The organism is Anaeromyxobacter soli (genome assembly GCF_022808855.1).
Taxonomy (GTDB): domain Bacteria; phylum Myxococcota; class Myxococcia; order Myxococcales; family Anaeromyxobacteraceae; genus Anaeromyxobacter; species Anaeromyxobacter soli.
The window spans coordinates 1-56262 of record NZ_JAKZLF010000016.1; the positions used below are offsets into that span (position 1 = coordinate 1).

A 56262-nucleotide genomic window follows, 5' to 3' on the forward strand; every position below is an offset into this window, starting at 1 on the left:
GGGGGGGGCCCCCGGGCCGCCGCCCGGCCCAGGGATGCAATCCCTCCCGGCGGGGAACGGTCGCGAACCCGCGAAGCGGGCGCGACCGTTCACGGGCCCCGCCGAGCGGGGGTGGGGCCCCGACGACGGCGGTCAGCCGTCGGCGGGGCGGGGGACGCAGTCCCCCGCTAGACTACCGGCGCCGCCGCGGCGACGCGCGTGCCCTCGGCGCGGACGCGGCCGAGCGTCGCGGCGAGGTCGTCACCGGCGAGCGTCTCGCGGCGCAGCAGCTCCTTCGCGGACTCCTCGAGGAGCGGGCGGTTGTCGAGCAGGATCGCGCGGGCGCGCTGGAAGGCGGCGTCCACCGTCTCGCGCACCGCGACGTCGATCTCGCGCGCGGTCTCCTCGGAGTAGAGCCGCCGCGTCCCGGTCACCTGGCCGAGGAAGCCCTCCGGCTCGGACTCGTAGGTCACCGGTCCGAGCGAGCCGTCCATGCCGTAGCGGGTGACCATGTTGCGCGCGATGTCGGTCACCTTGGCGAGGTCGTCGGCGGCGCCGGTGGAGTAGTGGCCGAACACGACCGCCTCCGCGGCGCGGCCGCCGAGGAGCACGGCCATCTTCGATTCGAGCTCCTCGCGCGTCATGAGGTAGCGGTCCTCGGTCGGCCGCTGGATGGTGTAGCCGAGCGCGCCGATGCCGCGCGGGATGATCGAGATCTTGTGGACGGGGTCGGTGCCGGGCAGCGCCTGCGCCACGAAGGCGTGGCCCAGCTCGTGGTGGGCGACGATCTCGCGCTCGCGCGGGTTGAGGAGCCGGTTCTTCTTCTCCAGGCCCGCGATGATGCGCTCGATCGCGACGTTGAAGTCCTCCATGGTGATCTCGTCGGCGTTGCGCCGGGTCGCGACGAGCGCCGCCTCGTTCACGAGGTTCGCGAGGTCGGCGCCGGTGAAGCCGGGCGTGAGCGCCGCCACCTCGTCGAGCTTCGTGCCGGGGGCGAGCTTCACCTTGCGCGTGTGGACCTCCAGGATCTGCGCGCGCCCGACGCGATCGGGCCGGTCGACGAGCACCTGCCGGTCGAAGCGCCCGGCCCGGAGCAGCGCCGGATCCAGGATCTCCGGCCGGTTCGTGGCGGCGATGAGCACGATGCCGACCGACGGGTCGAAGCCGTCGAGCTCGACGAGGAGCTGGTTCAGCGTCTGCTCCTTCTCGTCGTGGCCGCCCATCATGCCGGGCATGGAGGCGCGGGCGCGGCCGAGCGCGTCGAGCTCGTCGATGAAGATGATGGCGGGGGCCTTCAGCCGGGCCTGCTCGAAGAGATCGCGCACGCGCGCGGCGCCGACGCCGACGAACATCTCCACGAACTCCGAGCCGGAGATGGAGAAGAAGGGGACCCCGGCCTCGCCGGCGACGGCCTTCGCGAGGAGCGTCTTGCCCGTGCCGGGCGGGCCGACGAGGAGGACGCCCCTCGGCATCCGCGCGCCCAGGCGGCCGTAGCGCTTCGGGTCCTTCAGGAACTCGACGACCTCCTTCAGCTCCGCCTTCGCCTCGTCGACGCCGGCCACGTCCCCGAAGGTCACCTTGGTGTCGGTCTCGACGTACACCTTGGCCTTCGACTTGCCGATGGCCATGAGCCCGCCGCCGGGCCCGCCGAGCTGCTTCGCCATGCGGCGCCCGAGGAAGACCCAGATCCCGAAGAAGAGCGCGATCGGGAGGACCCAGGACAGGATGAGGGGGACGAGCTCGTTCTGGAAGCGGCCCGCGTAGACGACGCCGTGCTGGTCGAGCTCCTTCGCCATCTCCGGGTCGACCCGGGTGGTGACGAAGCGCGTCTTGCCGTTGAGCGGCTCCTTCAGCTCGCCCTGCACGTCGTCCTGCGAGACCACCACGCGGACGACCTTGTCCTCGCGGACGAGCTTCTGGAACTCGCTGTACGGCAGGGTCTGGACCGCCTGCGACTGGGACCACCAGTTCTGCAGGAGCATGACCCCGAGGGCGGCGAGCAGGACGTAGCCGAGGTTGAAGCTGGTGGTCTTCTTGTCGAGGGGCATCGAGGGCTCCCGCCGCCAAAAGCGGCGTCTCCCGATCCGTAACCACCCTGCGGGCGATGACAAACACGAAATGTCGCAGCCAGACCTTCGGAAAAACGAGGGCGAGCGAGCGAGCGTCCCTGGGGGAGCGTCGGTTACACTCTGGCCCCCGATGGCTCGCATCCTCATCGCCGACGATCACGACGCGGTCCGCGAGGGCATGGCGATCGCCCTCTCGCGCCTGGGCCACGACGTCCTCGCCGTGCGCGGCGGCGCCGAGGCGATCGCCGCCTACCGCAAGAAGCCCGCCGAGGTGGTGGTCACCGACCTGCGCATGGTCCCGGTGGACGGGATCCAGGTGGTGCGCCGGCTGCGGGAAGCGGATCCGGACGCGACGGTGCTCGTCGTCTCCGCGCACGGCACCATCGCCGTCGCGGTCGAGGCGATGCGCGAAGGGGCGATCGACTTCATCGAGAAGCCGTTCTCGCCGGAGGTGCTCCGCGCCCGCGTGGAGAAGGCCATCGAGATCGCGCGCGAGCGCAAGGGCGCGCGCAACGCCCGCGCCCGGGCCGAGGCGCTCGAGGAGGATCTCGGGCGCGATCGCTCCCACGGCCTCGTGGGCAGCTCCGAGCCGATGCGGCGCGTGCTCGATCAGGTGCGCAAGGTCGCCGCCACCGGCGCGACGGTGCTCGTGCTCGGCGAGTCCGGCACCGGCAAGGAGCTCGTCGCGCGGGCCATCCACGACGGGAGCCCGCGCCGCGAGCAGCCGTTCGTGTCGATCTCCTGCGCCGCCATCCCGGAGGGCCTGCTCGAGTCCGAGCTGTTCGGCCACGAGAAGGGCGCCTTCACCGGCGCCATCCGCCGCAAGCTCGGCAGGTTCGAGCTCGCGAACGGCGGCACGCTGTTCCTCGACGAGGTGGGCGAGATCCCGCCCGCCGTGCAGGTGAAGCTCTTGCGCGTCCTGCAGGAGCGCCAGTTCGAGCGGGTGGGCGGCGAGGAGACGGTGGAGGTGGACGTCCGCGTCGTCTCCGCCACGAACCGGGACCTCGCGCAGATGGTCGAGAGCGGCCGGTTCCGCGAGGACCTCTACTACCGGCTCAACGTGGTGCCCATCGTGCTGCCGCCCCTGCGCGACCGGCCCGGCGACGTCGAGGAGCTCGCGCGGTTCTTCGTGGGCCGGCTGGCGCCGCGCATGGGCCGCGCCGTGACGGGGCTCGCGCCCGAGGCGGTGGAGCTGCTCCGCCGCCACCGCTGGCCGGGCAACGTGCGCGAGCTCGAGAACGTCATCGAGCAGGCGCTCGTCTTCGCGGAGGGCGAGGTGGTCCGGCCGCGCGATCTCCCCGAGGGCGTGCGCCGTGCGCCCCCCGCGCCCTCGCTCCCGGTGCCGAGCGGCGATCGGAGCCTCACCGACATCCTCGAGGACCTCGAGCGGCAGCTCATCCTCGCCGCCTACGAGAAGGCGCGCGGCGTGAAGGCGGAGACCGCGCGGCTCCTCGGCATCAAGCCCTCGGCGCTCTACTACAAGCTCGAGAAGTACGGGATCGTGAAGGCCGGCGAGAAGGCCGAGGAGCTCTGAGTGACCGCGCTCGCCCTGGCGCTCGCGCTCGCCGCCGCGCCGCTCGAGTGCCCGCCCGGCGCCGAGCACCGCGGCCTCGCGCCGCCCGAGGGCTTCGAGGAGTGGTGCGAGGCGAAGGACGCGGCGGGGCAGCCGCGCCGCGAGGGGCCGGCGCGCCGCTACTACGACGACGGCGGGCTGTGGGTCGAGGAGCGCTTCCGCGCGGGCAAGCGCGACGGCGCCTTCGTGGAGCACCACCGCGGCGGGGGCGTGGCGGTCGCGGGGAGCTACGCGGACGGCGCGAAGACGGGGCTCTGGACGGTGTTCGCCCCCTCGGGCGCGCGCGAGGAGGAGGCGGAGTGGCGGGACGGCGTCCCGCACGGGCGCTTCGTCGCCTACTGGCCGTCGGGCGCGAAGCGCACCGAGGGCCGCCGCTGCGGCGGCGTCCAGTGCGGCACCTGGCGCAGCTGGGACGAGCGCGGGAGCCTCGTCGGCAGCGGCGAGTACGGGGTGCCGTCGCTCACGCCCTGACGAGGCGCGGACGAGGCGCCCCGGCATCCCCCGGGCGCGTGACGGGTGCGTGACGGATTTCCGAGGCTTCCGACGGCTTTGCGCAACTCCGGCCCCGCGCGCCGCGTGTAAGTGCTTGATCCGGGGCGAGACGCGCGCGGGCACGTGGGTTGCTCTCCAGACCCGCAGATGTTCGAAGGCCTCGCCCTCGCCCTGCTCCTCTGCGCGCCTCCCGAGCTCGAGGCGCATCGCGCGGAGCTCGACGCCCTCGCCGGCCGGATCCAGGAGCTGAAGCTCCGCCAGATCCACGGCGAGAACGTGCGCCGCGAGCTGGAGCGGCTGCTCGTGCGCGCGCAGGAGGTCGCCGGCGCCATCGAGGCGGAGCTCCAGCGCGAGGGCGCGCTGCCGACGGCGCTGCCGCCCTCTCCCGACGAGCTGCGCGAGCGGGCCGACGCCGCCCGCGACGAGGCCGACCGCCTCGCGGCGGCGATCCACGCGCTCGACATCCGCATCACCACCGCGAGCAACGAGCTGCGCATGGCCCAGTTCGGCGCCTCGCTCACGACCGGGCAGGATCCGGAGCGCCACCGCCGGCTCCGCGTGCTCGTCGAGCAGCGGCAGCTCCTCGCGCACCGCCTGCGCCTCGTGCTCGCAGACGCGGCGCGGCTCGAGAGCGAGGCCAAGGCGATCGAGGGCGAGCGCTGAACGAGGGTCGGCGGTTGGCGATCACCTCGCGAACGGCGCCATCTTCCGCCGCCCGGGCGTGATCCTCTCCCGGTCCGTGAACGCGGCACCTCTCCGCGACGGAGGCCCCCGCGACGGCTCGAGCCGCCCCGTTCCGCGCCCTCGCTACCGGAAGCTCAGCTATCCCGGCGCGTCACGCGCCGGGGCGCGGACTCGCTCTCGAGGTAGGCGTCGAGCGCGGCCGAGGGGACCGGCACGGCGAGCCAGGTCGCGACGAGCGCCCCGTCGGCGAGCGCGATCCGCTGCTCGACGCCCGGCGTGAGCTGCACGGTCCCACTCGCCTTCACGTCGTGTCCGGGCACCCACAGTGCGTACGCGAGCGAGATGTCGCCCGTCGCGTCGCGCACCGCCTCGACCCGGAACGCGACCCGCACCGCGCCCGCCTCGCCGGGCTCGTGGAGCACCACCTCGGCGGCCTTGCCGGCGGGGGCGATGATCCGCGGGCGCGCCACGACCTCGCCGCTCGGATCCCTGAGCTCCAGCGCGACGAGCTGGCCGGCCGAGCCGATCTCGCGCTCCGCGCGGGCGCGGGCGATCGCCCCGTGTGTCCGGACCGCCACCTCTGTCGAGGCGCCGCCGACCAGGAAGGCCGACACCAGCAGGAGACCGACGCGGGCGGCTGACGCGCGGGGGAGCATGGGACCGTCCGGCTGCAACGCACGTGCCCGTTCCGCCGTGCGGAATTTCGGGGGTTTGGGGAATTCTGGCGGGGGGTGCGCGTGGCATTCCCGAGGTGCCGCTCGGAAATCCGCGATCAGGCTCTCCGCCAGCCCTCCCCCGTCTGCGTGACCCTCCCCTCGGACGCGAGCTTCTGGAGCGCGGCGAGGCAGCTACGCTCGGCGAGGGGGAGCGCCGCGGGCGGGGTGTCCGCGTAGGCGAGCGCCGTGACCGCGGGGAGCGAGCGCGGGGCGTCGTCGAGCGCAGCGGCGATGAGCGCCTCGCGCGCGTGGCGATGCGCGAGGTAGGCGCCGAGCCGCTCCGGCGCAGCGGGCGCGGGCGGCCCGTGCGCCGGGTAGAGCGTGCGGGGCCCGAGCGCGCGGAGCCGCTCGAGCTGCCGCTCGTACTCGGCCATGTCGCCCTCCGGCGGGTCGATGACGATGGTCGACAGGGTCGAGACCATGTCGCCGCACACGAGCGCGCCGGTGTCCTCGTCGAGGAAGGCGAGGTGCTCGCGCGCGTGGCCGGGCGTCTCGAGGACCCGGAAGCGGCCGCCGAGCAGCTCCCCGTCGCGCACCGGGCGCACCTCGACGCCTCCCGGCACGCGCCCGGCGGCGAGCCGGTGGCCGAGGACGGGCACGCCGTAGCGCTCCGCCACGCGGGCGACCGCACCGGTGTGGTCGGGGTGGACGTGCGTGAGCCACACCGCGCGCGGCGGCCGCCCCTCCGCGGCGAGCGCGTCGAGCATTGCGAGGAGCGCCGCCTGCTCCGCCGGATCGGACGCGCCGGGATCGACGACTGCGAGCCCGTCGCCGGCCGGGACGAGCCAGGCGTTCGTGTGCGTCGCCGGCGGGATCGTGGGCGTGCGCAGCGCGGCGAGGAAGAAGCCCTCCTGGAACTCGATGCGCCGGGAGACGAACGCGTCGCAGTGCGGCGGCGCCGAGAGCGCTGCGACGGACGGCTCGCCCGGGCGCGCGAGCACCCGCAGCGCGTGGAGGTTCGGCGGGTGGAGGAGCAGCTCGCCTGCGGCCCAGCGGCGGAGCGCCCGCGCCACCGGGACGAGCGCGCCGGCCGCGAGCTCGCCCGCCCACACCTCCGGGGCGTCGTGCGACGCGAGCCGGACGAGGAAGAGGCGCGCGTCGTAGCGGAGCGGCAGGTGCGGTGGGGTGATCCAGCGGCCGGCGGGGGCGAGGCGAGCGGGGTCGAGGGCGAGGCGGTGCCGCTCGAGGAAGGCGCGGAACGGGAGCGTCCCGTCGAGCACCGCGCGCCGTCCCTCGGCGAGCTCCGCCCGTGACGGCGCCTCGCCCGCGCGGCGCGCGAGGAGCACCCCCGTCTCCTCGAAGAGCTCGCGGGCCGCGCAGGCGACGAGCGCGGCCGCCTCGCCCGCGTGCCCGGGGACCTCCAGCTCCGCGTCCTCCGGATCGAGCCGCCCGCCCGGGAAGGCGTGAAACCCCGCCGCGAACCGCCGCTCCACGCCGCGGCGCACGAGGAACACCTCGCGGCCGGCGGGCCCGTCGCGGAACAGGACGACCGCGGTGGCGACGGCGGCGGGCGAGGCGGTCATCGGATCCGCACGAGCTCCCGCTGGATCTTGGAGAACACCTTCGGCCCGTCGTCGGCGAGGAACACGTCGATCTCGCTGCGCACGCCGAGCCCCTCCTCCGGCAGGTAGATGCCGGGCTCGATCGAGAAGCCGAGCCCGGGCACGAGCGGGCGGGTGTCGTGGGTCTCGAGGTCGTCGAGGTTCGCGCCGTCGCCGTGGACCGACAGGCCGATGGAGTGGCCGGTGCGGTGGACGAACTTCTCGCCGAAGCCCTGAGCGGCGATGTGATCGCGGACGACGCGGTCGACCTCCCAGCCCTGTAGCGTCTTGCCCTCGCGGTGGGCGCGCTCGAGCGCCGCGAGCCCCGCGTCGCGCGCGTCGGCGGTGACGCGGAAGATCCGCTCCAGCCGCTCCAGGGGCCGCTCGCCGCAGTAGCCGACCCAGGTGATGTCCGCGTACACGTCGCGGGGGCCCGTGCCGCGGGCCCACAGGTCGATGAGCACGAGGTCGCCCGGGCGGATGGGCGTCGGCGTCCGCTTCGAGGGCTCGTAGTGCGGATCGCCCGCGTGGGCGTTCACCGCCACGATGGGCGGGTGGTCCGTCTCGAGCCCGGCGGCCGCGAAGCGCTCCATGAGGAACGCCTGCACGTCCGTCTCGAGCAGCGTCTCGCCGGCGCGGTGCGCCTCGCCGATGCGCGCGAAGGCGGCGTCCTTCGCGGCGTCGATCGCGGCGAGCGCGCGGCGGTGGCTCTCCACCTGCGCCGCGTCCCAGCGGCACAGGAAGCGCTGGACGAGCTCCGCCGAGGAGACGACCTCCACGCCGAACGTGCGCACGAGCTCCAGCGTCCCCGCGTCGACGCGCGAGAGGTACGGGATGGCCCCCTTCGGGAAGTACTCCATCGCCACGCGCGCGCCGGGCCGAAGGGCCCCGAGGAGCCGCCCGAGCGCGTCGAGCAGCGAGGCCCAGGAGGCGTACTTCTCGCGCCGCCCGGGGATCTCGGGCGGGAAGGAGCCGAGCTCGATGGCGTGCACGAGCGCCACGGCCTCGCCCGCCGCGGGCACGAGGTAGAACCAGCGCCGGGTGAGCATGTGGCCCTCGAGCCCCACCGCGCTCACCGCGGTCGGGTTCTGGCCGTGGAAGTCGTAGAGCAGCCAGGCGTCGAGCTTCGCCTCGGCGAGCGCGCGCTGCAGGGCGGGGAGGCCGGCGGCGGGGATGGGCGCGGCGGGGGTCGGAGAGGCCATGTCGTCGAGGATCTCCCTGGGTGCTAGATGGGCACGCGGTAGCGCTGGGCCGGGCCGCGGTCCGAGGGGTGCGTGATCTCGTGCAGGCGGATGGAGTTCGTGGCGCCGGTGATGCCGAGCGGTGAGCCGTGGACGAGGACGACGCGGTCGCCGGGGCTCACGACGCCCTCCTCGAGCAGCCGGTCGGAGACGAGCTCGGCCATGAGGTCCGCGCTCTTCACCGGCTCCATGATGCGCGGCACGACGCCCCAGTAGAGCGCGAGCCTGCGCCGGATCGACTGGTCGGGCGAGAAGGCGATGATCGGCACGCGCGGCCGGAAGTGCGAGAGGAGCCGCGCGGTGGTGCCGGAGAGGGTGAAGCAGCAGATCGCGACGGCGCCGGCGGCCTCGGCCGCCTCGCAGGCGGCGGCGGAGGTGACGAGGTTGAAGGGCGCGGGGCCGCGCGGGACGTCGAAGACCCCGGTCGTCGAGGGGCTCGTCTCCGCCTCGCGCACGATGCGGTCCATCATCTGCACGGCGTTCACGGGGAAGCGGCCGCTCGCGGACTCGGCCGAGAGCATCACCGCGTCCGCGCCGTCCCACACCGCGTTCGCCACGTCGGAGGCCTCGGCGCGCGTCGGCCGGGGGTGCTCGATCATGGACTCGAGCATCTGCGTGGCGATGATGACCGGCTTCCCCGCGATGTTGGCGCGGCGGCAGATGTCCTTCTGGAGGAGCGGCACGCGCTCGGGGAGGATCTCCACGCCGAGGTCGCCGCGGGCGACCATGACGCCGTCGGCGGCCTCGATGATCGCGTCGATCGCCCCGAGCGCCTCCGGCTTCTCGATCTTCGCGATGACCGGCACGATGCGGCCGGCGCGCTCCATCTCGTCGCGGCAGGCGCGCACGTCGTCCGCGGAGCGCACGAACGAGAGCGCCACCGCGTCCACGCCGTGGGCGAGCCCGAAGGCGATGTCGGCGCGGTCCTTGTCGGAGAGCGCCTCGGCACGCAGCGTCACGCCGGGCAGGTTGATGCCCTTGTGCTCGCGCAGGATGCCGCCCTCCACCACCTCGCAGCGGGCCCGCACGCCGTCCGTCCCGAGGACCCGCAGCTCGATGAGGCCGTCGTCCACGAGCAGCCGGTCGCCCGGCCGGACGTCCTCGGCGAGGTGCGAGTACGTGGTGGAGACGCGGTGCGCGTCGCCCTTCACCTCGGCCTCGGTGGTGATCTCGATCTCCGCCCCGGGCTCCAGCCGGACGCCCTCTCGCCCGACGGCGAGCGGGCCGGTGCGGATCTTCGGGCCCTGGAGATCCTGCAGCACCGCGACGGCGCGGCCGAGGTGCCGCGAGGCCGTGCGGATGCGATCGAGCATCTGGGCGTGATCCTCGTGGTGCCCGTGCGAGAAGTTGAGCCGCGCGACGTCCACCCCCGCGCCGAGCAGGCGCTGGAGGACGTCGGGATCGGACGAGGCGGGACCTAGGGTGGCGACGATCTTGGCGCGGCGCATGGGGACATCGTTTAGCGCCAGGCGGCGAACTGCGTCCAGGCTTCTGCCTGGTTCCCGCAAGTTCCGCGCCGGTGCCAGGAGAGGGCGTGCAGGACGGTCCACCGCTCCGGGTCCGGCGCGGCGATCGACAGGTCGCCTCTTTCCCCACGGCTCAGGCTGATGACCTCGTCGTCGCCGGTCACCTCGAGGAAGTCGTAGTAGACGGGGCCACACTCCGCGGGCTCGAACTCGGTCCAGTCGTCGCGGACCCGGATCTCGAGCGGCCCGACGAGGATCGCGTCCGTGCCGCTCTCGCCCTCGTAGGCGGACTCCACGACCGCGAACTGGCGCACGTCCGCCGCGAGGACCCCGGTCGTCTCGATGCGGAAGCCGGGGTAGTTGAGCGGCTCGCCCACGGGGCCCTTGCCGGCGGGATCGGAGAGGAGCGTCACCGTGAGCTGCGCGCCGTCGAACTGCGCCGGGTACGCGAGCCCGCCCGTCGCGTCCGCGCGGAAGCTCAGCGTCACGTCGAAGGGTTCACCGCCCCCCTCCGGCACGACGCCCGCGACGCGCAGCACCGTCGGCTCGAGTAGCGCGCCGGTCCCGGTGAAGCGGAAGGCGGCCCGCGCGTCGAGGAGGAAGCTCCCCGCGTCCGAGCGGGCGACCTCCACGTGGAACGGCCTCGTCTCGACGTCGCGCGTCTGGCAGGCCGCGAGGGCCAGCGCGAGGGACAGCGCGGCGGCGCTAGATCGCGAACCCGGCACGGAGCCTCCACTGGCCGAGCTTCGAGAGGCCCGGCCTGGCCCACACGAAGCCCTCGGCGCCAAGGATGAACCTCCCGATCGCGCGCTCCACGCCCGCGCCGAGCTCCGCGTCGTGGACCCAGCCCGGCCCGGCCCGCTGCGTGCCGGACAGCCAGCGGACGTCCGCGCGCCCGTAGAAGGTGGCCCAGTCGAGCACCAGCCCCGCGGCGACGGAGCCGCGGATCGCGGTCAGGTTGGCCGTGGCGACGTCGGCCGGGACGAAGATCTGACCGACGGTGAGCTCCGCGCTCCCGCGCACCGTCCCCTGCGGCGTGAAGGACGTGCGCAGGCCGGCGTAGATTCCGTTCTGGCCGCCGAAACGCTCGTACAGCAGGAGCGAGTCGGCGCGCAGCACGAGGTTCAGCCAGCTCGCGAGCCCGATGTCCGCGCGGAGACCGCTGCGGAGCCAGCCGAGATCGAGGGACGCGATCATCCCGCCGCGGGGGACGGGGCCGAGCGCGAGCGAGCGCGCGGGCACCTCCGGCTCGAAGTCCCGGTCGTCGCCGGTGACGTAGGTCTCGCCGCTCGCCGGAGGGGGCTCGGACGGCGGCGGCTGCGGCTGCGGCTCCTCCTGCGAGAGGGCCGCGGCCGGCGCCGGCTCGGTCCCGGCGGCGCTCGGGCCATCGCGCTCGGCGCGGGCGCTCCCGGCGGCTCCCAGAGCCGCGACGACGACGATGATCGCGAGGGGCCGCACGGCGAGGAGGGAGCCTAGCGCGCACCACCGGAGCCGTCCCGGGAAAGTAGCGGCGCTGTCCGCTTGGGGTGATCCCTGCTGCGGCGCACGCCGACGCCATCGTGCGCCTCGCGACGGCCTCTACCCGAACGTCGCCGGGTCATCCGCGGGGGGCGCTTGACGCCCGCCGGTCCCGGGCTGGTACCGTCGGCGCACCTGATGAAGCTCGACCGGGAGTTCTACGCCCGCGACACGCGCGAGGTGGCGCGCGACCTGCTCGGGAAGGTGCTCGTCCACTGCGACGGCGGAGTGCGTCGCGCCGCGCGCATCGTGGAGACCGAGGCGTATCACGGCCCGGACGACCTGGCCTCCCACGCCCGCTTCGGCCCGACGCGCCGCGCCGCTGTCATGTTCGGGCCGCCCGGCGTCGCCTACGTCTACCTCATCTACGGCACGAGCCACTGCATGAACGTGGTCACCGGCGGAGAGGGGTTCCCCTCCGCGGTGCTGCTCCGCGCGGGCGAGCCGGTCGAGGGCTGCCTCCACTCGACGCGCGGCCCGGGCAACCTCTGCCGCGCCCTCGGCATCCGGCGCGAGCACGACAACGGCCGCGAGCTCACCGGAGACGACCTGTACGTGCTCGACGCGCCGTCGCCCCGGGAGCCGATCATCGCCGCGCGCCGCGTGAACGTGGATTACGCCGGCCCGTGGGCGGAGCGGCCGTGGCGCTTCGCCCTCGAGGGGAACGCCTTCGTGAGCCGCGCTCCGGGCGCGTGGCGGCGCGTCCGCCGCGGGCGGCCCTGAGCGCGTCCTCGCCCCGCGTCCGGGATCGGTCCGGCGGCCGGAAGCCACGAGCCGCCGAGGGGGAGACCTCTCGCCCGGGCGAGGGCTCCCGCCGGCCGGAGTTGGGCTATGGTGCGCCGCGTGCTCCACCTCCTCGGCCAGGACAGCCGCGCCCTCGCGACGCGGGCCGGCATCGCCCTCGACGACGCCCGGCGCATCACCGGCGCGGTGATCGGCCGGGGCGCGCCGCTCCGCTCGGCGCGCAACGTCCGGCGCGAGGTGCTCGATCGGGTCGAGGCGCTCGCCACGCCCGGCGAGCTGCGCCGCGTCACGACCGTCGACGCCAGGGACGGCTTCCGCCGCTACCTCTTCGAGCTGCCGGACGGCGCGCGCGTCGAGGCGGTGCGCATCCCGCTCTTCGACACGCACCACACGGTCTGCCTCTCCTCCCAGGCGGGCTGCGCCCTCGCCTGCGCCTTCTGCGCGACCGGCGCGCTCGGGCTCGTGCGCTCCCTGCGCGCCTGGGAGATCGTGGCGCAGCTCCTCCACGTCCGCGCGGACGCCGTTCGCCCCGTCACCGGCGTCGTCTTCATGGGCCAGGGAGAGCCGTTCCTCAACTACGACGCGGTGCTCGACGCGGCCTACACGCTGTGCGACCCGGCCGGCGGCCGCATCGACGCGCGGCGCATCTCGATCTCCACGGCCGGGGTGGTGCCCATGATCCGCCGCTACACGGCGGAGGGGCACAAGTTCCGGCTGTGCGTCTCGCTCAACGCCGCGATCCCCTGGAAGCGGCGCGCGCTCATGCCCATCGAGCTCGGGTTCCCGCTCGACGAGCTCGTGGAGGCGATCCGCGAGCACGCCGCGAGGCGCGGCCGCGTGACGCTCGAGTACGTCATGATCTCCGGGGTGAACACGGGCGAGGAGGACGCCGCCGCGCTCGGCCAGCTCCTCGCCGGCATCCCGGTGCGGCTGAACCCCATCGCCGTGAACGACGCGAGCGGACGCTACCGCCCGCCCGACGAGGCGGAGTGGAACGCGTTCCGCGACGCGCTCGGGCGCGCGCTGCCGGGGCAGCCCATCGTGCGGCGCTACTCGGGCGGGCAGGACGAGCACGCCGCGTGCGGCATGCTCGCCTCGCGATCGCGCAGCTGAGGCGAAAGACCGCCGAGCGGGATCGCCGCCGCGGCGGGCACCGGCTGCCGGTGCCGCGCGGAGACGTCGTCTACGAGAGCGCCCTGACGATCGCGTGCGTCAGGAAGAAGACGATCGCGGCCACCACCGCCGAGGCGGGGATGGTCAGGATCCAGGCCCAGACGATCCGCCCGGCCACGCCCCAGCGCACCGCCCGCGTGCCCTTCGTCGAGCCCACCCCGACGATCGCGCCGGTGATGGTGTGCGTCGTCGAGACGGGGATGCCGTAGTGGGCGAGGGCGAGGATGGTGACGCCGCCGCCCGTCTCGGCGCAGAAGCCGCCGATGGGCTGGAGCTTCGTCAGGTTGTGGCCCATCGTCCGCACGATGCGCCAGCCGCCGAACATCGTGCCGAGCGCGATGGCGGCGTGGCAGGCGAGCACGACCCAGAACGGCACCGGGAACTTGTGCGCCACGTCCGCGGCCGAGACGCGGTCCGCCCAGATCGTGCCGTACAGCACGACCGAGATGATCCCCATGACCTTCTGCGCGTCGTTCGTGCCGTGGCTGTAGCTGAAGATGCCGGCCGACACGAGCTGCAGCCGGCGGAACCAGTGGTCGACGCGCGCGGGCGTGCTCTTCCGCACCACCCAGGCGGTGAGGACCATCATCAGCGAGCCGAGCACCATGCCGATGAGCGGCGACAGCACGATGAACGCCGCGATCTTGGCGATCCCCGAGCCGATGAGGCCCCCGACGCCGAGCGGCGGGAGGGCGGCGCCGATCATGCCGCCCGCGAGCGCGTGCGAGGACGAGGACGGCAGCCCCCACCACCAGGTGAGGAGGTTCCAGACGATCGCGCCCATCAGCGCGGCGAAGATCACGGTGAGGACGAGGGGCGTCCCGTGGGTGCGGAGCTGGTCGAACTGCACGATGCCCTTGCCCATGGTCGCGGCGACCTTGAGCTCGACGCCCCACAGCACGGGCGCCGCGGAGATGAAGTTGAAGAACGCGGCCCACGCCACGGCCCACAGCGGCGAGAGCACGCGCGTCGAGACGACGGTCGCGATCGAGTTCGCGGCGTCGTGGAAGCCGTTGAGGAAGTCGAACGCGAGGGCGACGAGGATGAGCCCGACGACGATGGGGAGGAGCATGGAGGGGGGCTGATCGTGCGGCGTTCTGCGCTAGGCGTGCTCGAGGACGACGCCCTCGAGCACGTTCGCGACGTCCTCGGCGCGGTCCGTGGCGGTCTCGATGAGATCGATGATCTCCTTCCACTTCATGACCGTGAGCGGGTCGTTGCCGCGCTTGAAGAGCTTCGCCATGGTGCGGCGCGTGAGCGTGTCGGCCTGGTTCTCGAGGACGTTCATCTCCTTGCACGCCTCCAGGATCCTGCCGGGGTTCTTCTTCATGTCCCGCAGTCCGGCCACCGCCTCGCGCATCTTCTCCGACTGGGCGACGAGCACCGCGGCGAGGTCGCGCGCGTCGGGGAGCACCTGGTCGAGATCGTAGAGCCCGAGCCGCTCCGCCGCGGCGTCGGCGAGGTCGAGCACGTCGTCGATGCGCGACAGCAGGCGGTGGATCTCGGTGCGATCGAAGGGCGTGATGAACTGGGTGTGCAGCCGGGCGAAGGCGCGGTGGGTGATGTCGTCCGCGCGGTGCTCGACGTCCTTGATGGCCTGGACCTTCGCCGGCACGTCCGTGAAGTCGTCGAGGAGCGCCTTCAGGAGCTTCGCTCCCTCCACCACGGTGGCCGCCTGGGCCTCGAAGTCGGAGAAGAAGTCGTCCGACTTCGGCATCAGCTTCTCGAGCAGTGTCATGGAAGGGCTCCGGGGTGCGGCAAGGCGCGCGAACCATACTCGACCTCGCACGGCAGTCCAACGGAGCCGTGCCGCGCCCGGCCCTTGGCGCTCAAAACATCATCCCCCTAACGGGGTGGTCCTGAAGCGGGAAACCGAGTGTTTTTCCGGGGATGAGTGGCCGCATGTAGGCCATCCCACCACCCAGAGGCTTGCTCGCTCGTGCGGTGACCTTTCATATTGGACGTCCCGGGAGGGCGGGACGCCGGAACAGGATCGCTCCGCCTCGCGTTCCCGACCCGGGCGCGCACGCGCTCACCCGAGGGCCTGTCACCGCACATGCGATTCGCCGCCAAGATCGGCCTCCTGCTCCTCGCCGTTGGCGTCCTTCCGGTCGCCCTGCTCGGCATCGCCTCGTACACGGTGAGCCGGGCCGAGCTGCAGCGGACCGTCGGGCGCATGCAGGAGCAGTCGGCGGAGGATCTGGCCCTCTTCACCGAGCGGTTCGTGTCGGGGGCGCTCGAGAACCTGCGGCTCTCCACGAGCGCGGTGCTGCCGCTCGACGTCTACTCGCGCTCCGAGCTCCGCAACATCCTCGGGCTCCAGTACCGGCAGCTCCCGTTCCTCTCGATCCTCGCCATCGTCGACGACGACAAGTCCCCCGTGGCCGGGCCCATCTTCGTACCGGTCCCGCGCTCGCCCGCCGACGCCCGTCCCGAGGATGCGCCCCTCGCGGGCCGCGTCCAGGTCACGGACGACGCGCTCGACTCCTTCGCGCGGCGCCTGCCCGCGCCGCCCGCCGAGGTCGGGAGGCTCGAGCTGTCCCAGCCCTACCGTGGCGCGGACGGCGTCCCGCGCCTCGCGGTCGCGCTGCGCCTCGAGCCGACGCGCACCCTCGCCGCCGAGATCGTCCTCACCGACGTCGCGACCCGGGTGTCCGCGCTCACGCGCAAGGGCGCGGGCGTCGCCTACCTCGTGGACGGGCGCGGGGAGCTCCTGGCGCACGGGGAGCCGGACGGACGCATCGCACGGGAGGAGAAGGCGCTGCCCGAGCTCGGGTCCGCGCGGACCGGCGCCCTCTCGCGGCTCGTCCAGCGCGCGGACGGCCGGCGCTGGCTCGCCGCCTTCGCGCCGGTTGGGACGTACGGCTGGGGCGCGGTCGTGGCGCAGCCCGCGACCGTCGCCTTCGCCGCGGCGCAGAACCTCGGCGCCTACACCGTCACGATCGCCGGCCTCGCCATCCTGCTCGCGCTCGCGGTGGGGACGCTCCTCGCGCGGCGGGTCACGCGGCCGGTGCAGCGGCTCTCGTCCGCCGCCGCGGCCATCGCGGCGGGCGACTACGGCACGCCCGTCGAGGCGCGCGGCCGGGACGAGATCGCCGAGCTGGGGCGCGCCTTCGGACGGATGACCGCCGAGATCCGGCGCCGCGACGAGGAGATCCGCGGCTGGAACCGCGAGCTGCAGGCGCGGGTCGAGGAGCGCACGGCCGAGCTCAAGGCCGCGCAGGATCAGATCCTCCGCACGCGCCGCCTCGCCGCGCTGGGCTCCCTCGGCGCCGGCATCGCCCACGAGCTCAACAACCCGATGACCGCGATCACCGGGTACCTCGCCATCGTGAGGAAGCAGCTCGGTCCGGGCTCCCCCCAGGGCGAGCTCATCGCGAACGCGCAGGAGCAGGCGGCGCGCGTCGCCCGCGTCATCGAGGACCTGCGCAGCTTCGCGGACCAGGAGCGGTCCGCCCAGGGCCAGCGGTTCTCGCTCGTGCGGCCGGTGCGCGCCGCGCTCGACCTCTATGAGGATCGTCTGCGGGCGGCCGGCATCGCGGTCCGCGCCCGCTTCGACGAGCCGCTCCCCGACGCGCAGGGCGACGTGGTCCAGCTCCAGCAGGTGGTCGCGCACCTCGTCGAGAACGCGATCAACGCCATGCCCCGCGGCGGCACGCTCGAGGTGTCGCTCGGCTCGATCGACGGTGAGGCCATCCGGCTGCGCGTCGCGGACACGGGAAAGGGCATCCCGGCCGGCCTCCGCGAGCGGATCTTCGATCCCTTCTTCACCACGAAGGACCAGGCGGGCCGCGTGGGTCTCGGGTTATCGGTGTCGCACAGCATCGTCGAGGCGCACCGAGGAAAGATCCTCGTCGAGAGCGAGGAGGGGGCCGGCGCCGCTGTCACCGTCCTCCTCCCGGCCGCCACGGCGGCGCACCTCGCCTGAAGGAGCTCGATGCCACGCGGGACGGACGACGTGCTGGTGGGCCTCGACGCGGAGCTCTTCGCGCCCGGGCTCCTGCACGAGCTCAAGCAGCCGCTCATGGGCGCGGAGGCCGCCCTGACGCTGCTCGAGCGGAGCCTGGGGAGCTCGCTCGAGGCCGTCGAGGAGTGGCGGATGCTGCGCGGGCAGGTCGCGCGCATCGCCGAGATCGTGAGCGGGTACGAGGAGCTCCTGCGGCCGCAGGGGTCAGTGCCCGAGCCGTTCGAGGTCGGCCCGGTGGTGGGCCGCTCGGTGGAGCTCCTCGCCCACCGCGTGCGGCCGCTCGGGCCGCGCTTCGCGCTCGCCCTCGGGCCCGGCCGGCTCGCGGGCTTCGGTCGCCCCACCGCCCTCGTCCACGCCGCGACGAACCTCCTCGCGAACGCGCTCGACGCGATCGAGGACGCCCCGGGCGCGCGTGTCGAGGTGCGCGTGCTGGAGCAGGGCGCGAGCGCGGTCGAGGTCCGCGTCTCCGACGAAGGCGCCGGCGTCCCCTCCGAGGCGCGCCCGCGCATCTTCGAGGCGCGCTTCACCACGAAGGCGCCGGGCAAGGGGACGGGGCTCGGCCTCCACATCGCGCGTAGCCTGATGGCGCAGGACGGCGGACGGGTGTACCTCGTGCCTGAGGAGGATCCCGCCCGCTTGCCCTGGGCCGTGACCGAGTTCTGCGTGGTGGTGCCGGCCTCGGCCGGCGGAGGTGCGCCGTGACCGCCCTCCGGGTCATGGCGGGCTTCGCCGCCGGCGCGACCCTCGCCGGCATGGTGGTGGGGGTCGCGCGGCTCACCGAGACGGTCGAGCCCGCGACCGCCGTGGCGGAGCAGCCCGCCGCGACGGCCCCCGCTGCGACGGCCTCCGCGCCGAGCGGACCGCGTCCGGAAGAGCCGCCCGCCCGCTGGCACGCGCCGGAGGGCGCGCCGGAGGAGGTCACCGCCGGCGTGCTCGCGAAGGTCGCGTCGCAGCGGGCGGAGGCTGCGCGCGGGTGCAGGACGAGCCGCGAGCCCTCCGCGACCGAGAAGCACGGCCGCAAGGGCGCGCGGGCCGAGCCGAAGGCGGCGCGCTGCCCACCCGAGGAAGGGATCGAGTCGGTCGAGATCGACTGGAATGGCCCTCCCGCGACGCGCTGAGCCGGGGGTGCACGCCCTCCTGTGGGTGGTCGCGAGCGTGCTGCTCGCGACGGCGGCACCCGCGCGCGCGGCGCCTGGTGCGCGCGCCGCCGAGGGAGGCGCCCCGGCCGGCGGCGGCGCGCTCAAGCTCAGCGCCCGGCCGACCCGCCTCGTGCTCGGGCAGGACGGCACGGCGGAGCTTCGGATCTGGGCGCCGCCGGAGGTCGAGGAGCTCACCCTCAGCGCGAGCGCCGGGCGGGTGGAGGGGGTTCGCCGGCTCCCGAACGGCGGGTTCGCCGCGCGCTACCGTCCGCCCGCCGAGCGCTTCCCGCAGGTCGCGATCATCGCCGCGACCGCCCGCGGCGCCGCCGGCCCGCTCGACGGCTGGATGGCACTCCCGCTCTACGGCCAGGGCGACGCGAAGGTACGGGCGAGTCCAGGCCAGAGCATCACCCTGCGCATCGGCGACCGCGCCTTCGGCCCCAGGATCGTGGGCGAGGACGGGCTCGCCGTCATCCCGGTCGTCGTGCCGCCCGGCGTGCACGAGGCGCACCACGGCTTCCGGCCCATCGACCTGCACGTCCCGGAGACGCCGCTCGTCCACGCCGTCGCGCTCCGCGCCACGGTGCAGGCGGACCGGCAGGAGCAGGTGCGCGTCGTCGCGTACGTCGTCGCGCCGCACGGCGCGGCGCGGCGAGGGGACGTGCCGGTCGTCGAGCCGTCGCGCGGCTCGGTGTCGGTGTCGGCGCGCGAGGCCGGCGCGTACGAGGTGCTCTGGACGCTCCCTCCCGGCCCGGCCGGCGAGGAGCGGCTCGCGGTGCGGCTCGCAGGGGCGCCCGCGTCGAAGGCGCTCGTCCGCGTGGGGGTCGTGCCCGGGCGCGCCGCCGCGGTGGCGCTCGCCTTCGACCGCGAGGCGTTCGTGGCCGACGGGGATGCGCCGGCGGAGGTGGTCGTCACCGCGCGCATGGTCGACGCGGCGGGGAATCCCACCCCGGGCGGCGCCGTGACCCTCGGGGCCGAGGGCGGAACGATCTCCCGCCCGGTGGAGCGCGCCCCCGGCGTCCACGAGGCGCGGCTCGTGGTACCGCAGAAGTTCGGGAGCCGCCGCGAGGTGCTCGTGACCGCTCGCGCCGAGGCGGAGGGGCTCTCCGGCTCGCGCGCCCTGCCGCTCTTGCCGGGGCCGCCGGCGAGCGCGCGGGTCGAGGAACGCGTCATCGTGGCCGACGGGGTTCGCGAGGCGACGCTCCGCGCCACCGTGCAGGATCGCTACGGGAACCCGGTCACCCAGGCGCCCGTCGTCACCGCCGCGCGAGGCAAGGTCCTCGAGGTCGCGCCGGCCGGCGAGGGCGTCTACCGCGTGCGCTACCTGCCGCCGATGGTGGCGGCGCGCAGCGAGGACTCCCTCGCGTTCGCGGCAGGCGACGTGCGCTCTCGCAAGACGCTCGTGCTCGTCCCGCCGCGCGGCCGCGACGGGCTCCTCCTCGCCGCCGGCGTCGCCGCGGGGCGCGGGGGCGCGCTCGGGCCCCGGGTCGGCCTCGCGCTCGAGCGCGACCTGGCGAGCGCGCCCGCCGGGCTCCTGCTGTCCCTGCGCCTCGAGGCCGAGTGGATGGGCCAGCGGCGCCGGCGCGAGCTCGCGGGCGACGGCGAGGAGGTCGAGATCACCTCCAGCGCCGGCGGGCTCCTCGCCGGCGTGAGCGCGCGGCGCGAGCTCGGCGGCCTCACCGCCTGGGTCGCCGGCAGCGCGGGGCTGGTGCTCGAGTCGTCGCGTCCGGGCGACGCCGGGGCGGCGCCGGGCGGGAGGCTCTCGCTGGGGCTGGGCAGGCCGCAGCAGCGGGGCATGCCGTTCGTGGAGGCGGCGCTCCTCGCGGCGGGGCGCGGCGCCCTGCCGGCGTTCACGTTCTCCGTGGGAGTCCGGCTCGGCCGGGAGAGGTCGCATGGCGACGATCCTGATCGTCGATGACGAGCCGGTGATCCTGGACGTCTTCCGGCGCTTCCTGGAGGGCGAGGGCCGCCGGCTCCTGCTGGCCGGCTCCGTGCGCGAGGCGCTCGCCATCGCCCGGGAGGCGCGCGAGATCGACGTCGCCATCATCGACAAGAACCTGGGCGACGGCTCGGGGCTCGACGTCGCCCGCGGCCTCAAGGCGGCGAAGCCGGACGCGGAGGTCATCCTCGTCACCGGCTACGCCTCGATCGACTCCGCCATCGCGGCCGTCCAGATCGGCGCGTTCGACTACGTGACGAAGCCGGTCTCCGACTACGACGCGCTGAACCTCAAGGTGCAGAACGCGATCGACAAGGGCCGGATGCGGCGCGAGCAGCGCGACCTCCTCGTGCGGCTGGTGCAAAGCGAGGCGCTCCACCGCGGCGTGTTCGAGACGTCCTCCGACGCGATCCTCCTCGTGGACAGCGCGAGCGGCCAGATCGACGACGCGAACCCCGCCGCCGAGCGGCTCTACGGCGAGTCGCGCGACGCGCTGCGCGCCCGCCGCTTCTCGGAGCTGCTCGCGGCGGAGGGCGGGGACCCGGCGGCGCTGCCCGCGCCCGGCGCGCGCTCGGTCCCGTCGCGCCACCGCCGGGCCGACGGCTCCGAGCTCCCGGTCGAGCTCACCGCCGGTGAGCTTCCCCTCCAGGACCGCGCGCTGCGGGTGCTCTCGATCCGCGACGTCTCGGAGCGGGAGCGCGCGGAGGAGGAGCGCCGCGCGCTCGAGCAGAACCTGCGTCAGGCGCAGAAGATGGAGGCAGTGGGGCGGCTCGCCGGCGGGGTCGCGCACGACTTCTCGAACGTGCTCGCCGTGATCCTCGGCTACTCCGAGCTGCTCATGCGCGATCTCCCAGCCGGAGACCTGCGCTCGCGCGAGAGCGCGGAGGGGATCATCGAGGCGGCGCACCGCGCGGCGGGGGTGACCCGGCAGCTCCTCACGCTCTCGCGCAAGAAGCTGCTCCGCCCGGAGGTCCTCTCCCTCAACAAGGTCGTGCAGGACCTCGGCCGCCTCCTCTCGCGCGCCATCGGCGAGCGGATCGAGCTCACGACGCGGCTCCAGGACGCCCCCTGGCCCGTGCTCGCGGACGCGGACCAGCTCGCCCAGGTGCTCCTGAACCTCGCCGTGAACGCGCGCGACGCGATGCCCGAAGGCGGCCCGCTCGTCATCGAGACCGCGAACGCCGAGCTCGCGGAGGCGCCGCGCGACCTCCCCATCCCGGCCGGACGCTACGTGACGCTCTCGGTGAGGGACGGCGGCTGCGGCATGAACGACGAGGTCCGCTCGCGGATCTTCGACCCGTTCTTCACCACCAAGGAGACCGGCACCGGGCTCGGGCTCGCCACCGTCTACGGCATCGTGCGCCAGGCGGGCGGCGCGATCCGCGTCGAGTCGCGGCCAGGCCGGGGCGCCACGTTCACGGTGTTCCTGCCGGTGGGCGTGGAGCAGGTCGGGCGCGCGCACGCTCCGGTCGCGGCGGCCGCGCCGCGCGGGCTCGGGGAGACCGTCGTGCTCGCCGAGGACGAGGACGCGCTGCGCGTCCTGCTCGGGCGGGTCCTCGTCGGCAGCGGCTATCACGTGGTCGCCGGCCGCAACGGCGCCGAGGCGCTCGAGGCGGCCCGCGCCCGGGGCGCGCGGGTGGATCTCCTCCTCGCCGATCTCGTCATGCCGCGCATGACCGGCGCGGAGCTCGCCGAGGTGCTCCAGGGCGAGCAGCCGGGCCTGAAGGTGCTCTTCATGACCGGCCACACCGAGGACGCGCTCGTCGAGGACCGGCTCCGCGACGGCGACGTGGAGCTCATCCAGAAGCCGTTCACGAGCGAGGCGCTGCTCGGGCACGTGCGGCGGCTGCTCGGGCCGGCGAAGGCGAGCGCGTAGCGGCGGGACCCGTCGCGATCCTCAGTACGTCGACTGCAGGTATGCCCATCGATCACGCACCCACTGCCGCACGTAGGCGATCTCCTCGTCGTACCCCCAGCCCGTCCGCCCGTACACGCTGCTGAAGTACGCCACCTGCTCGGCGTTCCAGCGCAACTGGTCCCGCCGCGCGGCCTCGTCGTGCTGATGAGTGTAGTCGTCGATCATGGCGAGCACGTCAGTGACGGGGACCTGCTGCACGAGGTCGCCGAGCCGCGCCCGCGTCGCCTGCTCGAAGGGAGGGAGCAGGAGGCGCCGGAATAGGTTGTTGTCGGGCGTGAACTCGGTGGCCGTGCTCGGCGGAAACCGGAGGATTCCTCCCAGGGCCTGCGCGCAGTCCCACACCGCCGTGCGCCAAGGCCCTCCCGCTGGGTCGTGGTAGTGGAAGCTGTTGTGGTTTGCTGAATCGATAGCAAGGGTTAGCATCACGAGTGCCCACCATTGGCGGTACTCGTCGACATCGATGAGCCCGGGAAGCAGCGCCGCGAACGTCGCGTCGTCGGACTCGACCACGAACCGGACGAACGCGTCGAGGTCGTCGTAGGCGCCGGGCTCGCCGTCCAGGGGGAATCCCTCCTCCTTTGTGTACCCGTCGTGCCACGTGGTCTTCGGCAGCCCGGCGGAGTCGTACGGGTAGAAGTTCGCGGTGCGATGCTTCGCCATGTACAGGTTCGCGTCACCGTCGAGCCCCCCTCTCGAGAGCACCTGTCCGGCGATCTTCTCGCTCATCGTGTACAGCCCGAAGTACTCGCCGTTCAGGAAGAGCACCGCGCTCGCGGTTTGCACCCAGATCGGGCCGCCTAGCTTCTTCCAGAGATCGAGCACGAGGCGATCGCGGAGGTAGCTCTGATCGTCGAAGGTCGTGACGAGCAGCACCTTCTTGCGATCGAAGAACCCGAGGACGGGGTCGCTGAAGAGCTCGTTCGGGAAATCGATCGTGAAGCTCTTCTTCGGAAAGAGCAGGGACTTGTTTCCGCGGTACTTCACCTGCACGTCGAAGGTGTGCCCGCGGTACGTGAGCACCGCCGGCGTGTACTCCAGATCCGAGATGACCCCCGGCACTGACAGGTGGAACACCGGAAGGCCGTACTCCTCCGTATAGCGCGCGGGGTCCGGCGGGGTGTTCCCGGAAGCGTCGAACCTGTCCGCGACGCCGAGCGTGAACTTCTTCTCAATGGGCTCGATGGGCACGCTCGCGGCGATCTCGTAGACGCCCGCGTCCGCGGGCCCGGTCGTCCAGCGGATCTCCCCGGCCGAGGCGTCGACCTCCGCGCCCGGCGGAAGTCCCGCGATCGCGGGGTCGGATGGGAGCTCGCGCCCCGTGGCGCAGGCGATCGCGATGCGCACGGGATCGCCCTCGACCACCCAGGCCGGCCCGGTCAAGGTCAAACCGCAGGGACGCTGCGCCGGTTCTCGCAGCGCGTCACACGCCGCGAGCGTCCACACGAAGACGAGCGCGGCTGCCCCCCACGCGCGCGGCCCTTCCATCATGTCGTCATCCCCGCGAAGTGCACGCTCACCGTGTATGGCAGCGTGCACATGCGCACCTGCTCGAACAGGGCTCCGCAGGCGTGTTCGCCGTGGCTCTTTCGGGCGTTTGAGCTTCTGCGCAAATTGCCGCCGAGCGGCGCCCGTATCCTCAGCGGGACGGCCTCGCCGAAATCGGCGCCCGAGGGGCACAGCAGACGAAGACGACGACGGCGTGCCCTCCGCGACAAACGACGCGGATTCGGGTGAGATGCGGAGAGGACGCTCTCGCTTCAGAGCTGCTTCAGAGCGCCGCCGGATCGCCGTCCGGCGTGACGCCGCCGCGCGTGGAGCGCTCGCGCCAGGTGCGCCCGAGCGGGCGGTGCATCGGCTTGCGGGAGGTCGCGCGCATCCGGTCGACCTGCTTCCTCACGTGCCGCTTCAGGCGCTCGGAGGCGTCGAGGAGCGCCTTGTAGAGATCCTCCTGCACGCTCTCGACGTGGAGGGTGCGCGCGCCGGGCATCCGGAAGGAGAGGCGGCAGGTCTTGTCCACGCCGCCCTGCTTCGGACGGGAATCGGAGAAGTGGATGGAGAGCTCCGCGGCCTGGTCGTCGTACACGCGCGCGAGCGGGCGCGTGACGTGCTTCACGATGAAGGCGGCGACGTCCTTCGGGAGCGAGATGCGGTTCGCGTGGATGGAGAGCTTCATGCCCATACCCTGGTCACCGTTCCGCTCCGCGGAGCCCCTCCCGGTTAGACTCCTTCCGTGACCGAGCGCCTCTACCTCGCCGACAGCGGTCTCCTCGAGTTCGAGGCGACCGTCACCTCCACCCGCCCGCACTCGGGGCGCACCGCCGTCCTCCTCGACCGCACGGCCTTCTACCCCGAGGGCGGCGGCCAGCCCGCCGACCGCGGCACGATCGGCGGCGTGCCGGTCGTGGACGTGCAGGACGACGGCGGCGAGATCCTCCACGTCCTCGACGGGCCGGCGCCCGCGGGCCCGGTCGCCTGCCGCGTGGACGGCGCGCGCCGGCGCGACCACGTCCAGCAGCACCACGGTCAGCACCTCCTCTCGGCGGCCTTCGAGGCGACGCGCGGCGCGCGCACGCTCTCGTTTCACCTCGGCGAGGTCACCTGCACGATCGACCTCGACGTCGCCGCGCTCGGCGACGACGCGCTGCGCGCGGTGGAGGCGGCCGCGAACGACCTCGTCTTCCGCGACCTGCCGGTGGTGGCGAGGGAGCTCTCGGCGGAGGAGCTCGCAGCGCTGCCGCTGCGCAAGGCGCCGACCAAGGGTGCGCGAGTCGTCGTCGTCTCCGATCCTGCCGCCGGCGGGGAGATCCTGGACGCCTCGCCGTGCGGCGGGACGCACCCGCGGCGCACGGGCGAGGTCGGCGCGATCGCGGTGCTCGGCTCGCAGAAGTGGGGCGCCGGGTCGCGCGTCGAGTTCGTCTGCGGCGGGCGCGTCGTCGCCGCGCTCTCGCAGGCGCGGAGCCGGCTCGGCGAGGCGGCGCGCGCGCTCCGCTGCGCGCCGGCGGAGCTGCCGGCGGTGGCGGCCCGCGCGGCCGAGGACGGGGCGGCGCGGCGCAAGGAGGCGGAGCGGCTCACGCTGGCGCTCGCCGCGGTCGAGGCGGAGCGGCTCGCCGCGAAGGCCGGCGGCGTGGTGCGGGCCGTGGTGGTCCCGCCCGCGCCGGGCGCCGCCGCGTTCGTGAAGGCCGTGGCGGCGGCGCTCGCGGCGTCGGGGCGCGTGGCGCTCGTCGGCGCCGTCGAGGATGGTCGCGCGCACCTCGCCTTCGCGCGGCCCCGAGGCGAGGGCCCGCACCTCGGGGAGCTCGTCCGGGCTGCGGCGGCCGCGCTCTCCGGCAAGGGCGGCGGCGCCCCGGACCTCGCGCAGGGGAGCGGGCCGGATGGGTCCCGGCTCGAGGCGGCGCTCGCCGAGGCCGAGGCTGCGCTCGGCGCCGCCCGCTCGGGCTGATCACTCCTCGCCGCGATCGGCGCGAGAAGGCGACGGCGAGAGCGACACGAGCGTCGCGCCCCAGCCCCCCGCGCCCTCGTCGGCCGCGCGGAAGGCGGCGACCGCCGGGTGCCGCGCCAGGATGGCCTCGACCGAGCGGCGGAGGGCGCCGGTTCCCTTTCCGTGAACGATGCGGAGCTCGAGCAGCCCGGCCGCGCGGCACGCCTCGAGCCATTCGGGGACGAGCGCGCCGACCTCGGAAGGCCGGAACGTGTGCAGATCGAGCGTCCCCTCGAGGGGGATCGGGACCGGATCGTCGAAGGGCGGATCGCCGGGCGGTCCGCCGCCGTCGGGCGTGGGCGGCATGGGGATCCCGGCGATGATAGCCTCTGCGCATGCTCGCCGCCCGCGCCGCCGCCCTCGCGCTCGCCGCCGCCGTCGCGGCGCCGCTCCCCGCTCGCGCCGCACCCCACGCGCTCCACTACGACCTCGCCCTCGACGTCCCGCTCACGGCCGGAGCGAGCGTCGTCTGGTTCGGGACGGAGCTCGCGAAGTCGCACCTCGCGCCCACCACCTGCCGCTGGTGCGATCCGCCCGCCTTCGACCGCGAGGCGCGGCAGCTGCTCGTGTGGGGCTACGGCAAGCAGGCCCGCACCGCCTCGGACGTGCTCGCGTTCGGGGTGGTGCCCGCGGCGGCGCTCGCGCAGTTCGCGCTCGTGGCGGACTCCCGGCGCGACGCGCTCCTCGACGCGCTGTTCGTGGTGGAGGCGGTGGCGCTCGCCGCGGACGTGAACCAGATCGTGAAGCTGTCGGTGGGCCGCGAGCGGCCCTTCGTGCGCTACGGGAACTACCCCGAGCCCGTGCGGAAGCCCGATCCCGACGACCAGCTCTCGTTCTACTCCGGCCACAGCTCGCTCGCGTTCTCCTTCGCCGCCGCGGCGGGGACGGTGTCGAGCCTGCGCGGCTACCGGAGCGCGCCGTGGGTGTGGGGCGTGGGGATGGCCCTCGCGAGCGGCGTCGCTTACTTCCGGGTCGCCGCGGACAAGCACTACCTGTCCGACGTCGTCACGGGCGCCGCCGTCGGCACCGCCATCGGCATCGCCGCCCCGCGCCTCCTGCACCCGCGCGAGCGCGACGCGGAGGTCGGCACGCCCGAGCGCGTCACCCTCGTGCCGCTCCCGCTCGGCGTGCGCGTGGCGTTCTGATCGCGTCCCGTCAGCAGGCAGCCGCTGCGCCGGCGAGGAGCCGCGCGATCGCGGCGCGGAGCGCCTCGAGCTCGAACGGTTTCTCGAGGCAGTCGGCGCCCGACGCGTCGAGGAAGACGCGGGCGGACGCGGTGAACGCGCCGCCGGTGAGGAAGAGCATGCGCCGGGCGTGCGGATCGCGCGCCGCGACGAGGGCGCGGTGCAGGTCCATCCCGCTCATCTCCGGCATGAGGAGGTCGCAGAGGATCGCGTCGAAGCGCTCGCCGCGCTCGAGCTGCGCGAGGGCCTGCCGCGCGGCCCCCGCCACGACCACCTCGTGATCGGGCTGCAGCGTGCGCTGGAGCACCGTCGCGACGAGCGGCTCGTCGTCGACGACCAGGATCCGCGCGCGCGGGCGGACCCCCGGCGCCGTCCCCGGCGTCCCGGACGCCGCCGCAGCAGCAGCAGGCGCGGGCGAGCTCGGGAGGACGACGCGGAAGATCGCGCCGGCGCCGGGCGTGCTCTCCACCTCGAGCGCGCCGCCGAGCCCGGTCACGATCCCGTGACAGATGGAGAGGCCGAGCCCGGTACCCACGCCCGGCGGCTTCGTCGTGAAGAACGGGTCGAACACGCGCGGGAGGTGCTCCGCGGCGATCCCGCAGCCCGTGTCGCGCACCTCCACGGCCACCCGGCCATCGGGGCGTGTCCGGGTGACGACGCGGATCTCGTTCCGCTCCGGCGCGCCCTCCGCGATGGCCTGCGCCGCGTTGACGAGAAGGTTCAGGAACACCTGCCCGAGCCGGGCGGCGTTGCCGTGGACGGGCGGCACGGGCGCGAGGTCGCGGGTGAGCCGCGCGCGCCGCCGGATCTCCGCTCGCGCCATGTTGATGCACGACTCGATCACCGGCGCGAGATCCACCGGGCCGGAGCGGTCGTTCTCGCCGCGCGAGAAGGTGCGCAGATCGCGGACGATGACGCGCATGCGCTGCGCGCCGTCGCGCGCCTCGCTCACCGCGTCCTGGAGCTGGCGCGCGAGCTCCGCGTCGGACGGCGAGGGCGGCGCACCGGTGAGGAGACGACCGACGCGCTCCAGCCGGTCCGAGAGGAAGGCCAGGTTCGCGCTCACGTAGGCGAGCGGGTTGTTGAGCTCGTGCGCGACGCCCGCCGCGAGCGTCCCCACCGACGCGAGGCGATCCGCGAGCGCGAGCCGGGTGTGGAGCAGGCGGGTCTCGGTGACGTCGCGCAGGGCCACGAGCGCGCGTCCGGGGAGGATCCCCGGCGTGACGGTGACCTCGACCTGCCGGCGGCGCCCGCCGGCCTCGAGCTCCGCCTCGCCGCGGTCGCCGCCGCCCGCGAGGAGCGCGCGCCAGCCCGACCCACCGGCCCGGGACGCCGTGGGCGTCGCGACCTCGTCGAGCGGCCGCCCGACGAGCGACGCGCGGGTCCCGCCGAGCAGGGCGCAGCTCGCGGCGTTCGCGCCCACGATCGCCCCGCCGTCGTCCACGATGAGCATCGGGTCCCGCGCGCCGTCGAACACGGCGCGGAGCTGGCGCTCCTGCGCGAGGAGCTCCTGCTCCGCGTCGGAGCGGGCGAGCGCCGACGCGAGGACGCTCGCCGCGGTGGCGAGGAACCGCTCGTGCTCGAGCGAGAACGCCCGCGGGGTCCGCGCGTACGCGCCGAGCACGCGCGCAGGTCCGTCCCGTCCCGGCAGCGCCACCTCGAGCGCCGCCACGAAGCCGAGCGCAGCGAGGTGGCCGCCCGGCCGGCTCCGCGGGTCGGCCGCCGGGAGCGCCACGTGGCGGACGTCGCCCGCGATCCCGGCCGCGGCGAGGACCGTCGTGCCCGCGGGCCCCGCCTCCACCACCGCCGCCGCGTCGAGCGCGAGGAGCTCCGCGGCCGTGGCACAGACCGCGTGCAGGAGCGCCGTGACGCTCTCGGCGTTCACGGCGAGCTCGCCCAGGGACGCGAGCGCCGCCTCCTGAGCGACGCGGTCGCGCAGCTCGGTCTCGTCTCGCCTGCACCGGGTGATGTCGTGGAAGACCACCACCCGGGCCTCCATCGCGCCGTGCGGGCCGAGCGCCGGCGCGACGTGCCGCTCGAGGACGCGCCCGTCGCGGAGCACGATCTCGTCCGTGTACGCCGCGGTGGGATCGCGAAGGCTCAGGCAATCGAGCTCGGACGCCGCGCGGCGCGCGAACGCGTGTCGCAGCGCCTGACGGGCCAGCACCGTGTCACCGAGGTCGCGTATCTCCGCGCGCTCCCCCGCGGGAATCCCCCACAGCTCGAAGAGCCGCTCGTTCGCCGCGAGCAGCCGCCCGTCGGCGGACGAGATGAGGAAGCCGTCCGGTGAGGCCGCGGAGAGCGCGTCGAACAGCGCCCCCGGGTTGCGGAGCAGGTCCGGTGCGCGTGCGATCGGAAGACGCCGGACGTTGGAGGGTAGCGGGTCGGTCACCGACCCGGCTGGGATGCATGAACGGTGCGGGCCGGCGACGGTGTGCGCCTGCCGAAATGCTCAAGGACTCCCGCCAGCTTCGCCACGACGCATCCGACATTCCACGCAGGTGTAGGCGGACCCGGGTGCGTTGAGCCCCGTTGCGAATTCACCCCCCGTGGGGGGCGAGGGGAAAGAGCTCCCCGATCCGCTCCGGGGGCCTCGCGACCACGGCGCGTTCACCCGACACGACGATGGGGCGGTCGAGGATCCGCGGGTGCTGGGCGAGGGCGCGGATGAGCTCTTCGGCCGGCGTGCGCTCCGAGAGGCGGAGCGCCTGGTACTCGTCGGCGTCCGTACGGGCGAGCGCGTGGGGGGGTGCGCCCAGCAGCCGGAGCAGCGCGCCTATCTCCTCGACCGTGGGCGGCTCCTCGAGGAAGCGGCGGAGCTCGGGCTCGACGCCCCGTTCCCGCAAAAGCTCCAGGGCGCGCCGGCTCGTGGAGCAGCGCGCGTCGAACCAGAGGACGCAGTCGGCGGGCATCGCGGCGGATAATAGGAGAGCCTTGGATCTCGCGCACCACCTCGACCACCTGTCCTCCCTCCTCGCCGCCGAGCGCGAGGAGGAGCGCGCCCGTCTCGATGACGCCCGCCGCCGCCTCGGCCTCGCGGAGCGGGAGGCGCGCGGGCTCGCCCTCGCGGACGTCGAGGCGATCGAGGAGGCGGCGCTCGCCGGGCGAGCGCTCGTCACCTACGCCCGCCCGGGCGGGCGTCCGCTCGGCGGCGCGCGCGTAGGAGTCGGCAGCCTCGTGTCCGTCACGCTGCGGCGCGAGGAGCGGCTCGACGCGCCGCGCGGGGTGGTGGCGCGCCGGACCCGTGCGTCCCTTTCGGTGGCGTTCGACGAGCCCCCGCCCGACTGGGCGACGGACGGGCGCGTGGTGCTCGAGCTCGAGCCCTCTCCGGTGACGTGGGAGCGGCTCGCCGGCGGCCTCGCGCGCCTCCGGGACGATCCTGCCGGGCGGCGCTGGCACGGCGTGCTGTCGGGAACGCCCCCGCGATTCGAGCGAGCGGCGCGGGGGCCCGACCTGCCGGGCCCGCTCAACGCGGAGCAGGCGGCGGCGCTCGACCTCGCGGACCGGGCGGTCGACCTGGCCCTCGTGCACGGTCCGCCCGGGACGGGCAAGACGACCGTGCTCGTCGAGGTCATCCGGCGCGCCGTGGCGCGGGGCGAGAAGGTGCTCGCCACCGCACCCTCCAACCTCGCGGTCGACAATCTCGTCGAGCGGCTCGCTGCCGCCGGGCTCGCGTGCGTGCGGGTCGGCCACCCGGCGCGCGTGCTCCCCGCCGTGCTCGCCCACACGCTGGAGGCGCAGGCGGAGGCCCACGAGGCCGCGCGCATCGCGAAGGGCCTCGTGGAGGAAGCCATCGCGCTCAGGCGCTCGGCGGCGAAACGGCGCCAGCAGCGCGGCCCCGGCCGCTACAGCGCCTCGCGCGAGAAGGAGCGCGACGCGCGCGCCCTCTTCGCCGAGGCGCGCGCGCTCGAAGCCCGCGCCGAGGCCGAGGTGCTCGATCGCGCCGACGTGGTGCTCGCGACGCTCACCGGCCTCGACGCCCCCGCGCTGGCCCGCCGGAGGTTCACCCTCGCGGTCGCGGACGAGGCCACACAGGCGGTGGAACCCGCCCTGTACCTCGCCCTCCTCCGCGCCGAGCGGGCGGTGCTCGCGGGCGATCACCTCCAGCTCCCGCCGACGGTGCTCTCCGCGGCGGCGCAGGCGGGCGGGCTCGGCGTGTCGCTGTTCGAGCGGCTGGTCGCGGTGCACGGCGACGCCGTCAAGGTCACGCTGGCCGAGCAGCACCGGATGAACGCACGCATCATGGCGTTCCCCTCGGAGGCGCTCTACGGTGGGGCCCTGCGCGCGCACCCCGCCGTCGCCGAGCGCGCGATCGACGGTGCGCCGCTCGAGGTCGTGGACACGTCGGGTCGGGGCTTCGAGGAGGAGACGCCGGAGGGCTCCGACTCCAAACAGAACGCGGGCGAGGCGGCGCTCGTCGCCGCCGAGGTGGAGGCGCTGCTCGCGCGGGGGCTCGACCCCGCGGAGGTGGCGGTGATCTCGCCGTATGACGCCCAGGTGCAGCGCCTCCGCCAGCTCCTCGCCGCGCACCTGGATCGCGGGCTCGAGGTCGACACGGTGGACGGCTTCCAGGGGCGAGAGAAGGACGCGGTCGTGGTCTCCCTCGTGCGGGCGAACGAGACCGGTGAGGTCGGCTTTCTCGCGGACGTGCGTCGCATGAACGTGGCGCTCACCCGCGCGCGCGTGAAGCTCGTCGTGGTCGGTGACGGCGCGACCGTTGCGCGCCACCCGTTCTACGCGCGGTTCCTGTCGCACGCCGAGGCGAGCGGCGCGTGGCGCAGCGCCTGGGAGCGCGCGCAGGAATTGCCGTAACTGCGCGCTCCGCCGCACTCCGCAGGGGGCCGCGTCAAGCTCGACCCGCCGCCATAGGTTCGGTTTCGGCGGGGGCCACGGAACGATGGGGACGACGGGCGAGGACTCGGGGCGTCGGCTCGTCCCCGCGCCGGGGGACATCCTCCGGAACGGGATCAGCGTCTCGATGCTCGAGGCGGTGTTCGACGCGTCGCCCGTCGCGCTCATGCTGCTCGTCGGCCCGGAGCTCGTCGTCGATCACGTGAACGTGGCGTGCCGCGCGCTCACGCGGCCCGACGTCGATCCCGTCGGGCAGCGCTTCGCGGACGTCTGGCCTACGGGCGATCCCGTCGTCGTGCCGGCGCTCCACAACGTGCTCGCGACCGGCGCTGCCCTGTGCGTGGAAGACTACGTGGTGCCGTTCGCGGGGGCCTCGCGGCGCTTCTCGGTGCAGGTGAAGCGCGTCCCGTGGCGCCGGGGCCTCGCGCTCCTCCTCTCGGCCTGGGAGACCTCCGAGGCGTGGGAGGCGCGGCTCGCCGCGGAGCAGGCGGCGGAGGCCGCGCTCCGTCGCGCCGGGGAGCTCGACGCGGCCGTGAACGCGATCGCAGACGGCCTCATCCTCTACGACCGCAGCGGCGAGATCGTCCGCATGAACGAGACGGCGACGAGGAGGCTCGGCTACGCGCCCGACGAGGCCTCCCCGGATCTCGCGGAGCGGTTCGGCGCGCTCCGCGTCTACACCCCCGACGGCCGGCTCATGCGCCTCGAGGAGACGCCCGTCGCCTGCGCGCTGCGGGGGGAGACCGTCCGCAGCCTGCACCTGCGCGTCGAGTACCGCGGTGAGTCGGTCTGGGTCCTCGCGAGCGCCGCCCCCGTGCGCGGCCCCGACCTCTCGATCGTCGGCGCGGTCCTCACCTTCTCCGACGAGACCGCGCTGCACGAGATGGAGCAGGCGCGCGACGACCTCGTGCGGATGATCTCGCACGACCTGCGGACGCCGCTGAACGCGATCTTCAACCAGGCCCACCTGCTCCGCCGGCACCCCGAGGACGTCCCGAGGGTCGAGGCGCGGACGAACGCGATCCTGAAGAGCTGCGAGCGGATGAGCAGCATGATCCAGGACCTCGTCGAGGCGACCCTGCTCGAGGACCGGCAGCTGCACCTCTCCCTCGAGCCGGTGGATCTCGCCGAGCTCGTACCGGAGCTCCTCGAGCGCTTCCGCGGCGCCCTCGACACGGACCGCGTGAAGCTCGTCGTCCACCCGGACGTCCCGCGCGCGCAGGCCGATCCGCAGCGGCTCGAGCGCATCGTCCTGAACCTCCTCACGAACGCCCTCAAGTACTCGCCGCCGCAGGGGGAGGTCACCCTGGAGGTCGCGGCGGATCCGGAGGGGGTCGCGATCGTGGTGACGGACCGGGGCGTCGGGATCGCGCCGGAGGACGTACCTCACGTGTTCGAGCGCTTCTTCCGGGCGCGCGGGGCTCGCCAGCCGGAGGGGCTCGGGCTCGGGCTCTACATCACCCGCCTCCTCGTGCAGGCCCACGGCGGCCGCGTCGACGTGTCGAGCCAGCTCGGCCAGGGCAGCACCTTCCGCGTGGTCCTCCCGGCCGCCGCCGCTTTGCACTGACCTCGCCTCCGCGCGTAAGCTCGCCCGCCCCCGCGTCCCCGCCCGCCGCGGCGCGGAAGGCCCTCCTCACCCGAACCCCTCGCACGGACCGAACCGCTTGATCCGCAGCACCTTCCGGCTCGCCCCCGGCATCGGCCCCTGGCTCGAGTCGAAGCTCTGGACGAAGGGCGTGCGCACCTGGGACGAGTTCCCCGCGCCGCCCGCCGTCGCGCTCTCCGCCCGCACCGACGCGCGGCTGCGCGACGCGCTCGCCCTCGCGCGCGCCGCGCTGGCGCGCGGCGACGCGGAGACGCTCGCGGCGATGCTCCCGCGCGCCGAGCGCTGGCGGCTCTACGCCGCGTTCGCCGCCGACGCGGCGTTCCTCGACATCGAGACGGACGGCGAGGCCGTCACCGCCGTCGGCATCCTCGATCGCCACGGCCCGCGCGTGTTCCTGGCGGGCCGCGATCTCGACGACTTCCCCGACGCGACGGCGGAGTGGAAGCTCCTCGTCACGTTCAACGGCCTCTCCTTCGACGTTCCCATCCTGCGGAGCGCCTTCCCGGGCTGGCGCCCGCCGCGCGCGCACGTGGACCTCCGCCATCTCTGGGCGCGGCTCGGCCACAAGGGCGGCCTGAAGCTCCTCGAGAAGGAGACGGGCGTCGGGCGCGCCGCGAGCCTCGACGGCCTCGACGGACGCGACGCCATCCGGCTGTGGCGCCTGCACCTCCGCGGCGACGCGGCCGCGCTCCGCACGTTCGTCGAGTACAACCTGCACGACGCGGTGAACCTCCGGACGCTCATGGACCTGGGCTACAACCGGATGATCGAGCGGCTGCGCCTGCCCGCCTCGCCGGTGCCGGTCTGCGAGCGCGGCGATCACCGCTACGACATGACGAAGCTCCTGCTCGCCCTGTAGCGGCGCCGCTCGCCCGAGCCGCCGGCCGGCGGCAGGCGAGGGTTCGGGGCGCCGCCGCGAGGGCCTCGGGAGGTGGCTCGAGCGGCGCCGCCGGCTCGCGTCCGCTGCTATGTACTCGCCATGCCCGTCTTCGCCTTCGAGCAGCCGCACGATCGAGCAGGACGGTTCGTGAACCTCGACGGCTCGCGCCCCGTCGGGCTCGCGACCGTCCTGCGCTGGGCAGTCTGGGACCGGCTCACCGGCAAGCGGAGGCGCGCCCCGGAGCGGGGCTCCGTCCTCACCGTCGCGGCCGATCGCGCGCGTCTCGCCCGCCCGCCCGCGGAGGGCGAGCCCGCACGGCTCACCTGGCTCGGCCACGCGAGCTTCCTCGTCCAGCTCGACGGCGTGTCGCTCCTCGTCGATCCGGCGCTCCGGCCCGCGATCTTCGGGGGCATCGTCCGGAACGTCCCGCCCGGCGTGCCGCTCGAGGACCTCCCCCCCATCGACGCGCAGCTCGTCACGCACAACCACTACGACCACCTCGATCTCCCCACGCTGCGCTCGGTCGGGGCGCCCGTCGTCGCCGGCCTCGGGCTCGCGCGCTGGCTCGAGGCGCGCGGTCTCCCCGCGACCGAGCTCGGCTGGTGGCGCTCGACGCGGGTCGGTGCCGTGCGGGTCACCTTCGTCCCCGCACACCACTGGAGCCGGCGCGGGCCGCTCGACACCAACGCGACGCTGTGGGGCGGCTTCGTCGTCGAGGGCAGCACCGCGACCGTGTACCACTCGGGCGACAGCGCGTACTTCGCGGGGTTCCGGGAGATCGGCGAGCGCTTCCCGGGCATCGACGCGGCCCTCCTCCCGATCGGCGCCTACGACCCGGGCTGGTTCATGCTCCGGCAGCACATGGACCCCGAGCAGGCGCTCCAGGCCTTCGAGGACCTCGGCGCCCGCGCCTTCGTCGCGATGCACTGGGGCACCTTCAAGCTCGCCGACGAGCCGCTCGACGAGCCGCCGCGGCGCGTCGAGGCGGAGCGCGTCCGGAGAGGCCTCCCGCCGGAGCGGGTGCGCGTGCTCGCGGTGGGCGAGACGCTGGAGGTCGCGCGCCCGCTCGCCGTGCGCGAGCCCGCGACGCCCCGCTGAGCCGTCATCGGCTTCCCCACGCGCTCCCACCTCGCGCCGCGCCGTGCGCCCGTCCCGGAGGCTTCTCGCGGGGACGGGCAGAGGAGGAATTCTCCGGCGAGCATGTTGCAGCTATCCTGAGAGACGGCACGCTCCCGCGCGACGGGAGCCGCCGGGGAGCGTCGATCGTGAACGCTGGCGCGCATCTCCTCGGGATCCCGCGGTCCACTTCCTCCGCGCGCGCCTCGAGCGCCGCCCCGGGGCGTGCCGTGGGGGCGCGCCGTCGCCGGGGCGCGACACCCGCTCGCCGCCCGCATGCCCGCCGTGCTGCCGCCCTCCTGCCGGCGCTCGTCTCGCTCGTCCTCGGCTGCGACCCCTACGTGAAAGGCAACGGCGTCCTCCGCGAGGAGACGCGCCAGGTCGGCGGGTTCGAGGGTCTCCGCGTCGAGGACGGGATCCAGGCGGAGGTGACGGCCGGCGTCACTCCCCAGCGCGTGGCGGTGAGCGGCGACGAGAACCTGCTGCAGCACATCTCGACCTCGGTGAAGACGGACCCGGTGCACGGCCAGGTGCTCGAGGTCCGCTCCACGCTGTCGTCCTTCGACTCCACCCACCCGATGCGCGTGGTGGTCTCGGTGCCGGTGTTCCGCTTCCTCGCCGCGACCGACTCCTGCTACGCCACGGTGAGCGGCGCCGCGACCGACGCCTTCGCGGTGGACGCCGACGACGGCGCGGACATGCGCCTGAGCGGAGCGGGCGGCGCCGCGCTCTCGGTCCGGCTCGCCGGCGGCCAGGGCGGCGGCGCCCACCTGGACGCGCGCGAGTACCGCGTCACCGACGCCTCGGTCGAGCTCGGCGGCGGCGCCCGCGCGGAGCTGCACGTGGACGAGCGGGTGACGGGCACGCTGAGCGGCGGGGCCGCGCTCGAGAACGTCGGCGGCGGCGTCTGCGAGGTCACCGCCACGGACGGCGCGACCGTGAGCTGCCCCCCTGCCCCCTGAAGCGCGCCTCCCGACCCGCGACGCCCCTCCGGCTGCCGTCCGGGCGGGCGCCCGCGGGGCGCGCCCCGGGCGCCTCCCGTCACGAAGCGGGCACGACTCGCTCCTTGACGGTTTCGGAATCATGGACCGCCGTCTAGAATCCGCCGCCTCATGACCGAGAAGATCACGCCGGAAGTGGTCGCCCAGCACGGGCTCACGCAGGCCGAGTACGACGAGGTGAAGCGCCACCTCGGCCGCGAGCCGAACCTGACCGAGCTCGGCGTGTTCTCGGTGATGTGGAGCGAGCACTGCTCGTACAAGTCCTCGCGGGTGCACCTCAAGACGTTCCCCACCTCCGGGCCGCGCGTGCTCCAGGGGCCCGGCGAGAACGCGGGCGTGGTGGACCTCGGCGACGGGCTCGCCGCCGCGTTCAAGATGGAGAGCCACAACCACCCGAGCTACATCGAGCCGTACCAGGGCGCGGCGACCGGCGTGGGCGGCATCCTCCGCGACGTCTTCACCATGGGCGCGCGCCCCATCGCCTCGGCGAACTCGCTGCGCTTCGGCGATCCCAGCCACCCGAAGACCGCCTACCTCCTCGAGGGCGTCGTCGCCGGCATCGGCGGCTACGGCAACTGCATGGGCGTGCCAACGGTGGCGGGCGAGGTGATGTTCCACCCGAGCTACAACGGGAACTGCCTCGTGAACGCGTTCACGCTGGGCATCCTCCCGGCCGACAAGATCTTCCTCGGCACGGCGGCGGGCGTCGGCAACCCCGTCATGTACATCGGCGCCAAGACCGGCCGCGACGGCATCCACGGCGCGACCATGGCCTCCGCCGAGTTCGACGCCTCCACCGAGGAGAAGCGCCCGACGGTGCAGGTGGGCGACCCGTTCATGGAGAAGCTGCTGCTCGAGGCGTGCCTCGAGCTCTTCCAGACGGACGCGGTGGTCGGCATCCAGGACATGGGCGCCGCCGGCTTCACCTCCTCGTCCGTCGAGATGGCCGGCCGCGCCGGCAACGGCCTCGACCTCTTCCTCGACCAGGTGCCGCTCCGCGAGGAGGGCATGACGCCGTACGAGATCCTCCTCTCCGAGTCCCAGGAGCGAATGCTCCTCGTCGCGGCCGAGGGCAAGGAGGACGTGGTCCGCCGCATCTGCACCAAGTGGGACCTCGACGTCGCCGTGGTCGGGCGGGTGACCGACACCGGCCGCTGGCGCGCGCACTGGCAGGGGAAGCTCGTCGCCGATCTGCCGGTGGACCCGCTCACCGAGGGCGCGCCGAAGTACCAGCGCCCGATGAAGCCGCACCCGGCGCTCCCCGAGCTGCACGCCTTCGACCTCTCGACGCTCCCCGAGCCCGCCGACCTCGGCGCCACGCTGCTCCGCCTCCTCGCCCGACCCACCATCGCGTCCAAGGAGTGGGTCTACCAGCAGTACGACCACATGGTCCGGCTCGTCGGCGCGGTGCGGCCGGGCGGAGACGCGGCGGTGGTGCGGATCGCCACGGGCGACGCGCGCCACGCGAAGAAGGCCGTCGCCATCTCGGTCGGCGCGAACGGCCGCTACTGCTTCCTCGACCCACACCTCGGCGCAGCGCACGCGGTCGCCGAGTGCGCCCGCAACATCGCCTGCGTCGGCGGCGAGCCCATCGCCATCACCGACTGCCTCAACTTCGGCAACCCCGAGAAGCCGGAGATCATGTGGCAGTTCGCGGAGTGCGTGCGGGGCATCGGCGACGCCTGCCGCGCGCTCGGGACGCCCGTCGTGTCCGGCAACGTCTCGCTCTACAACGAGACCGAGGGCCAGGGGATCCTGCCCACGCCCACCATCGGCATGGTCGGCCTCGTCCCCGACGTCGAGAGGACCTGCTCGAGCGCGTTCAAGAACGCCGGCGACGTCATCGCGCTCGTCGGCACGCTGCAGGGCGAGGTGGGCGGCTCCGAGTACCTCGCCGCCGAGCACGGCAGGGAGGCGGGCCGCCCGCCCGCGCTCGACCTCGCGAGGGAGAAGGCGGTGCAGGAGACGGTGCGCCGCGCCGTCCGCGAGGGGCTGCTCTCGTCCGCGCACGACTGCTCCGACGGCGGCCTGGCCGTCGCGCTCGCCGAGTGCTGCATGATGCAGGGCGTGCCCGCCGGCGCCGAGACGACGCCCTGGATCGGCGCGGCGGTGCGCGTGCCGTTCCCCGCGCGGAAGGACTTCGTCCTGTTCGGCGAGGACGCGAGCCGCATCCTCGTGTCCATGCCGAAGGAGAGCGCGGCCCGCTTCGTGGCGCTCGCCCAGGAGTGCGGCGCGCCGGTCATCCGGCTCGGCGCGGTGGGCGGCGACACCCTCGAGATCCAGGGGGCGCTCTCGGTGCCGGTCGCCGAGCTCGCCAAAGCCTGGCGCGACGGCATCCCCGCCGTGCTCCGGCGCGACGTCGGCCACGCCGCCGCCTCGCTCGTCGCGCGCGAGCCGCAGGAGCCTTTGAGCTAGAGACGAACCAGTCCGCGCTTGCACCCCGGGTCGCGGGGTCGGGTATGCTGCGACCCCGCGCGGCGGCGACCCGCGGCAGGACGCCCGGATCACGGGCGTCTCGACCCGGCGCCCGGGTTGCAGGAGCGCCACGCCTCGACCCCGCACGGATGAGCACCGCCGACCACCTCTGCATCTTCGAGCGCGCCACCGGCGAGCGGCTCCTCGCCGCCGAGCGCTTCGTGCTGGCGCTGCCGCAGCTCCTCGGCGCCGCCCTGGACGGCTGCGACCTCGGGCTCGACCCCTCCTCGCGCCGGCTGATCGTGCTCCTGCGCTTCTCGCCGGCCTCCGCGCCTCCCGGCGCGAGCGAGCGGCTCGCGTTCTGGGCCGCGCGCGCCGGGGGCCGCGCGAGCGACATCGGCCAGATCCCGCCCGGCGACCTCGACGAGCTGAAGACGCTCCTCGCCGCCTGCGAGCCCAGGCTCGCCGACGTCGCCGGCGCCGAGCTCTACCTCGCGACCGCCGCGTTCTTCACCGACGCCGGCGCGCCCGCGCTCCGGCGTCGGAGCCCCGGCGAGCGGCCCGCGCTCGTGCTCGACCTCGCCGGCGCGGCCGCCGCGGGCGCGAGCTACGACCCCGCCGCCGCCGCGCTCTTCGTCCCCTCGCCGATGGCGCCGCCCCAGGGCGACGAGCTCGTCCTCGCCGTGCGCGTGCCGGGCCTCGCGCGCCAGGTGGAGGGCCGCGCCCGGGTCGCGGCCGTGCGCTCCCCGGCGGCGGCCACCTCCGGGGCGCCCGCCGGCTACACGCTCGCGGTCGAGCCCGCGCCGCCCGCCCTCGCCGCCGCGCTGGCCGCGCACGTCGCGCCGCCCGCGCCGTCGCAGTGGGAGATCTCGCGCTCCGCCCCGCGGCTCGAGCTCCACGCGCCGGTGAAGGTGCTCGGCCGGATCGCGCTCCGCCCGGCCGAGGCGGCCTCCGCCATCGCCTGCGCCACGCTCGCCTACGAGACCGGCGCCGAGCTCGAGCAGGACTTCGTGGAGAACCTCTCCCAGGGCGGAGCGTTCGTGCGCACCGCGAGCCCGGCGGCCGTGGGCGCGCCCGTCGCGCTCGCGATCCGGCTGCCGGACGGCGGCGACCTCCACACCCGCGCCACCGTGGCCTACGTGAGCGACGAGGGCATGGGCGTGCGCTTCCAGCTCGAGCCCGCGGAGGAGGCGCGCCTCTACGCGGCCATCGTCCAGCTCACCGCGAGGCCGCGCCGCGCGCTCGTGGTGGACGACGACGCGCTCCACCGCCGGATGCTGGGCGACGCGCTCGGGGCCCGCGGCTACGAGGTGGTGACCGCCGCCGACGGCGCGGAGGGCCTGCGGGCGCTCGCCGACGAGCTCCTCACCCTCGACCTGCTGCTCACCGACGCCTGCATGCCGGGGATGGACGGCGAGGCGTTCGTCCGCACCATCCGCGAGGCCGGCGGCGAGACCGAGCTCGCGGTGGTCGCGGTGACCGGCCGCTCCGACCCCGAGCTCGCCCCCCGGCTCCGCGCCGCGGGCGCGGACGAGGTGCTCGAGAAGGCGCTCGGGGCGGAGCGGGTGGCGGAGGCGGCGGACGCGGTGCTCGAGCGGAAGCGGCTCACCACGCGCACGAGCGGGTGACCACGAAGGTGGCCGGAGTGCTCGCGGCCCCGTCGGTCGCGCTCATCGTGTAGGTGCGGCTGGTGCTCTCCGAGCACGTCCGATCCGCGGCGAACGAGACCTCCAGGGCGCACTGAGAGGCGAGGCAGACCTGGGTCTGGCCCGTCTGGCTCACGGTCCACTCCACCGGATCACCGTCCGGATCGGTCACGAAGTCCGTCACGGTCCCGCTGGCGCTCGAGACGGCGAGCTCGTTGACGAGGCACTGGCCGTACTCCCAGCGACAGCAGGTCGCGGTCTCGACGCACTGGGCGCCGAGGCCGAAGGCGTTCTTCGTGAAGACGGGGGCACGGTTCTGGATCTGGATCTGCGCGACGCTCGCGACGGGAGCGGACTCCCAGGGGTCCCGGACCCGCTGCTGGATGTCGTGCGCGCCCACGAAGTTGCCGGCGACGGCGGCGACCGCCGAGGCGAGGGTGCACTGGATCACCACCATGCCGGAGGCGTCGAGGACGTAGCTCGGGCAGACCGCGTCCCCCGTCGGATCTCCCTGCGCCATGGGATCGCCGTCCGGATCCCGCCACTGGCTCAGCTTGGCGGAGGCGCGGTACTCCCCGGCCGCCGCGTCGTACACGTGCTGCGGGGACACGACCGTCGCGGCCCAGGCGACCTCTGGCGGCCGGTTGCCGATGACGACGGGCCAGGTCTCGCTCGTCTCGGCGCCGTTCACGTCGCGAACCGAGTACGTGATGGCCCGCTCGAGACCCTCGCCGCCGATGAGGAGGAGCGCGTCGGCCGGGGCGGTGTACGGCAGCTCGATGCTGAAGGCGGCGCGGTCGCCGAGGTCCTCGACCTGGAACGTCGCCGCGCCGTCGCCGACGTGATGCCCCGCGACGGTCCGCCCCTCGAGCGGGTCGCCGTCGGGATCCTCCGCCACGACGCCGATCGCGCCATGCGCGGAGAAGCGCGACGAGGCCGCGTCGAAGGCGTGGTTGAAGACGGGGATCGCCTCCGTCACCACCGGCGGCGCGTTCCCGATGCTGAGGCGCGTGGCCGCGACGCCGATCACGCCGGCCTCGTCCCGGGCCTCCACGCGCAGCACCCAGTCACCCGAGATGGCGGTGCCGTCCGTCTCGATGCGCACGGTCGGGCTGGGCGCGTCGGGCCCTGGCTCGAAGATCGCGCGCCGCTGGGCGTCGAGCGCGTGCCCCGCTGGCGGCTCGACCGTCCAGTGGAAGCTCGCGCCGGCGACGGCCGAGGTCGCGGAGAGCGCGACCGCGCCGCCGAGCTCGGTGACCGGCCGGCACGTGATCGGCTCGCCCTCGCACCGGTGGTCCACCGCGACGTCGGCGCCAGCGGTCACGAGGGGCGCGCCGGAGCGCGGGGCGACCTCCACGAGCGCGCTCGCGGGCGCGCTCTGGACGGAGAGCTCGTCCGCCACGACGAGCGAGATCTCGTAGCGCCCGGGGCAGGCGAACCGCACCGGGGTGGTGGCGGTGGTGCCCGCGACGACGGGAGGCTCGCACGGCGCGTCCACGGCGCGGACCGTCCACGCGTACGCGACGACCGCGTCCTCCGGCGCGTCCGGGTCCGAGCTGCGAGAGCCGTCGAGGGTGACCACGTCGTTCGCCTGGACCGCGCTCAGCGGGCTGATGCGCGCGAGCGGCGCCGCGTCGGCGACGCACGCGAACGCGAGGCACCGCGCGGCGGGCGGGCACGACTCGGTCGTGTCGCAGGTGATGGGGGCGGGCCCGCCCTGCGAGCAGGCGAGCGCGGTCGCGAGCGCGAGGGGAAGCGTGGCGTGGAGCGCGGGGACCGCTGTGCGGTGGGTCGGCATCTCTGTTCTCCGGAGAGCGTCGGCAGGAACGACGAAGAGTAAAGGTTCGCCGAGGGTGGGTTCAATCGAGGCGCACCAATGCGACGATCGTTCCAGCGCCTGCACCGCGTCCGGCGCGCTTCGTCGAGGGGCGAGGGTCCGCGGCGCGGCCGGTCCGGTCCGACACGGGGACACAGGTGCGCCGACTCGCCGACGGGTCGCTGGTCACTCCCGGCGCACATCACTTGCAGTCGCGGCGCGGCTGCTCGAAAATCCACGATCCGTCTCATCCACCCCGGAGGCACCGCCCGACATGGCTCTGTCCGGAGCGCTCACGCTGACCCTCGCGCTGCTCGCCGGCGCGAGCGGGGACCGCCTCCTCCTGTGCCGCCCGCGCGTGGGCGGGGACCCGGTGCTGGCGCGCGGAGACGCGATCGCCGAGGCCGCTCGCAAGGCCGGGAAGTTCCTCGACTACGGGGTCGCCTGCGAGGACGTCGCCGAGGGCGCCCGCGCCGCCCGCCGCGCCGGGCTCCCCTACGCGATCGCCGCCGGGGCCGAGGGGCGGGCGGAGGGGAGCCGCTACGTCCTCGTGCTCGCGGACGCGGCGAGCGAGACCGAGCGGGCGCGCCGCACGCTCGACGTGGCTCCGGGCGCGGACGCAGTGAAGCCGCTGCGGAACGCGCTTCGAGAGCTCGTCCGGACGCTGCCGCCCCCGCCCGGCCCGAGCCCGGCGCGCGTCGCCGCGTGGACGACCGTGGGGGCCGGTGTCGCCGCGGTGGCCGCCGGGACCCTCCTCGCCTTCTCCGCACGCTCCGCGGCGGGCGAGGCGAACGCCGCCGGCGACCCGGCCTCCTACACGCGCTCGCGCCAGACCTGGGAAGACCGGCGCCGCTGGAGCGGCATCTCTTTCGCAGCAGGGGGCGCCGCGATCGCCGCCGGGCTCACCTGGCGCTTCGTCTTCTGAGGGGACATCCCATGAGGCTCATCGTCATCTCCGCCGCGGCGCTGGCCCTCGCGTGCAGCTCGGTCGAGGACCGCGCCGCGTGCGCCACCAGCGCGGGCTGCCCGTCGGGCCAGTACTGCGCGCGGACCTCCGACGGGAGCGTCTGCTGGGCGGACGCGGTCCGGCCGGCGGTCTCCGTGGTCACCGCCTCGTGCGCGACGACCCCGTGCGTGCGCGATGGCGTCCTGCGGGTCGAGGCCACGGTCGCCGAGGACAAGGAGCTCGCGACCGTCGAGGCGGCGCTCGACCTCGACTCCGGGGCGCGCAAGGTCGCGATGACCGCGGCCGGAGGCCGCTGGGTCGCGGAGCTCCCTCTCCGCGACTGGCCCTTCGAGGCCTACGCGCGGCCGGTGGTCGCGAGCGTCGTCGCGCGCGACGGCGCCCGGAACGAGGGCAGCGCAGCGGCGGCGCCGGTGGAGGTGACGAGGTTGAGGTGGGTCTACGACGCCGGCGTGCCGATGAGTCCGGCGGCGGTCATGGATGACGGGACGGTCGTCGTCGGGCTGTCGAGAACGGCGGAGCAACTCGTCGCGATTCATCCGGACGGAACGAGAGCGTGGGCAGCGACGGTGGGCACGGGTTTCATCACCGCTCCTCCCACCGTCGGAACCGAGGCACTCTGGATCGGGAGCAACGACTTCTGGCTTCGCGGTGCTGCCCTCGACAGCGGTGGATCGCTGACCGGAGTCGGGGTGAACCTCGAGGGCGCCATACGCGGAGGAACGGCCATCGCGACGACGCTGGGGAAGGAATGGGCGTTCGCGGCCGCGATGTCGGGGCGGGTTGGAGCAACAAGCACGGTCGTCGGTGAGGACGCGAAGAGTGTTGCGACAAATGCCTACGTTTCAGGTGCCGTCATCGGTCGTGATGGTCGGGTTTGCGGGGCGACGTCGGGTGCTACATCAAGCTTGAGGTGCTTCGATTTTGATGGTGCGCTTGCCCAAGCGGGCGCCGCGGCCGTCGGCGTGAATGTCGTTGCTCCACTTGCTGTCGATGCCCAGGGCGGCATCTGGAGCGGCTCGCAGGATGGCAAGCTGAATCGAAGTGTGTTCGCCGCTGGGGTTCTGGAGACGACGACGGTCGCGTCGCTCACGGCCTCGATCGGCGATTCGCCGATCGTCGCTGGAGACGGAGACGTCTTCGTGGGCGATGAAGCCGGATATCTCCGCCGTCTTTCGCCCGCTGGAGTGTCACGCTGGGCGGACGCTCCGAATCTGGGTGCGGCCGTACTCGCTCCGATGATGCTCCGCGGGGGCCCGTGCGCCGTCCTCGTGTCCACAAGAGGCGGGACCGTCCATGCGGTACGTGGTGATGGTTTGGAGGATTGGCGTGGCGTGCTCGCCGCCGGCACGGAGCTGCGCTCCCCCAACATCTACACGCCGCCCGGTCAGCCCGCGGGCGCGGTGATGAGCACCGCCTACGTGGCGGGGGCAGACGGGAAGCTGTACGCCGTGATCGTTGACGGCGAGCTCGACACCTCCGCGCCCTGGCCGAAGGCATTCCACGATCCGCGAAACACCAACAACGCGGGGACGCAGCCGTGAACGTGCGCGGGGTCCTCGCCCTCGCCGGCGCCCTGTTCGCGCTCGGCGCGGGCGCCTCCGAGCGGCTCGGCGTCATCTCAGTCGCCGATCCGCCGGGCGGGCCGGACGCCGACCTGGCCGAGCTCGCGCACCAGCTCCGCGCGGCCTGCCGCGATCGCATCGGCGGCGTGGTGGACGTGCCGACCATGCGCGCCCGGCTCCTCGGCCAGGCGTCGAACGCCACCCTCTCCGAGCTCGACCGAGCCTACGGCGGCGCGCTCGCCGTGTACCAGAACGGCGAGTTCGAGAGCGCGGTGCGGACGCTCCGCGCCATCGTCGAGGACCTGGAGAGCCTCCCGGAGAGCGACGACGCCTACGCGCAGTGGACGCGGGCGCTGCTCCGCCTCGCCCACGCCGCCGCGACGATCGGGCTGGAGCGCGACGCCCAGGCCGCGCTCCTGAAGCTCGCGCGGATGGAGCCCACGCTCCAGCCGGATCCCGACCAGTACTCCCCGGGGTACCGGCGCAGGTTCGAGGAGGTGAAGGCGAAGGTCCGGGCGCTCCCGAAGCGCCGGCTGACCGTCCTCGCCGAGGGCGGGTCCGGTGTCGTCTACGTGAACGGTCGCAACATGGGGCCGGCACCCGTCGCCGTCTCGCTGCCCGCGGGCGCGTACCGGATCGGCGGCGCGGCGGACGCGTTGCGGGTCCCGAGCTTCACCGTCGACCTCGAGGCCGAGGATCGCACCGTGGTGCTCGACTTCGCCCTCGCCGACGCGATCCGCGTGAACGCGGGGCCGGGCCTCGCGCTCGCGCCCGAGCAGCGGGCTTACGGCATCATCCGCGGGGGTGCCTGGCTCGGCGTGGACAAGCTCGTGGTCGCGAGCCGCGTGGTGGAAGGCGGCGCCCAGTTCCTGCTCGGCTCCATCTACGACGTCCGTCGCGGGGCGCTCCTGCGCGAGGGGAGCGTCCGGATGGTGGCCGGCAGCGTGCCTGCGGTGAACCTCGGCGCGCTCGCGTCCTTCCTGCTCACCGGCCAGTCGTCGCGCGACGTGAAGGATCGCACGCCCGACCTGCCTCGCCAGCCGCCCGCGCCGCTCATCGTCGCGTCTCCGGCGCCGGTGCCGGCTCCGTCGCCATCCGCAACGGCGCAGCCCGCTCCGCAGCCGGCGCCGGTCACGGCGTCCCAGCAGCCGAAACGGGCTGCCGCCGCGGCAGCGACGGCTGCGGGCAAGCCGGCCGCGCTCGAGGGCGGCAAGCCGCCACCTGCGTCCCCATCGCCCGCTCGCACCGTGGCCGCGCTGGGGTCCGCGACGCCCGACCCGAAGGCCGCGCGGTCGACACCCGCTAGTGCCTCGCTCGCCTTCACTCCCCCGGCGATCTCGAGTGATTCGCCGGCCGCGGTCCTCACCCTCCGGCCGCGGCGCGCCGCCTGGATGCGCCCCACCGCGATCGCCTCGGGCGCGGCGGCCGTCGTGCTCGCCGCGGTCGCCGTCCAGCAAGGCCTCTCGGCCTCGGGTAAGTCGAGCGACGCGGACGCGATGGTCGTCGGCGATCCGCCGACGTTCAAGTCTGGCGCGGACCCGGCGCGGTACTACGCGCTCAGGCGCGACGCCGACGCGGCGCAGCGGAACGCCTACGTCTCGGCGGGGTTCGGCGTCGCGCTCGCCGCCGCCGCCGGCGCGCTCGGCTGGATGTCCTGGGATCGGACCCCGGAGCCCGCCGTCGTCGCGTTCAGCTTCTGACCCGCGTCCCGCCTGGCGCGCGCGGCCCGAGCGCGCTCGAGTTACAACGCCCGCCGCCGCGGCTCCGCCGCGCCCGGAGGAGCTCACCATGGACCGCTACACCCAGACCTTCACCGTCCGCTGGGGCGACTGCGACATGAACGGCCACGTGCGGAACACGATGTACAGCGAGTACGCCATCGAGACGCGCATGGCGTACCTGACCGCGAACGGCTTCAGCTACGAGCACTTCGGGGAGCTGCACCTCGGCCCGGTGCTGCTCAGCGAGGAGATCGAGTACCTGCGCGAGATCCGCGCCGGCGAGACGGTCGCGGTGGACTTCGTCCAGCTCGGCCTCTCGCCCGAGGGCGCGAAGTGGAAGCTCCGCCACGACCTCTGGAAGCCGAACGGCAAGCAGGCCGCGAGCATCATCGTCGCGGGCGGGTGGATGGATCTCCACACCCGCAAGCTCGTCCCCGCGCCCGCGGCGCTCGCCGAGGCGATGCGGCGCGTGCCCAGGGACCCGGCCTTCGAGGTCCTGCCCGCGCTCGGCTCCTCGCGGAGGTAGTCAGCGCTCGCCGGCGGCCCGGGCGGCCGCCTCGGCTCCCGCGTCGCGCCGCAGCGGCGCCTCGCCCCGCACGGCAGGATCGGCGCGCACCGCGGCCACCGCCGCCTCGATCCCGTGGCCGAGCCGCGCGGCGAGCTCCGGACCGTAGTACGTGCGCACCGCCTCGCCGCGGCGCGCCGCGATCTGCTCGGGCGTTTCCACGTAGCCCACGTAGCCACCGGCGAGCGAGACGATCTCCGTGCCGGGACCCGCCTCGGCGCGCCATGCCTCCCCCACCTCGGCCACCGGCTCGCCGGGCACGAACGCGAGCACCACCGGGCCGAGGCGCAGCGCGGACAGCGGGGCGCGCGCCGGGACCGCGCGGTAGGCGAGGTTGCCCGCCGCGGAGCGGAGGATCGCCGGCAGCGCTCCGGGCGCGGGCGCCGGGAGGACCACCTCGCCCGTCGCGAAGCCGAGCGCCGGGGCGGCGACGCGCTCGAAGCGGAGCGCCTCCACCGTGCGTGAGAGGGCGTCCGCGTAGCGCTCCGGCGTCACCGGGCCGCCTTCGGGCAGCGCCACCGACTGATCCCCGAGCGCTCCCTGGAAGAAGAGCCGCACGCCCGCCCCCGCCGCGTCCTCGTGCAGGAAGCGGCCCGGCCAGTCGCCGGAGATGAGCCGGTTCCGCTTTCCGAGCGTGGTGGGATGCGCGGCGAGCACCGTCAGCTCGGCGAGCGGCGCGCCGCCCCGCCGCGCGAGCCGCACGGCGAGGAGCCGCGCGTCCTTCGGCCCGCCCCCGCGGCCCCGCACGAGCGCCTCCGCCCGCCCGCGCGCGAGCTGGACCTCGACCGGGGTGAGGGCGCCCGCGGCGCGCCGGATCGCCTCCGCGATCCCCGCGACGACCGCCTCGCGCATGCGCGGCTCGTAGGGTGCCGCGCCGATGCGCTCGCCGAGCAGGTTGTCCCAGTAGCCGCCCGGTCCGGCGTGCGTGTGCGTCGCGGCGAGGACGAGGCCGTCGAGGCCGAGGTCCTCGACGCGCGCGCGGACGGCGGCCTCGAGCTCCTCGGGGACGACGAGCAGCTCCGCGGACGCGAGCGCGATCCTGCAGCCCGGCGCGCCCAGGACGAGCGCGCGGGCGCCCACCGGGTCGCGGACTCCCTCGCTCGTCCAGCGCAGGCGTGCGAAGCCGGCGATGGGCGCCTCGGCCGGAAGGGTGAAGGCGGCCTCTCCCACGCCTGCCGAGAGGGCGCCCGCTCCGCAGGGGGCGACGGCGATGCGCGCCGGCTCCTCGGGCCGCTCCGGCCGCCACGGGAGCGACGCGATCGCCAGCACGATCACGGGGATGGCGAGGGCCATCCCGGCGCCGCGCAGCGCGCGGGTGGCGGGCAGCTTTTTCAAGCGTGCATCGTTATACTCCGGCGCCTCATGGGGTACGACGCCGTCTACGACAAGATGAAGGACGAGTGCGGGGTCTTCGGGATCTGGGCGCTCGGCCAGTCCGAGGAGGCGTCGAACTACGCCTACCTGGGGCTGCACGCGCTGCAGCACCGCGGGCAGGAGTCGGCCGGGATCGTCGCGACCGACGGCGAGACCCTGCACGTCCACCGCGACATGGGGCTCGTGGCGGACGTGTTCACCGCCGAGACCATCGCGCGCCTCAAGGGCGGCGCCGCCATCGGGCACGTCCGCTACTCGACCGCCGGCGGCTCGCACGTGAAGAACGCGCAGCCGCTCGCCGTGCAGTACCAGGGCGGCGCGGTCGCGGTCGCGCACAACGGCAACCTCGTGAACGCCGAGGCGCTGCGCGCCGATCTCGAGCGCGACGGCTCGATCTTCCAGGCCTCCACCGACACCGAGGTGATCGTCCACCTCCTCGCCCGCGCGCGCGCGCCGGGCGCACCCGGCTCGGTCGAGCAGCTCGTCGGCGCGGTGCGCGAGGCGCTCTGGCGCGTGACGGGCGCCTACTCGATGCTCTTCCTCTCGCCCAAGGCGCTCGTCGCCGCGCGCGATCCGATGGGCTTCCGCCCGCTCGTGCTCGGCAGGCTCAAGGGCAGCTGGGTGCTCGCGAGCGAGACGACCGCCCTCGACCTCATCGAGGCGGAGTACGTCCGCGAGGTGGAGCCGGGCGAGCTCATCATCGTCGACGGCTCCGGGCTCCGCAGCGAGCGGCTCTTCCCCGCCCAGCCGCCCTCCCGGCTCGGCCGCTGCGTCTTCGAGCACATCTACTTCGCGCGGCCGGACTCGGTGCTGTTCGGCAAGTCGGTCTACGAGGTGCGCCACGCCTTCGGCAAGCGGCTCGCCGAGGAGCACCCCGTGCCGGCGGACCTCGTCATCCCGGTGCCGGACTCGGGCGTGCCCGCCGCCATCGGCTACGCCGAGAAGGCGGGGATCCCCTTCGCGATGGGGCTCGTCCGCTCGCACTACGTCGGCCGCACCTTCATCGAGCCGCAGCAGTCGATCCGGCACTTCGGCGTGAAGCTCAAGCTGAACGCGCTCCGCGGGGTGCTCGCCGGCAAGCGCGTGGTGGTGGTGGACGACTCGGTCGTGCGCGGCACGACGAGCCGCAAGATCGTGAAGATGATCCGCGCGGCCGGCGCGACGGAGGTCCACCTCCGCATCAGCTCGCCGCCCACCGCCTGGCCCTGCTACTACGGCATCGACACGCCCACGCGGCAGGAGCTCATCGCGAGCACGCACTCGATCGAGGACATCGCGACCTACGTCACCGCGGACTCGCTCGGCTACCTCTCGCTGCCCGGCCTCTACGCCGCCATCGGCGAGGACCGCGCCACGTACTGCGACGCGTGCTTCTCGGGCGAGTACCTCGTCGCCTTCCCGAAGCGCACCCCCGCGCCGCCCCTGCGCGTCGTCGGCGCCTGAGCCGCCGGAGCTCCCGAAGCCCGAGGTGAGCGCGCTCAATCGGGGCGGCGCCGCGCGTCGGGCGCACCGCGCGGCCCGAGCGTGCATAAGCTCGGGCGCGCATGGCGGCGAACCCCGAGCGCTTCGTCATCGCGGACGGCAGCGTCCACGTGTACCGCCTCTTCGACGTCGCGGACGCGATCGACCTCGCCGCCGCGGAGCGCGCCGTCGAGGTGGCGATGGCGGCGCCCAAGTCGCGCGCGCGCCTCACCGGCGCGCAGTCCGCGACCGCGCTCGAGCTGCCGCGCCCACCGCTGCGCGTCGCGCTCGGCGCGCGCGAGGCCCCGCTCCGCTCCCGCGGCGCGCGCACCGCCGAGGCGAGCGCGCACGTCTTCGACTACGGCGTCGTCTCGATCCTCTACAAGCTGCCCATCGCGCCCGGCACCGCGCTCGAGGAGCTCGTCGGGCTCGCGGAGGAGCTGTTCGTCTCGCCGCCGCCGGAGATCGACCAGGGGGCGCGGCGCGAGGCGGAGGAGCTCTGCCGCGCCCTGGGCGGCGCGCTCGAGCGGCCGCACCGCTGGGACGGCCTCGAGAGTTACCAGATCTTCTTCGTGCGCCGCTTCGCGGACGGACCCCTCCGCGCCCAGGAGCTGCTCGCCAGCGCCCCCGTGGCGGAGCTGCTCCTCGGCGAGACGAGCCCGGTCCGCCTCTCGACCGCCGAGCGCCAGGAGGTGCTCTCCCACCACTACACCTACCTGGAGGACGACCTCGCGGTGGTGCACTGGAACAGCGCGCTCGTGGTGGAGCCTTCGGGGGTGGAGGACATCCCCGACCTGCTGGAGTTCGCGACCGCCCACCTGCTCGAGCTGCGCTATTACGACGCGCTCCTCGACCGCGAGCTGCACCTCATCTACGACGAGATCGAGCGGGGCGGGAGCCCGGTCGCGAACATCTTCACCCGCCGGTACCGCGGCCTGCAGCGCCGCACCGCCGCCCTCCTGCTCGAGCTCTCCGAGATGGTGGAAAGGCTCGAAAACGCAGTGAAAATCGTGGGGGACTTCTACCTCGCGCGGCTCTACCAGAGCGCGGTCCGCCGCTTCCGGCTCCCGGCCTGGCAGGAGACGGTCCTGCGCAAGCAGCGGCTCCTCGCCGAGGTGAACGACCTCATCGGCGACGCCGCCGACACGAGCCGGAGCGAGCTCCTCGAGCTCGCCATCATCCTCCTCATCGTCTTCGAGATCGTCGCCGCCTTCCGCTGAGGGTGTGGCACGGCTCCCTCCCTGGAGCGGGATCGATCGTCACGATCGGCCCGTTTTTCAGGCCGATCGTGACGGCGTGAAGTTGACGGGGGGATCGGGAAGCGATATCTCCGAGCCATTCGCCGCCCTGGGCGGGCGGTCGACAGGAGGGCTTTCCAACATGACGCAGGCTCAGTTCTTCCAGGCGGTGGCCGAGGGCGCGCAGCTGTCGAAGGCCCAGGTCCGTCAGGTGTTCACGGCGGTCGAGGAGGTCGTGACGAAGCGGCTGAAGGGCGAGGGGAAGATCCCGCTCGGCGGCCTGGGCGCGGTGAAGCTCGTCGATCGCAAGGCGCGCATCGGCCGCAACCCGGCGACGGGCGAGCAGATCAAGATCCCGGCTCGCACCGCCATCAAGATCACGCCCGCCAAGGGCCTGAAGGACATCTTCAACAAGAAGGGCAAGAAGTAGCCCTTCCTCGATCGAGGTCCTCGGCGCCCGCCTGGCCCTGCGGCTCGGCGGGCGTCGCTTTTTCCGGTCATCACCTGTCGTGAACCCAGGGCGCCGCCCCGAGGGAGAGCAGCGATGAGCGTCGTCGTCGTCCCCGCCGACACCCCGGCCCTGCGCGAGCAGGCGTATGCGCTGCGCCACGACGTGTTCGTCGGCGAGCAGCGGGTGCCCGTCGAGCTGGAGCGCGACGAGCACGACGACGCGGCCTTCCACGTCGTCGCGCTCGAGGGCGCGCGCTGCGTGGGCACCGGCCGCCTCGTGCGGCAGGCGGGCGGCGTCGGGCGCGTCGGGCGCATGGCGGTGGAGCGCGGGCACCGCCGCCTGGGCGTGGGCGAGCAGCTCCTCGCCGCGCTCGAGGAGCGGGCGCGCGCCGAGGGGCTCGCCGAGATCGAGCTGCACGCCCAGTGCTACGTCGAGGCGTTCTACGCGCGGGCGGGTTACGCGCGCGCCGGCGAGCGCTTCGAGGAGGCCGGCATCCCGCACGTGGTGATGCGCAAGCGGCTCGTGCCGTGAGCGCCGCGCCGCGAGGCCGGATCAGGCGAGGGTCGTGACCTTCAGCGGATCCGCAGCAGCGTGCGGACCGTCGCGATGATGTCGGCGAACTGGACCGGCTTCTGGAGGTACACGTCGATGCCGAGCTCGGCGGCGCGGTCGCGCGCGTCGGGCCCGCCGGCGCTGATGATGACGATGGGCGTCCCGGCCAGCGCCGGATCGGCCCGCATCCGCTCGACGAGCGTGAAGCCGTCCATGACCGGCATGTACAGGTCCGCCATGACGAGGTCGACGCGGGGCGGCTCGACGAGCCGGGCCAGCGCCTCGTGGCCGTTCGGCGCGTACTCGACGGCGACGTCCACGCCGTCCCCCTCCGAGCGGAGCTTCCGGAGGGCGTACTGGTACATCTCGACCACCCGCGCGTTGTCCTCGACCACCAGCACGCGGTAGGTGCGCTTCGCCTTGCCGCTGCCGGTGCGGGCGGTCTCGGCGATGCGCGCGAGCTTGTGCCGGTCGTCCACCCGGTCGATGGGGATCTTGACCGCGACCCCCCGCGGCTGGTCCTTGGCGGCGGCGCGCGTGCGCACGACCTCCACCTCGACCTCCACGGGCTCGAGCAGCCCGGGGAAGCTCACCTGCAGCGGGACGCGATCGCCCTCGCGCAGGGACCGATCCGTGCGTATGAAGAGCCCGCCGGCCGACACGTTCTCCGTGACGTCCCGGACGGCCTGCTGCATGCCTGGATAATCCACACGGAGCACGAGCGGGACGCGGGGATCGCGACGCTTTTCTCGACCGATTTCCATCCGGAGCGGTCGAGTATACAGCGGCGGATCTCCTTGACAATCTTACATGTGCTCACTAGCCTCGCCCGCGCTTTACGCCCTGCCTTCATCGGACCTCTATGACGAATCCACCACTCGTCGGGACGGCCGAAGAACTGCCGCGGGAAAAGGTCGAGCACTTCGACCGTGAGCTCGCGGAGGTCCTTCGTCGCTACCCGCCCGATCGAAAGGCCGCGGCGATGCTGCCGGCCCTCCGCCTCGGCCAGGAAGTCTTCGGCTACCTCTCCCCCGCGGTTCAGCGGCTCGCCGCCGACCGGCTCGGCACCTCGCCGGCGCGCGCGGAGGAGGTGGCCACGTTCTACGTGATGTTCCACACCGCGCCGATCGGCCGCCACCTCGTGGAGGTGTGCACGAACGTCTCGTGCTGCCTCACCGGCGGCGACCGGCTGTTCGAGTACCTCAAGCACAAGCTCGGGGTCGCGAACGGCGGCACCTCGTCGGACGGGCGCTTCACGCTGCGCGAGGTCGAGTGCCTCGGCGCCTGCGGCACCGCCCCGGCGATGCTCGTGGACGAGGAGATGCACGAGCGGCTCGACCCGAAGAAGGTCGAGGAGATCCTGGGGAGGCTCGAGTGAGCGAGACGCTCATCCTGACGAAGCGCTGGGGGAAGCCCGACTCCGCCGCGCTGCGCACCTACCGCGCGGACGGCGGCTACGCCGCGCTCGACAAGGCGCTCGGCATGGAGCCCGCCGCCGTCGTCGACGAGGTGAAGAAGTCGAACCTCCGCGGCCGCGGCGGCGCCGGCTTCGCGACCGGGCTCAAGTGGACGTTCCTCCCGAAGGACGTCCGTCCCCGTTACCTCACGGTGAACGCGGACGAGTCCGAGCCGGGCACGTTCAAGGACCGCTACATCATCGAGCACGATCCCCACATGCTGATCGAGGGGATCGCCATCACCTGCTACGCGCTCGACATCCACGCCGCCTACGTCTACATCCGCGGCGAGTTCGCGAAGCAGGCGCGCATCCTCGAGGCGGCGGTCGAGGAGGCGCGCGCGGCCGGCATCCTCGGCTCGCGGCTCCTCGGCAAGAAGGACTTCGACCTCGAGATCGTCGTGCACCGCGGCGCGGGCGCGTACATCTGCGGCGAGGAGTCGGCCCTGCTCGAGTCGCTCGAGGGCAAGAAGGGCTACCCCCGCCTCAAGCCCCCGTTCCCGGCGATCGTCGGCCTGTGGGGCAAGCCCACCATCATCAACAACGTCGAGACCATCGCGAACGTCCCCTGGATCGTCGCGAACGGCGGCGACGCGTTCGCCGCGCTCGGCGTGGGCAAGTCGGGCGGCACCCGGCTCTTCGGCGTCTCCGGCCACGTGAACCGGCCGGGCGTCTTCGAGAAGCCGGTCGCCTACAACCTGAAGAAGCTCATCATGGAGGACTGCGGCGGGGTCGTCGGCGGCCGGAAGATCAAGGCCGTCATCCCCGGCGGCTCCTCCTCCCCGGTGCTGCGCGGCGACGAGATCGACATCTCGCTCGAGTTCGACGCGGTGAAGGCGGCCGGCTCGATGTCCGGCTCCGGCGGCGTCATCGTGTTCGACGACTCGACCTGCATGGTCCGCGCGCTCGCCCGCATCTCCAAGTTCTACGCGGAGGAGAGCTGCGGGCAGTGCACCCCCTGCCGCGAGGGCACCTCGTGGATGGAGGGCATCGTCGAGAAGATCGAGCACGGCCACGCCACCGCCGAGGACGTCGCCAAGCTCGAGCAGGTGGCGGGCAACATCGGCGGGCAGACCATCTGCGCGCTCGGTGACGCCGCCTCGATGCCGGTGCAGTCGTTCGTGAAGAAGTTCCGCGACGAGTTCCTGCGCCACGTCGAGGAGCGGCGCTGCCCGTACGGCGACCACGGCTGGGGTCTCGATCAGTCCTCTCGCCCGGCGGTGGTGGGCGGGGTGAGGTACTAGGCGATGCAAATCACGGCCGAGCTCGTCTGCTTCTGGATCTTCGCCATCCCCCTCGTCGTCACCGCGCTCGGCGTGGTGGTCGCGCGGAGCCCGGTGTACGCGGCGATGAACCTCGTCGCGGCCTTCTTCTTCATGGCCGGGCTCTACGTCCTCCTCGCCGCGCACCTCATCGCGTTCATGCAGATCCTGGTGTACGCGGGCGCGGTGATGGTGCTCTTCCTGTTCGTCATCATGCTCCTGTCGCTCGACGAGGAGCACCCGCAGCGCGAGCGCCGCAGGGCGATGCAGTACGTGGGCGTGCTCGGCGCGGTCTCGCTCCTCGCCGTGCTCGCCTCCGCCATCGCCCGCGTGCCCGACGCGGCCATGTCGACGCTCGCCCAGCCGGACCGCTTCGGCACGGTGAAGGCGGTCGGGCAGGTGCTCTACACCGAGTTCCTGCTGCCCTTCGAGGTGACGAGCCTCTTGCTCCTCGTCGCCATCGTCGGTGCGGTCGTCGTCGCGAAGGAGAGGATCTGAGCCATGGTCCCCGTCACCTGGTACCTCTGGCTCGCCGCGGTCCTCTTCACCATCGGCCTCTCCGGCGTCCTCCTGAAGCGCAACGCGCTCATCGTGATGATGAGCGTCGAGCTGATGCTCAACGCGGCGAACCTCACGTTCCTCGCGTTCGCGCGGCAGTCGGGGAACATCGGCGGGCACGCCATCGCCTTCTTCGTCATCGCGGTCGCGGCGGCGGAGGCGGCGGTCGGGCTCGCGGTGGTCATCGCCATCTACCGCACCCGCGGCAGCGTGAACGTGGACGAGGTCCGCGCGCTGCGCGAGTGAGCGTCGGTCCCTGACGGCGTCTCGGCCGACTTTCACCGCCCCGGCGCGCGCCGCGGTAAGCTCGCGGCATGATCGCTCGCTGCGCCCGGTGCCAGGGCACGTTCCAGACCGACCGCTTCGGCCGCCAGATCTGCCCGCACTGCGGCGCGGAGCTGCTCCTCGCCGATCCGAACGCGCCGCCGCCCTCGGCCGTCGAGCCGCCGCCCGCGGCGCCGGCGCAGCCCGAGGCCCCCGCTCCTGCGAGCGAGGCGCCGGCAGGTGCCGGTGCCGCCCCCGAGGCGCCGCGGGAGCCGCCGCCGCCCTCCCCCGAGGCCCCTGCGCCCGAGCCGGCCTGGGCGCGCACGTCCAAGCAGCCGGTGTGGGGCGCACCGCCCCTGCCGCCCGAGCAGGCGGCGGGCAGAGGTCCGGAGCTACCGCCTCCGCCCGGCCCGCCGCCGGGCGGCTACGGGCCGCCGCCCGGGGGATGGGGCCCGCCGCCGCCGGGTGGCTGGGGGCCGCCGCCGGGGGTTCCGCCTGGACCGCAGGGACCGGAGGCGTCCGCGCCGTTCGCCGAGCGGCGGCAGCGCGGCATCTTCTCGTCCTTCGTCGAGACCCTGAAGCTCGTCGCCACGCAGCCGGGCGCCTTCTTCCGGCGCGTGCGCGTCGACCAGCCGGGGAGCGCGGTGCTCTTCGCGGTGATCGCCTACACGGTCGGCAC

The 56262-nt window shown here is 74.2% G+C and carries 48 protein-coding genes and 1 pseudogene (1 of these 49 only partly in view); 32 read left to right on the forward strand and 17 right to left on the reverse strand.

Annotation, left to right across the window (positions count from 1 at the left end; all coding sequences use genetic code 11):
• Positions 1-167: 167 nt before the first annotated feature.
• On the reverse strand, positions 168-2027 hold the full coding sequence (ftsH, locus tag MLV88_RS12560) for an ATP-dependent zinc metalloprotease FtsH (protein ID WP_242355764.1): 1860 nt from the start codon (positions 2025-2027) through the stop codon (positions 168-170).
• A gap of 151 nt (positions 2028-2178) precedes the next feature.
• Between ftsH and MLV88_RS12565 the strand changes: the two genes are divergently transcribed.
• From MLV88_RS12565 to MLV88_RS12575, 3 genes are all read left to right on the forward strand, one after another.
• Complete coding sequence (locus tag MLV88_RS12565; RefSeq protein WP_242355766.1) at positions 2179-3582, forward strand: sigma-54-dependent transcriptional regulator; 1404 nt, start codon at positions 2179-2181, stop codon at positions 3580-3582.
• A complete protein-coding gene (locus MLV88_RS12570) occupies positions 3583-4092 on the forward strand; it encodes a toxin-antitoxin system YwqK family antitoxin (protein WP_242371608.1) in 510 nt (169 codons plus the stop codon). It begins immediately after the preceding gene.
• A gap of 168 nt (positions 4093-4260) precedes the next feature.
• Positions 4261-4776 (forward strand): hypothetical protein, encoded by a 516-nt coding sequence (locus tag MLV88_RS12575; protein ID WP_242355770.1) that lies wholly within the window; start codon positions 4261-4263, stop codon positions 4774-4776.
• Positions 4777-4931: 155 nt separating this feature from the next.
• On the opposite strand, the gene MLV88_RS12580 is transcribed toward MLV88_RS12575, so the two are convergent.
• From MLV88_RS12580 to MLV88_RS12605, 6 genes are all read right to left on the reverse strand, one after another.
• On the reverse strand, positions 4932-5453 hold the full coding sequence (locus tag MLV88_RS12580; protein ID WP_242355772.1) for a hypothetical protein: 522 nt from the start codon (positions 5451-5453) through the stop codon (positions 4932-4934).
• A gap of 116 nt (positions 5454-5569) precedes the next feature.
• Entirely contained in the window at positions 5570-7036 is a 1467-nt protein-coding gene (locus MLV88_RS12585; protein ID WP_243337618.1) for an MBL fold metallo-hydrolase, read from the reverse strand.
• Positions 7033-8256, reverse strand: a complete 1224-nt coding sequence (locus MLV88_RS12590; protein ID WP_243337619.1) for a M24 family metallopeptidase — start codon at positions 8254-8256, stop codon at positions 7033-7035. The genes MLV88_RS12585 and MLV88_RS12590 overlap by 4 nt, the downstream gene beginning before the upstream one ends.
• A 23-nt stretch (positions 8257-8279) precedes the next feature.
• On the reverse strand, positions 8280-9743 hold the full coding sequence (gene pyk / locus MLV88_RS12595; RefSeq protein ID WP_242355778.1) for a pyruvate kinase: 1464 nt from the start codon (positions 9741-9743) through the stop codon (positions 8280-8282).
• An 11-nt stretch (positions 9744-9754) separates the two neighbouring features.
• Positions 9755-10486, reverse strand: a complete 732-nt coding sequence (locus MLV88_RS12600; protein ID WP_242371598.1) for a hypothetical protein — start codon at positions 10484-10486, stop codon at positions 9755-9757.
• Positions 10467-11219, reverse strand: a complete 753-nt coding sequence (locus tag MLV88_RS12605; RefSeq protein ID WP_243337620.1) for a hypothetical protein — start codon at positions 11217-11219, stop codon at positions 10467-10469. The genes MLV88_RS12600 and MLV88_RS12605 overlap by 20 nt, the downstream gene beginning before the upstream one ends.
• A 198-nt stretch (positions 11220-11417) precedes the next feature.
• Here MLV88_RS12605 and MLV88_RS12610 point away from each other — a divergent pair.
• A pseudogene (locus MLV88_RS12610) lies at positions 11418-12037 on the forward strand (DNA-3-methyladenine glycosylase); the annotation flags it as partial.
• Between the two features lie 85 nt (positions 12038-12122).
• The gene (locus MLV88_RS12615) at positions 12123-13136 is read left to right on the forward strand and encodes a radical SAM protein (RefSeq protein ID WP_243337622.1); all 1014 of its coding nucleotides are present in this window, start codon (positions 12123-12125) and stop codon (positions 13134-13136) included.
• 70 nt (positions 13137-13206) lie between these two features.
• Here MLV88_RS12615 and MLV88_RS12620 read toward each other — a convergent pair whose 3' ends face one another.
• Positions 13207-14268 (reverse strand): inorganic phosphate transporter, encoded by a 1062-nt coding sequence (locus MLV88_RS12620; protein ID WP_242360342.1) that lies wholly within the window; start codon positions 14266-14268, stop codon positions 13207-13209.
• A gap of 30 nt (positions 14269-14298) precedes the next feature.
• Entirely contained in the window at positions 14299-14934 is a 636-nt protein-coding gene (locus MLV88_RS12625; RefSeq protein ID WP_242355789.1) for a DUF47 domain-containing protein, read from the reverse strand.
• 318 nt (positions 14935-15252) lie between these two features.
• Between MLV88_RS12625 and MLV88_RS12630 the strand changes: the two genes are divergently transcribed.
• Genes MLV88_RS12630 through MLV88_RS12650 form a run of 5 tightly spaced genes read left to right on the forward strand, consistent with a single transcriptional unit; the run spans position 15253 to position 22117 of the window.
• The gene (locus MLV88_RS12630; protein ID WP_242355791.1) at positions 15253-17124 is read left to right on the forward strand and encodes a sensor histidine kinase; all 1872 of its coding nucleotides are present in this window, start codon (positions 15253-15255) and stop codon (positions 17122-17124) included.
• A gap of 9 nt (positions 17125-17133) precedes the next feature.
• Positions 17134-17865: a sensor histidine kinase gene (locus MLV88_RS12635; RefSeq protein WP_242355793.1), complete on the forward strand. Its 732-nt coding sequence runs from the start codon at positions 17134-17136 to the stop codon at positions 17863-17865.
• Complete coding sequence (locus MLV88_RS12640) at positions 17862-18281, forward strand: hypothetical protein (protein ID WP_242360340.1); 420 nt, start codon at positions 17862-17864, stop codon at positions 18279-18281. The genes MLV88_RS12635 and MLV88_RS12640 overlap by 4 nt, the downstream gene beginning before the upstream one ends.
• Positions 18259-20220, forward strand: coding sequence for an Ig-like domain-containing protein (locus tag MLV88_RS12645; protein WP_243337623.1), 1962 nt, complete (start codon positions 18259-18261; stop codon positions 20218-20220). Before MLV88_RS12640 ends, MLV88_RS12645 begins: the two co-directional genes overlap by 23 nt.
• Positions 20195-22117 carry a hybrid sensor histidine kinase/response regulator gene (locus MLV88_RS12650; protein ID WP_243337624.1) on the forward strand — a complete coding sequence of 641 codons (1923 nt, stop codon included), beginning with the start codon at positions 20195-20197 and terminating at the stop codon, positions 22115-22117. The genes MLV88_RS12645 and MLV88_RS12650 overlap by 26 nt, the downstream gene beginning before the upstream one ends.
• A gap of 21 nt (positions 22118-22138) precedes the next feature.
• On the opposite strand, the gene MLV88_RS12655 is transcribed toward MLV88_RS12650, so the two are convergent.
• Positions 22139-23644: a CotH kinase family protein gene (locus tag MLV88_RS12655; protein ID WP_243337625.1), complete on the reverse strand. Its 1506-nt coding sequence runs from the start codon at positions 23642-23644 to the stop codon at positions 22139-22141.
• A 283-nt stretch (positions 23645-23927) separates the two neighbouring features.
• Positions 23928-24332 carry an HPF/RaiA family ribosome-associated protein gene (locus MLV88_RS12660; protein WP_242360336.1) on the reverse strand — a complete coding sequence of 135 codons (405 nt, stop codon included), beginning with the start codon at positions 24330-24332 and terminating at the stop codon, positions 23928-23930.
• Between the two features lie 57 nt (positions 24333-24389).
• Here MLV88_RS12660 and MLV88_RS24605 point away from each other — a divergent pair, with 57 nt between their 5' ends.
• Positions 24390-25598, forward strand: a complete 1209-nt coding sequence (locus MLV88_RS24605) for an alanyl-tRNA editing protein (protein ID WP_242360335.1) — start codon at positions 24390-24392, stop codon at positions 25596-25598.
• On the opposite strand, the gene MLV88_RS12670 is transcribed toward MLV88_RS24605, so the two are convergent.
• Positions 25599-25943 carry a Smr/MutS family protein gene (locus tag MLV88_RS12670; RefSeq protein WP_242360334.1) on the reverse strand — a complete coding sequence of 115 codons (345 nt, stop codon included), beginning with the start codon at positions 25941-25943 and terminating at the stop codon, positions 25599-25601.
• A 29-nt stretch (positions 25944-25972) separates the two neighbouring features.
• Between MLV88_RS12670 and MLV88_RS12675 the strand changes: the two genes are divergently transcribed.
• Positions 25973-26782 carry a phosphatase PAP2 family protein gene (locus MLV88_RS12675; RefSeq protein WP_242360333.1) on the forward strand — a complete coding sequence of 270 codons (810 nt, stop codon included), beginning with the start codon at positions 25973-25975 and terminating at the stop codon, positions 26780-26782.
• A gap of 10 nt (positions 26783-26792) precedes the next feature.
• On the opposite strand, the gene MLV88_RS12680 is transcribed toward MLV88_RS12675, so the two are convergent.
• Both MLV88_RS12680 and MLV88_RS12685 read right to left on the reverse strand, forming a co-directional pair.
• Positions 26793-29213, reverse strand: a complete 2421-nt coding sequence (locus MLV88_RS12680; protein WP_243337626.1) for an ATP-binding protein — start codon at positions 29211-29213, stop codon at positions 26793-26795.
• Positions 29214-29361: 148 nt separating this feature from the next.
• Positions 29362-29733, reverse strand: a complete 372-nt coding sequence (locus tag MLV88_RS12685; protein ID WP_242356582.1) for an ArsC/Spx/MgsR family protein — start codon at positions 29731-29733, stop codon at positions 29362-29364.
• 22 nt (positions 29734-29755) lie between these two features.
• Between MLV88_RS12685 and MLV88_RS12690 the strand changes: the two genes are divergently transcribed.
• From MLV88_RS12690 to MLV88_RS12720, 7 genes are all read left to right on the forward strand, one after another.
• A complete protein-coding gene (locus MLV88_RS12690) occupies positions 29756-31633 on the forward strand; it encodes an AAA domain-containing protein (protein ID WP_243337627.1) in 1878 nt (625 codons plus the stop codon).
• A gap of 85 nt (positions 31634-31718) precedes the next feature.
• Positions 31719-33239: a sensor histidine kinase gene (locus MLV88_RS12695; protein WP_242356585.1), complete on the forward strand. Its 1521-nt coding sequence runs from the start codon at positions 31719-31721 to the stop codon at positions 33237-33239.
• Positions 33240-33336: 97 nt separating this feature from the next.
• Positions 33337-34137, forward strand: coding sequence for a ribonuclease H-like domain-containing protein (locus MLV88_RS12700; protein WP_242356587.1), 801 nt, complete (start codon positions 33337-33339; stop codon positions 34135-34137).
• A 120-nt stretch (positions 34138-34257) separates the two neighbouring features.
• Positions 34258-35256, forward strand: coding sequence for an MBL fold metallo-hydrolase (locus MLV88_RS12705; RefSeq protein ID WP_243337628.1), 999 nt, complete (start codon positions 34258-34260; stop codon positions 35254-35256).
• Between the two features lie 359 nt (positions 35257-35615).
• Positions 35616-36236: a GIN domain-containing protein gene (locus MLV88_RS12710; protein WP_242372255.1), complete on the forward strand. Its 621-nt coding sequence runs from the start codon at positions 35616-35618 to the stop codon at positions 36234-36236.
• Between the two features lie 150 nt (positions 36237-36386).
• Positions 36387-38690 carry a phosphoribosylformylglycinamidine synthase subunit PurL gene (purL, locus tag MLV88_RS12715; RefSeq protein ID WP_243337629.1) on the forward strand — a complete coding sequence of 768 codons (2304 nt, stop codon included), beginning with the start codon at positions 36387-36389 and terminating at the stop codon, positions 38688-38690.
• 149 nt (positions 38691-38839) lie between these two features.
• Positions 38840-40318 (forward strand): response regulator, encoded by a 1479-nt coding sequence (locus MLV88_RS12720; protein ID WP_243337630.1) that lies wholly within the window; start codon positions 38840-38842, stop codon positions 40316-40318.
• Here the strand turns inward: MLV88_RS12720 and MLV88_RS12725 are convergent.
• Complete coding sequence (locus tag MLV88_RS12725; protein WP_243337632.1) at positions 40296-42134, reverse strand: PKD domain-containing protein; 1839 nt, start codon at positions 42132-42134, stop codon at positions 40296-40298. The genes MLV88_RS12720 and MLV88_RS12725 overlap by 23 nt on opposite strands.
• A gap of 292 nt (positions 42135-42426) precedes the next feature.
• Here MLV88_RS12725 and MLV88_RS12730 point away from each other — a divergent pair, with 292 nt between their 5' ends.
• The 4 genes from MLV88_RS12730 to MLV88_RS12745 all read left to right on the forward strand — a co-directional run bounded on the left by MLV88_RS12730 (position 42427) and on the right by MLV88_RS12745 (position 46928).
• On the forward strand, positions 42427-43077 hold the full coding sequence (locus MLV88_RS12730) for a hypothetical protein (protein WP_242370911.1): 651 nt from the start codon (positions 42427-42429) through the stop codon (positions 43075-43077).
• Positions 43078-43088: 11 nt separating this feature from the next.
• Positions 43089-44660 (forward strand): pyrrolo-quinoline quinone, encoded by a 1572-nt coding sequence (locus tag MLV88_RS12735; protein WP_243337634.1) that lies wholly within the window; start codon positions 43089-43091, stop codon positions 44658-44660.
• A complete protein-coding gene (locus tag MLV88_RS12740) occupies positions 44657-46381 on the forward strand; it encodes a hypothetical protein (RefSeq protein WP_242370908.1) in 1725 nt (574 codons plus the stop codon). The genes MLV88_RS12735 and MLV88_RS12740 overlap by 4 nt, the downstream gene beginning before the upstream one ends.
• Before the next feature lie 88 nt (positions 46382-46469).
• Entirely contained in the window at positions 46470-46928 is a 459-nt protein-coding gene (locus tag MLV88_RS12745; RefSeq protein ID WP_242370906.1) for an acyl-CoA thioesterase, read from the forward strand.
• Here MLV88_RS12745 and MLV88_RS12750 read toward each other — a convergent pair whose 3' ends face one another.
• Positions 46929-48302, reverse strand: a complete 1374-nt coding sequence (locus MLV88_RS12750; RefSeq protein ID WP_242370904.1) for a neutral/alkaline non-lysosomal ceramidase N-terminal domain-containing protein — start codon at positions 48300-48302, stop codon at positions 46929-46931. It lies immediately after the preceding gene.
• A 27-nt stretch (positions 48303-48329) separates the two neighbouring features.
• Here MLV88_RS12750 and purF point away from each other — a divergent pair, with 27 nt between their 5' ends.
• The 4 genes from purF (at position 48330) to MLV88_RS12770 (ending at position 52022) form a co-directional block, all read left to right on the forward strand.
• Positions 48330-49784, forward strand: coding sequence for an amidophosphoribosyltransferase (gene purF / locus MLV88_RS12755; protein ID WP_242355414.1), 1455 nt, complete (start codon positions 48330-48332; stop codon positions 49782-49784).
• Between the two features lie 101 nt (positions 49785-49885).
• Positions 49886-51022 carry a hypothetical protein gene (locus MLV88_RS12760; protein ID WP_242337062.1) on the forward strand — a complete coding sequence of 379 codons (1137 nt, stop codon included), beginning with the start codon at positions 49886-49888 and terminating at the stop codon, positions 51020-51022.
• Between the two features lie 160 nt (positions 51023-51182).
• Positions 51183-51470 carry an HU family DNA-binding protein gene (locus MLV88_RS12765; protein WP_242337065.1) on the forward strand — a complete coding sequence of 96 codons (288 nt, stop codon included), beginning with the start codon at positions 51183-51185 and terminating at the stop codon, positions 51468-51470.
• 114 nt (positions 51471-51584) lie between these two features.
• A complete protein-coding gene (locus tag MLV88_RS12770) occupies positions 51585-52022 on the forward strand; it encodes a GNAT family N-acetyltransferase (protein WP_242337068.1) in 438 nt (145 codons plus the stop codon).
• Between the two features lie 41 nt (positions 52023-52063).
• Here MLV88_RS12770 and MLV88_RS12775 read toward each other — a convergent pair whose 3' ends face one another.
• Positions 52064-52807 (reverse strand): TIGR02266 family protein, encoded by a 744-nt coding sequence (locus MLV88_RS12775; RefSeq protein ID WP_374109397.1) that lies wholly within the window; start codon positions 52805-52807, stop codon positions 52064-52066.
• Positions 52808-52905: 98 nt separating this feature from the next.
• On the opposite strand from MLV88_RS12775, the gene MLV88_RS12780 reads away from it, so the two are divergent.
• The 5 genes from MLV88_RS12780 to MLV88_RS12800 form a co-directional block, all read left to right on the forward strand.
• A complete protein-coding gene (locus MLV88_RS12780) occupies positions 52906-53421 on the forward strand; it encodes a complex I 24 kDa subunit family protein (protein ID WP_242337075.1) in 516 nt (171 codons plus the stop codon).
• Positions 53418-54743, forward strand: coding sequence for an NADH-quinone oxidoreductase subunit NuoF (gene nuoF / locus MLV88_RS12785; RefSeq protein ID WP_242337078.1), 1326 nt, complete (start codon positions 53418-53420; stop codon positions 54741-54743). Before MLV88_RS12780 ends, nuoF begins: the two co-directional genes overlap by 4 nt.
• Positions 54744-54746: 3 nt before the next feature.
• On the forward strand, positions 54747-55259 hold the full coding sequence (locus tag MLV88_RS12790) for an NADH-quinone oxidoreductase subunit J (RefSeq protein WP_242337080.1): 513 nt from the start codon (positions 54747-54749) through the stop codon (positions 55257-55259).
• A gap of 3 nt (positions 55260-55262) precedes the next feature.
• Positions 55263-55565, forward strand: a complete 303-nt coding sequence (gene nuoK, locus MLV88_RS12795) for an NADH-quinone oxidoreductase subunit NuoK (RefSeq protein WP_242337083.1) — start codon at positions 55263-55265, stop codon at positions 55563-55565.
• Positions 55566-55633: 68 nt separating this feature from the next.
• On the forward strand, positions 55634-56262 hold the 5' portion of the coding sequence (locus MLV88_RS12800; RefSeq protein ID WP_243337636.1) for a YIP1 family protein. The gene runs 511 nt beyond the window's last position; 629 of the gene's 1140 nt are visible here — the first part of the coding sequence; it begins with the start codon at positions 55634-55636; its stop codon lies beyond the right edge, outside the window.

Coding starts and splice junctions, on each gene's coding strand:
- ftsH (WP_242355764.1), bottom strand. CDS start 2,027: ATGCCCCTCGACAAGAAGACCACCAGCTTCAACCTCGGCTACGTCCTG.
- MLV88_RS12565 (WP_242355766.1), top strand. CDS start 2,179: ATGGCTCGCATCCTCATCGCCGACGATCACGACGCGGTCCGCGAGGGC.
- MLV88_RS12575 (WP_242355770.1), top strand. CDS start 4,261: ATGTTCGAAGGCCTCGCCCTCGCCCTGCTCCTCTGCGCGCCTCCCGAG.
- MLV88_RS12580 (WP_242355772.1), bottom strand. CDS start 5,453: ATGCTCCCCCGCGCGTCAGCCGCCCGCGTCGGTCTCCTGCTGGTGTCG.
- MLV88_RS12585 (WP_243337618.1), bottom strand. CDS start 7,036: ATGACCGCCTCGCCCGCCGCCGTCGCCACCGCGGTCGTCCTGTTCCGC.
- MLV88_RS12590 (WP_243337619.1), bottom strand. CDS start 8,256: ATGGCCTCTCCGACCCCCGCCGCGCCCATCCCCGCCGCCGGCCTCCCC.
- pyk (WP_242355778.1), bottom strand. CDS start 9,743: ATGCGCCGCGCCAAGATCGTCGCCACCCTAGGTCCCGCCTCGTCCGAT.
- MLV88_RS12620 (WP_242360342.1), bottom strand. CDS start 14,268: ATGCTCCTCCCCATCGTCGTCGGGCTCATCCTCGTCGCCCTCGCGTTC.
- MLV88_RS12625 (WP_242355789.1), bottom strand. CDS start 14,934: ATGACACTGCTCGAGAAGCTGATGCCGAAGTCGGACGACTTCTTCTCC.
- MLV88_RS12630 (WP_242355791.1), top strand. CDS start 15,253: ATGCGATTCGCCGCCAAGATCGGCCTCCTGCTCCTCGCCGTTGGCGTC.
- MLV88_RS12635 (WP_242355793.1), top strand. CDS start 17,134: ATGCCACGCGGGACGGACGACGTGCTGGTGGGCCTCGACGCGGAGCTC.
- MLV88_RS12645 (WP_243337623.1), top strand. CDS start 18,259: ATGGCCCTCCCGCGACGCGCTGAGCCGGGGGTGCACGCCCTCCTGTGG.
- MLV88_RS12650 (WP_243337624.1), top strand. CDS start 20,195: ATGGCGACGATCCTGATCGTCGATGACGAGCCGGTGATCCTGGACGTC.
- MLV88_RS12655 (WP_243337625.1), bottom strand. CDS start 23,644: ATGGAAGGGCCGCGCGCGTGGGGGGCAGCCGCGCTCGTCTTCGTGTGG.
- MLV88_RS12660 (WP_242360336.1), bottom strand. CDS start 24,332: ATGAAGCTCTCCATCCACGCGAACCGCATCTCGCTCCCGAAGGACGTC.
- MLV88_RS12670 (WP_242360334.1), bottom strand. CDS start 25,943: ATGCCGCCCACGCCCGACGGCGGCGGACCGCCCGGCGATCCGCCCTTC.
- MLV88_RS12675 (WP_242360333.1), top strand. CDS start 25,973: ATGCTCGCCGCCCGCGCCGCCGCCCTCGCGCTCGCCGCCGCCGTCGCG.
- MLV88_RS12685 (WP_242356582.1), bottom strand. CDS start 29,733: ATGCCCGCCGACTGCGTCCTCTGGTTCGACGCGCGCTGCTCCACGAGC.
- MLV88_RS12695 (WP_242356585.1), top strand. CDS start 31,719: ATGGGGACGACGGGCGAGGACTCGGGGCGTCGGCTCGTCCCCGCGCCG.
- MLV88_RS12705 (WP_243337628.1), top strand. CDS start 34,258: ATGCCCGTCTTCGCCTTCGAGCAGCCGCACGATCGAGCAGGACGGTTC.
- purL (WP_243337629.1), top strand. CDS start 36,387: ATGACCGAGAAGATCACGCCGGAAGTGGTCGCCCAGCACGGGCTCACG.
- MLV88_RS12720 (WP_243337630.1), top strand. CDS start 38,840: ATGAGCACCGCCGACCACCTCTGCATCTTCGAGCGCGCCACCGGCGAG.
- MLV88_RS12725 (WP_243337632.1), bottom strand. CDS start 42,134: ATGCCGACCCACCGCACAGCGGTCCCCGCGCTCCACGCCACGCTTCCC.
- MLV88_RS12730 (WP_242370911.1), top strand. CDS start 42,427: ATGGCTCTGTCCGGAGCGCTCACGCTGACCCTCGCGCTGCTCGCCGGC.
- MLV88_RS12735 (WP_243337634.1), top strand. CDS start 43,089: ATGAGGCTCATCGTCATCTCCGCCGCGGCGCTGGCCCTCGCGTGCAGC.
- MLV88_RS12745 (WP_242370906.1), top strand. CDS start 46,470: ATGGACCGCTACACCCAGACCTTCACCGTCCGCTGGGGCGACTGCGAC.
- purF (WP_242355414.1), top strand. CDS start 48,330: ATGGGGTACGACGCCGTCTACGACAAGATGAAGGACGAGTGCGGGGTC.
- MLV88_RS12760 (WP_242337062.1), top strand. CDS start 49,886: ATGGCGGCGAACCCCGAGCGCTTCGTCATCGCGGACGGCAGCGTCCAC.
- MLV88_RS12765 (WP_242337065.1), top strand. CDS start 51,183: ATGACGCAGGCTCAGTTCTTCCAGGCGGTGGCCGAGGGCGCGCAGCTG.
- MLV88_RS12770 (WP_242337068.1), top strand. CDS start 51,585: ATGAGCGTCGTCGTCGTCCCCGCCGACACCCCGGCCCTGCGCGAGCAG.
- MLV88_RS12775 (WP_374109397.1), bottom strand. CDS start 52,807: ATGGAAATCGGTCGAGAAAAGCGTCGCGATCCCCGCGTCCCGCTCGTG.
- MLV88_RS12780 (WP_242337075.1), top strand. CDS start 52,906: ATGACGAATCCACCACTCGTCGGGACGGCCGAAGAACTGCCGCGGGAA.
- MLV88_RS12790 (WP_242337080.1), top strand. CDS start 54,747: ATGCAAATCACGGCCGAGCTCGTCTGCTTCTGGATCTTCGCCATCCCC.
- nuoK (WP_242337083.1), top strand. CDS start 55,263: ATGGTCCCCGTCACCTGGTACCTCTGGCTCGCCGCGGTCCTCTTCACC.